Origin of the sequence: Desulfosporosinus fructosivorans, from assembly GCF_004766045.1 — a bacterium.
Classification (GTDB): domain Bacteria; phylum Bacillota; class Desulfitobacteriia; order Desulfitobacteriales; family Desulfitobacteriaceae; genus Desulfosporosinus; species Desulfosporosinus fructosivorans.
The window spans coordinates 200,405-255,296 of sequence record NZ_SPQQ01000008.1 but is presented as its reverse complement, the minus strand read 5'-3'; the positions used below and the strand labels follow the sequence as shown (position 1 = coordinate 255,296).

49 protein-coding genes (1 of these 49 only partly in view) are annotated in these 54,892 nt (G+C 43.3%); 9 read left to right on the top strand and 40 right to left on the bottom strand.

All coding sequences use genetic code 11. From position 1 onward, the window contains the following. Positions 1 to 803: 803 nt before the first annotated feature. Positions 804 to 1,985, top strand: a complete 1,182-nt coding sequence (locus tag E4K67_RS21125) for an N-acetylmuramoyl-L-alanine amidase (RefSeq protein ID WP_135550322.1) — start codon at positions 804 to 806, stop codon at positions 1,983 to 1,985. A gap of 480 nt (positions 1,986 to 2,465) precedes the next feature. Here E4K67_RS21125 and E4K67_RS21120 read toward each other — a convergent pair whose 3' ends face one another. The 6 genes from E4K67_RS21120 to E4K67_RS21095 all read right to left on the bottom strand — a co-directional run bounded on the left by E4K67_RS21120 (position 2,466) and on the right by E4K67_RS21095 (position 11,559). Further along, positions 2,466 to 4,064, bottom strand: coding sequence for a peptide chain release factor 3 (locus E4K67_RS21120; protein WP_135550321.1), 1,599 nt, complete (start codon positions 4,062 to 4,064; stop codon positions 2,466 to 2,468). A 581-nt stretch (positions 4,065 to 4,645) separates the two neighbouring features. Then, positions 4,646 to 5,404 (bottom strand): formate dehydrogenase accessory protein FdhE domain-containing protein, encoded by a 759-nt coding sequence (locus tag E4K67_RS21115; protein ID WP_135550319.1) that lies wholly within the window; start codon positions 5,402 to 5,404, stop codon positions 4,646 to 4,648. A gap of 71 nt (positions 5,405 to 5,475) precedes the next feature. Then, a complete protein-coding gene (locus E4K67_RS21110; RefSeq protein WP_135550317.1) occupies positions 5,476 to 6,213 on the bottom strand; it encodes a formate dehydrogenase subunit gamma in 738 nt (245 codons plus the stop codon). Further along, entirely contained in the window at positions 6,213 to 7,034 is an 822-nt protein-coding gene (locus E4K67_RS21105) for a 4Fe-4S dicluster domain-containing protein (protein ID WP_135550315.1), read from the bottom strand. Before E4K67_RS21105 ends, E4K67_RS21110 begins: the two co-directional genes overlap by 1 nt. Beyond that, positions 7,034 to 10,069: a formate dehydrogenase-N subunit alpha gene (gene fdnG / locus E4K67_RS21100; protein WP_135550313.1), complete on the bottom strand. Its 3,036-nt coding sequence runs from the start codon at positions 10,067 to 10,069 to the stop codon at positions 7,034 to 7,036. The genes E4K67_RS21105 and fdnG overlap by 1 nt, the downstream gene beginning before the upstream one ends. A gap of 353 nt (positions 10,070 to 10,422) precedes the next feature. Continuing rightward, the gene (locus E4K67_RS21095; protein ID WP_135550311.1) at positions 10,423 to 11,559 is read right to left on the bottom strand and encodes a cache domain-containing protein; all 1,137 of its coding nucleotides are present in this window, start codon (positions 11,557 to 11,559) and stop codon (positions 10,423 to 10,425) included. A gap of 171 nt (positions 11,560 to 11,730) precedes the next feature. Here E4K67_RS21095 and E4K67_RS21090 point away from each other — a divergent pair, with 171 nt between their 5' ends. Next, entirely contained in the window at positions 11,731 to 12,192 is a 462-nt protein-coding gene (locus E4K67_RS21090) for a YbjN domain-containing protein (RefSeq protein ID WP_135550309.1), read from the top strand. A 121-nt stretch (positions 12,193 to 12,313) separates the two neighbouring features. Here E4K67_RS21090 and trhA read toward each other — a convergent pair whose 3' ends face one another. Next, complete coding sequence (trhA, locus tag E4K67_RS21085) at positions 12,314 to 12,964, bottom strand: PAQR family membrane homeostasis protein TrhA (protein WP_199242614.1); 651 nt, start codon at positions 12,962 to 12,964, stop codon at positions 12,314 to 12,316. A 245-nt stretch (positions 12,965 to 13,209) separates the two neighbouring features. Here trhA and E4K67_RS21080 point away from each other — a divergent pair, with 245 nt between their 5' ends. Then, a complete protein-coding gene (locus E4K67_RS21080) occupies positions 13,210 to 13,416 on the top strand; it encodes an alpha/beta-type small acid-soluble spore protein (protein WP_135550307.1) in 207 nt (68 codons plus the stop codon). Positions 13,417 to 13,509: 93 nt separating this feature from the next. On the opposite strand, the gene E4K67_RS21075 is transcribed toward E4K67_RS21080, so the two are convergent. Together E4K67_RS21075 and E4K67_RS21070 are read right to left on the bottom strand one after the other, a co-directional pair. Continuing rightward, positions 13,510 to 14,511 (bottom strand): FUSC family protein, encoded by a 1,002-nt coding sequence (locus E4K67_RS21075; protein ID WP_135550305.1) that lies wholly within the window; start codon positions 14,509 to 14,511, stop codon positions 13,510 to 13,512. Between the two features lie 160 nt (positions 14,512 to 14,671). Continuing rightward, complete coding sequence (locus E4K67_RS21070; protein ID WP_135380422.1) at positions 14,672 to 14,869, bottom strand: hypothetical protein; 198 nt, start codon at positions 14,867 to 14,869, stop codon at positions 14,672 to 14,674. Positions 14,870 to 15,002: 133 nt separating this feature from the next. Between E4K67_RS21070 and E4K67_RS21065 the strand changes: the two genes are divergently transcribed. Together E4K67_RS21065 and E4K67_RS21060 are read left to right on the top strand one after the other, a co-directional pair. Then, positions 15,003 to 15,398, top strand: a complete 396-nt coding sequence (locus E4K67_RS21065) for a c-type cytochrome (RefSeq protein WP_135550304.1) — start codon at positions 15,003 to 15,005, stop codon at positions 15,396 to 15,398. Then, entirely contained in the window at positions 15,395 to 16,798 is a 1,404-nt protein-coding gene (locus tag E4K67_RS21060; RefSeq protein ID WP_135550302.1) for a cbb3-type cytochrome c oxidase subunit I, read from the top strand. The genes E4K67_RS21065 and E4K67_RS21060 overlap by 4 nt, the downstream gene beginning before the upstream one ends. Positions 16,799 to 16,974: 176 nt before the next feature. On the opposite strand, the gene E4K67_RS21055 is transcribed toward E4K67_RS21060, so the two are convergent. The 3 genes from E4K67_RS21055 to E4K67_RS21045 form a co-directional block, all read right to left on the bottom strand. Then, positions 16,975 to 17,175, bottom strand: a complete 201-nt coding sequence (locus E4K67_RS21055) for a CopZ family metallochaperone (RefSeq protein WP_135550300.1) — start codon at positions 17,173 to 17,175, stop codon at positions 16,975 to 16,977. A gap of 156 nt (positions 17,176 to 17,331) precedes the next feature. Continuing rightward, positions 17,332 to 20,085 carry a heavy metal translocating P-type ATPase gene (locus E4K67_RS21050; protein ID WP_135550298.1) on the bottom strand — a complete coding sequence of 918 codons (2,754 nt, stop codon included), beginning with the start codon at positions 20,083 to 20,085 and terminating at the stop codon, positions 17,332 to 17,334. A 99-nt stretch (positions 20,086 to 20,184) separates the two neighbouring features. After that, positions 20,185 to 20,529: a metal-sensitive transcriptional regulator gene (locus tag E4K67_RS21045; RefSeq protein ID WP_135550296.1), complete on the bottom strand. Its 345-nt coding sequence runs from the start codon at positions 20,527 to 20,529 to the stop codon at positions 20,185 to 20,187. A gap of 307 nt (positions 20,530 to 20,836) precedes the next feature. Here E4K67_RS21045 and E4K67_RS29865 point away from each other — a divergent pair, with 307 nt between their 5' ends. Continuing rightward, positions 20,837 to 21,277 carry a hypothetical protein gene (locus E4K67_RS29865; protein ID WP_158408538.1) on the top strand — a complete coding sequence of 147 codons (441 nt, stop codon included), beginning with the start codon at positions 20,837 to 20,839 and terminating at the stop codon, positions 21,275 to 21,277. Positions 21,278 to 21,521: 244 nt separating this feature from the next. Here E4K67_RS29865 and hutH read toward each other — a convergent pair whose 3' ends face one another. Beyond that, the gene (gene hutH, locus E4K67_RS21030) at positions 21,522 to 23,075 is read right to left on the bottom strand and encodes a histidine ammonia-lyase (protein ID WP_135550292.1); all 1,554 of its coding nucleotides are present in this window, start codon (positions 23,073 to 23,075) and stop codon (positions 21,522 to 21,524) included. 146 nt (positions 23,076 to 23,221) lie between these two features. Beyond that, positions 23,222 to 23,662 carry a HutP family protein gene (locus E4K67_RS21025; protein ID WP_135550291.1) on the bottom strand — a complete coding sequence of 147 codons (441 nt, stop codon included), beginning with the start codon at positions 23,660 to 23,662 and terminating at the stop codon, positions 23,222 to 23,224. A 226-nt stretch (positions 23,663 to 23,888) separates the two neighbouring features. Between E4K67_RS21025 and E4K67_RS21020 the strand changes: the two genes are divergently transcribed. Next, complete coding sequence (locus E4K67_RS21020) at positions 23,889 to 24,920, top strand: CAP domain-containing protein (protein ID WP_158408537.1); 1,032 nt, start codon at positions 23,889 to 23,891, stop codon at positions 24,918 to 24,920. 98 nt (positions 24,921 to 25,018) lie between these two features. On the opposite strand, the gene E4K67_RS21015 is transcribed toward E4K67_RS21020, so the two are convergent. The 26 genes from E4K67_RS21015 to E4K67_RS20890 all read right to left on the bottom strand — a co-directional run bounded on the left by E4K67_RS21015 (position 25,019) and on the right by E4K67_RS20890 (position 53,701). Next, on the bottom strand, positions 25,019 to 25,318 hold the full coding sequence (locus E4K67_RS21015; protein WP_135550288.1) for an SHOCT domain-containing protein: 300 nt from the start codon (positions 25,316 to 25,318) through the stop codon (positions 25,019 to 25,021). 12 nt (positions 25,319 to 25,330) lie between these two features. Then, the gene (locus E4K67_RS31610) at positions 25,331 to 25,516 is read right to left on the bottom strand and encodes an SHOCT domain-containing protein (protein WP_199242613.1); all 186 of its coding nucleotides are present in this window, start codon (positions 25,514 to 25,516) and stop codon (positions 25,331 to 25,333) included. A gap of 222 nt (positions 25,517 to 25,738) precedes the next feature. Next, positions 25,739 to 26,218 carry a spore coat protein gene (locus E4K67_RS21005; RefSeq protein WP_135550286.1) on the bottom strand — a complete coding sequence of 160 codons (480 nt, stop codon included), beginning with the start codon at positions 26,216 to 26,218 and terminating at the stop codon, positions 25,739 to 25,741. Between the two features lie 82 nt (positions 26,219 to 26,300). After that, positions 26,301 to 27,599, bottom strand: a complete 1,299-nt coding sequence (locus E4K67_RS21000; protein WP_135550285.1) for a methyl-accepting chemotaxis protein — start codon at positions 27,597 to 27,599, stop codon at positions 26,301 to 26,303. Between the two features lie 591 nt (positions 27,600 to 28,190). Then, entirely contained in the window at positions 28,191 to 29,348 is a 1,158-nt protein-coding gene (locus E4K67_RS20995; protein WP_135550284.1) for an acetyl-CoA C-acyltransferase, read from the bottom strand. An 11-nt stretch (positions 29,349 to 29,359) separates the two neighbouring features. Further along, entirely contained in the window at positions 29,360 to 31,747 is a 2,388-nt protein-coding gene (locus E4K67_RS20990; RefSeq protein ID WP_135550283.1) for a 3-hydroxyacyl-CoA dehydrogenase/enoyl-CoA hydratase family protein, read from the bottom strand. A gap of 34 nt (positions 31,748 to 31,781) precedes the next feature. After that, positions 31,782 to 33,086 (bottom strand): DUF362 domain-containing protein, encoded by a 1,305-nt coding sequence (locus tag E4K67_RS20985; RefSeq protein ID WP_135550282.1) that lies wholly within the window; start codon positions 33,084 to 33,086, stop codon positions 31,782 to 31,784. Positions 33,087 to 33,116: 30 nt separating this feature from the next. Beyond that, positions 33,117 to 33,983: a 3-hydroxyacyl-CoA dehydrogenase family protein gene (locus E4K67_RS20980; RefSeq protein ID WP_135550281.1), complete on the bottom strand. Its 867-nt coding sequence runs from the start codon at positions 33,981 to 33,983 to the stop codon at positions 33,117 to 33,119. A 78-nt stretch (positions 33,984 to 34,061) separates the two neighbouring features. After that, positions 34,062 to 34,676, bottom strand: coding sequence for a nitroreductase family protein (locus E4K67_RS20975; protein ID WP_135550279.1), 615 nt, complete (start codon positions 34,674 to 34,676; stop codon positions 34,062 to 34,064). Between the two features lie 16 nt (positions 34,677 to 34,692). Beyond that, positions 34,693 to 35,562: an MBL fold metallo-hydrolase gene (locus tag E4K67_RS20970; RefSeq protein ID WP_135550277.1), complete on the bottom strand. Its 870-nt coding sequence runs from the start codon at positions 35,560 to 35,562 to the stop codon at positions 34,693 to 34,695. 3 nt (positions 35,563 to 35,565) lie between these two features. Further along, positions 35,566 to 37,380: an acyl-CoA dehydrogenase family protein gene (locus tag E4K67_RS20965; RefSeq protein ID WP_135550275.1), complete on the bottom strand. Its 1,815-nt coding sequence runs from the start codon at positions 37,378 to 37,380 to the stop codon at positions 35,566 to 35,568. 27 nt (positions 37,381 to 37,407) lie between these two features. Continuing rightward, entirely contained in the window at positions 37,408 to 38,886 is a 1,479-nt protein-coding gene (locus E4K67_RS20960; protein ID WP_135550274.1) for a 4-hydroxyphenylacetate 3-hydroxylase family protein, read from the bottom strand. Positions 38,887 to 38,942: 56 nt separating this feature from the next. Then, positions 38,943 to 39,722: an enoyl-CoA hydratase/isomerase family protein gene (locus E4K67_RS20955; RefSeq protein WP_135550272.1), complete on the bottom strand. Its 780-nt coding sequence runs from the start codon at positions 39,720 to 39,722 to the stop codon at positions 38,943 to 38,945. A gap of 439 nt (positions 39,723 to 40,161) precedes the next feature. After that, entirely contained in the window at positions 40,162 to 41,562 is a 1,401-nt protein-coding gene (locus tag E4K67_RS20950; RefSeq protein ID WP_135550270.1) for a sigma-54 interaction domain-containing protein, read from the bottom strand. Between the two features lie 261 nt (positions 41,563 to 41,823). Continuing rightward, complete coding sequence (locus tag E4K67_RS20945; protein ID WP_135550268.1) at positions 41,824 to 42,225, bottom strand: MaoC family dehydratase; 402 nt, start codon at positions 42,223 to 42,225, stop codon at positions 41,824 to 41,826. Further along, on the bottom strand, positions 42,209 to 42,622 hold the full coding sequence (locus E4K67_RS20940) for an FAS1-like dehydratase domain-containing protein (RefSeq protein ID WP_135550266.1): 414 nt from the start codon (positions 42,620 to 42,622) through the stop codon (positions 42,209 to 42,211). Before E4K67_RS20940 ends, E4K67_RS20945 begins: the two co-directional genes overlap by 17 nt. Positions 42,623 to 42,662: 40 nt before the next feature. After that, positions 42,663 to 42,860, bottom strand: coding sequence for a hypothetical protein (locus E4K67_RS20935; protein WP_135550264.1), 198 nt, complete (start codon positions 42,858 to 42,860; stop codon positions 42,663 to 42,665). A 3-nt stretch (positions 42,861 to 42,863) separates the two neighbouring features. Then, complete coding sequence (locus tag E4K67_RS20930; RefSeq protein ID WP_135550262.1) at positions 42,864 to 43,466, bottom strand: hypothetical protein; 603 nt, start codon at positions 43,464 to 43,466, stop codon at positions 42,864 to 42,866. 46 nt (positions 43,467 to 43,512) lie between these two features. After that, positions 43,513 to 43,815, bottom strand: coding sequence for a 4Fe-4S dicluster domain-containing protein (locus E4K67_RS20925; RefSeq protein ID WP_135550260.1), 303 nt, complete (start codon positions 43,813 to 43,815; stop codon positions 43,513 to 43,515). Positions 43,816 to 43,827: 12 nt separating this feature from the next. Continuing rightward, complete coding sequence (locus tag E4K67_RS20920; RefSeq protein WP_135550258.1) at positions 43,828 to 44,661, bottom strand: ATP-binding protein; 834 nt, start codon at positions 44,659 to 44,661, stop codon at positions 43,828 to 43,830. Positions 44,662 to 45,125: 464 nt separating this feature from the next. Next, positions 45,126 to 46,418, bottom strand: coding sequence for a methyl-accepting chemotaxis protein (locus E4K67_RS20915; RefSeq protein WP_135550256.1), 1,293 nt, complete (start codon positions 46,416 to 46,418; stop codon positions 45,126 to 45,128). 141 nt (positions 46,419 to 46,559) lie between these two features. Then, positions 46,560 to 47,462, bottom strand: a complete 903-nt coding sequence (locus tag E4K67_RS20910; protein ID WP_135550254.1) for an MBL fold metallo-hydrolase — start codon at positions 47,460 to 47,462, stop codon at positions 46,560 to 46,562. 219 nt (positions 47,463 to 47,681) lie between these two features. Then, the gene (locus E4K67_RS20905) at positions 47,682 to 49,451 is read right to left on the bottom strand and encodes an acyl-CoA dehydrogenase family protein (protein WP_135550252.1); all 1,770 of its coding nucleotides are present in this window, start codon (positions 49,449 to 49,451) and stop codon (positions 47,682 to 47,684) included. A 53-nt stretch (positions 49,452 to 49,504) separates the two neighbouring features. Then, entirely contained in the window at positions 49,505 to 50,662 is a 1,158-nt protein-coding gene (locus tag E4K67_RS20900; protein WP_135550250.1) for a thiolase family protein, read from the bottom strand. A 15-nt stretch (positions 50,663 to 50,677) separates the two neighbouring features. Beyond that, positions 50,678 to 53,065, bottom strand: coding sequence for a 3-hydroxyacyl-CoA dehydrogenase/enoyl-CoA hydratase family protein (locus E4K67_RS20895; RefSeq protein WP_135550248.1), 2,388 nt, complete (start codon positions 53,063 to 53,065; stop codon positions 50,678 to 50,680). A 39-nt stretch (positions 53,066 to 53,104) separates the two neighbouring features. Beyond that, positions 53,105 to 53,701 (bottom strand): TetR/AcrR family transcriptional regulator, encoded by a 597-nt coding sequence (locus E4K67_RS20890; protein ID WP_135550247.1) that lies wholly within the window; start codon positions 53,699 to 53,701, stop codon positions 53,105 to 53,107. A gap of 252 nt (positions 53,702 to 53,953) precedes the next feature. Here E4K67_RS20890 and E4K67_RS30240 point away from each other — a divergent pair, with 252 nt between their 5' ends. Next, positions 53,954 to 54,124: a hypothetical protein gene (locus E4K67_RS30240; RefSeq protein WP_199242612.1), complete on the top strand. Its 171-nt coding sequence runs from the start codon at positions 53,954 to 53,956 to the stop codon at positions 54,122 to 54,124. 224 nt (positions 54,125 to 54,348) lie between these two features. After that, positions 54,349 to 54,892, top strand: partial view of a (Fe-S)-binding protein gene (locus E4K67_RS20885; protein WP_135550245.1) — the 5' portion only. It continues 185 nt past the right edge of the window; 544 of the gene's 729 nt are visible here — the first part of the coding sequence; its start codon is at positions 54,349 to 54,351; its stop codon lies off the right edge, out of view.

Below are 54,892 nucleotides of genomic sequence, written 5' to 3'. Positions count from 1 at the left end.
TTGTTTTTTTGAAACTCCTTAGAGTTTCTCTCATTGGCTGTCCTTGTTGTTTAGTTTTCAAAGACCATTAAAGTCCATGTTTTTATGAGTTTGTATCCCCTGCACCCGTTTGGGCCGGATCTACAGCTTAGCATTTTCAACTTGCGTTGTCAATGACTAATTTACTGTGGTTTAGATTGAATAGTTTGAAGGTCTTACCCCTCACTTGTTCATTCAGTGTGCGTCTTTGTGGCGCTCAGTTATAGTACCATTTCCAACGTACACTGTCAACTTATTATTTTCTAGTTTTACAGTTTTTATACATCTGGAAAACTTGTGCAAAAACATTTATCCCAATCGGTCACCGACTTCACAATCATTACTATATACTCCTACTTGCCAAATATAATTATTATCCATCTACTGCGCGCTATATCGTAAAATAGACAACCAGTTACCCGTATAGACTTCTTCCATATTCGATGCCAAATTGCTCCTAAGTATTGCCCAGAAAAGTATGACCCTATCAAAATGGGGTAAGTTGTCCACGCCCAACCAAGGTCTAACCAAGAACGAAGTAAGACAATTAAGAGCACTGGAATATGAACGGATAAAAACCATTGCAATGATAACTTTGTAACATACTCTCTCCAATATCCAAATGGGATATTAAAAAACACCACCATCAGCGAAACAATAACCCAAGTCATCCCCCCATACCTCCGTTTTCTTAATCAGTTTTATTTACTTTACTTATGTTTACGAGGCACTTTCTTACAATATACATAATTAATTAACTCTTAACGAGAGGAGCGTGCTGCAAAGTGTTTCAGCGGCCGATCATAGTATTTGTTCGTAGAATTTGGGTTTGGGGGGTAATGACGGTCTTCATCATTATGTTACTCGGAGCAGGGTCTATTAAGATGACGTCTTCATTCTCTTCTAGTGTAAAAAACAAAGTCATTGTCGTCGATCCTGGACATGGTGGAGCGGACCCAGGCGCTCAGAATTCAGGACTCAAAGAAAAAGATATAAATTTAGATATTTCAATACGATTACGTGATATTTTGGAGTCAAAAGGATGCATTGTTATCCTAACGCGAGAAATAGATAAGGATTTTTATCTCCCCGGATTTGTACTAGGGCGCATGGCAAAAAGGGCTGAACTAGATAATAGAATTAATATGGCTACTGAAAATAACGCAGATTTATTCATTAGCGTACATACTAACAGCTTTCCCCGTCCTAATACTTACGGCATGGAAACATATTATCATCTTAACTCATCACCAGGTAAATCCCTCGCAGAGCTGATCCAAAAACAGCTCACTCAACTTCAATCTGATAACAAGCGCAAATCCAAAGCAGGAGACTATTACCTTATTAATCAATCTAAAATGCCCGCAGTGATTGTTGAAGTGGGGTTTATCTCAAATCCACGGGAAAGGAATCTTTTGTTATCGAATAATTACCGCCACTCCATCGCTGATGCCATAGGTACAGGAATTGAACATTACTTCAACGACTTCCCCCAGGGTGTCAGGGAAAGCATCCAGACAGTATCACAAGAAGGCCCCCCCATGAATAGTGATGACGCCTATAAGCTCTATTTTTCGAGCTCTGATTTAGAAAGCCTGGTTCCAGAAAATAGGCATATTAACCAATCAACATGGGCAAAACTCACCCTCTCACAAAAATCGACCCTTGTCCTACGTGAACTCATCCAAGGACCTCAAGCGGTCACGAGTACGAGAACCATTACACCAAAAACTAAGATACTCTCTCTAACTGTTCAAAATGGCATAGCTATTATCGACTTTAGTAAGGATATCCGGGATGATTTCCCCGGGGGGGCCCTGGTAGAGGATATAACCATAAAATCAATTGTATGGACAATGACTCAAATCCCTGGAATTGACGGGGTGTCTATTTTAATTAATGGTGAATATGGAGACTCTATCGGAGGGCATATCATCTTAGACCATACGTTTCCCGATAAACCTTAGTTCAATTTCTATTATAGGATGCAGCTTGCACGCTACTTCTTACGCTACGCCTGTTATATAACTGATTAATTGTTTTTAGTTTATTCATTACAGCTGTTGCCTTTTCCTCAGACTGTAGTATAATAGTATTAACATTTATAATCTGTATAAGAGGAGGTCTTGTCATGAACAATGTCACTGTAAATGATAATGCTCCAACGAGTGATAATTCTCCAACGAGCGGATCCATATTGTATCCCCCAACATGCTCTCAGTGCCCTGATCGCACGAATTGCGCCCAGTGCATTGCATTTTAAACTCTACTTGCTCCACGCAATCCCCCTTACTGAAATTTTATAGACAATGGGCTGAAACAATCTTATTTCAATTGTTTCAGCCCATTTTTGTTCGAAGATCAAATTTCATATAAATCATACAATATTCCATACACTCTCAAGACCCCACTTATTGCAAGTGGGAATTCATTTGAACGAGTTACTATTATATTGTCAAGACCTGGGGCTGGATATGAAATACAATATCATAGCGATCGCTTAACCATTTTGACTTCCATTCATCCAATAACAAAACGGCATAATTTTCATCTTTATCAATTACTACGGTACTCATGCTTGATTCAGTCAACAGTTTAATGATCTTTGGATCTTTTTCTACCCACCGTACGATTTCAAAGGGAAGGTGTTGAATATCTACCTGTACCCCGTACTCTTCGCGCAAACGGTATTCTAACACTTCAAACTGCAATTGCCCAACAACACCGATGATTGGAGCCTCTACACCCACATGGAGATCTCGGAAAACATGGATCGCGCCCTCTTCTTGAAGTTCCTGAATTCCCTTGATGAATTGTTTCCGTTTTAAGGCATTCGCAATGTTGATTCGTGCAAAGTTCTCAGGGTTAAAGAAAGGCATCGCTTCAAACTGAAGCCCATCTTTTTCGGTAAGAACATCCCCGATCCTTAATAGTCCACTATCATGAACTCCAATAATGTCCCCAGCAAAAGCCTCATCAAGAATTGTTCGTTCTTGGGCAAACAACTGTTGCGGCTGCGCCAACCGAAGACGTCTATGGGAACGTGTATGAATCACGTTCATACCCCTTTCATAACGACCAGAACAAATCCGGATAAATGCGATGCGGTCCCGGTGCTGAGCATTCATATTGGCTTGAATTTTGAAAATATAGCCGGAAAAGCTGGGGGTTTCCGGTGCTAGTACCCCAATATTCGTAGTGCGTGGTTGTGGCGCGGGCGCGATTTCGAGAAAACTGCGCAAAAAGTTAGGGACGCCGAAGTTATTGAGAGCGCTCCCAAAAAAGACGGGTGTTACATCTCCACGATCAACTCGTTCTTGGGAAAAATTATTTCCGGCTAAATCTAAAAGCTCAATCTCCTCTTTAAGTTGATTAAGAAGTTCTTCTCCGATGCCTTCCTGCACTTTTGGATCGCTGAGAGCACCAGAGACCGGTGGATTAGCACTGGATTTAATACTACCTTCTATAAATCGTTCAACTTGCTCTGTCTTACGATCATAGATTCCTTTAAAATCCGGGCCCATTCCGATTGGCCAATTCATAGCATAAGATTCAATTCCGAGCACCTTTTCAACTTCATCCATTAAATCAAGGGGATCCTTAGCATTACGGTCAAACTTATTAATGAAAGTAAAAATTGGAATACCCCGTTTTCGACAGACCTGAAACAGTTTTTTGGTTTGAGTTTCAACCCCTTTAGCGGCATCGATCAGCATAACTGCACTATCGGCTGCCGTCAAGGTGCGGTAGGTATCTTCACTAAAGTCCTGGTGACCCGGTGTATCTAGGATGTTGATCACATATCCCTGATACTTAAATTGGAGGGCACTAGAAGTGATAGAAATCCCCCGCTGTTGCTCAAGGTCCATCCAGTCCGAAGTAGCATGGCGTTCTGATTTTTTGGCTTTGACCGAACCTGCTTCACGAATTGCCCCTCCAAAGAGAAGTAGTTTTTCCGTCAATGTCGTTTTCCCAGCATCTGGATGGGAAATAATTGCAAAGGTTTTACGAGAATTAATTTCTGTTTTTAAATCCGTTTGGTTCAATGTTTTTAACTCCTTAACTTATCATTTGTCTCATACATTCTATTCCATATTTTATACACGGGTATGTAATAAAGAAACCTCAATTTGGCGCGCCTATGGTGCACAGTTAACAATGATAAAAATCAATTATAACATGCCCAAGTATATATTCTCAAATAATTTCCACTCTCCTTAATTAATAACAACGCTGACGCTAAGGATTTGATACATACATACAACATACATCTATCTAATAGAAGGTTCTATAAATAATATGCCCATTAACTTACAAGGTATCTCGTGTGACTAGATAGATAGATAGAGATAGGTAGCGAAACCGAAATTGTCTTATGTCCTAAAACATACCAAGCGGAAAGTGAACTTGTTCAACTAAAGTTGAACCTCGAGACTTCGGTACAGGACTCTTACCCCCACCGAAGCGGAGTACGGGGTCCCATTCCAACTCCCACTTCTAGAACTGAGAGTCGCTCACCGATTGGATGCAGCTGAACAAGTGAAATAAGTCAAGAATAAAGAAGAGCTCAGAATCATTTATCTGAGCTCTTCTTTATTCTTGACCTAATAAATATCTGCGTCTACCCTCAGTGGACTTTTTTAGCTATTTTGGCTTGTTCTGCAAACCATTGTTCGGCTGCATAGTTTAACGGTAGGGTTCTCACATCTTCCCATACAAAGTCTTCTACGGATAGTATTCGTAAATCCAACTCCTTGAAATACTGGCCGCAGGCTTCACAAGCCACCACTTCTATCCCCGGGAATTCTCCTGAATTCAGATAGTTTTGATCAGATGCCTCTTCCCTTCCGCAGAGTATACAGCCCACACGTGTCGTTGACCATTCATATCCGCAGAGCGTACAGTGTAAGCATCGTTTACCATTTGGGGCAGTAAGTACAGAAAGCGCTACACCTTCACCGCATATCGGACAGTCTGAACTTTCAGCTCTATCCGCACTGGAAATATCCCTTTTCTTTTCCATAACCCAAGAGTGAGAGAGATGAGCAATACCAGTTAAGGCGATCTGCAAACGGCTTAACAACTCAAGGTCTGAAACAGGTAGCCCAGCATTGAAGTCATGCCACGTTTGACTTAAGACAGCTTCGGAAACTAATACTCCGCGAACCTGATTTAACCTTTTCCAGAGTTCCAAAACTAATATTTCTGGAAAGTCTCTAAGGGGGTAGTAAGGAGGAGTCTCAGCAATAATCAATTTGTCCATCCAAAAAGAACCCCGCTCATCTTGCCAACGCCTTACTTCTTCGTTCAATAGGCTATATGTCTGATAAGCTTGCTCCATTGTTTTGTCACTTACAATTTTCATCGTATGCATTATCTTATCCATTAGGAGCTCCCCTTACATTTTTTAATCCGTGAGACTCCTACTTCTCCAAGTGGGAGTGGTACCCGGTTAGTTCACTTTCTAGCCTTTGGCATATTTTTTAAACTATTGTCGTATGCCTTTTGCTCCTGTTCTAACCGATCCAACCATTCTCCGTGATGAGCGCGGGCAAACCTTTTTGAAACATAACCATCGATCATCCCTGACATTGCAGCTCTCGAATCAGGGTGCAAAAGTCCTAAATACATATGCCCAATGACGGCTGCAGTCATCATTATCATTGAAATGTCGTGAACCGGATAAGCCCAGCGAACCAAAGCTGGTGGGAACGATGAGGCAAACCACATCACAATCCCACTAAGTGTAATGAAAACAGTACCAAGAATTGTGATCAGTGAGTTTATTTTCTCTCCCCCATTAAATTTATCTGGTGCCGGATAGATGCCGTGTCCCCCAAAGAACTCTTTCGGAAAAGCGCTTACATGTTTCCAATCAGATTTTGTAAAATTAAAAACAAATTTTAACCATCTCCAATGATACCGCGGATTTCCAACAAAGAACATCAATCCCACAACTACAACAAAAATGATCGCTGAAACACGGTGAATCACCATGGCAACTTGAACTCCTCCAACAATGCTCATTGCTGGTTGAAAAAAAGTACTTAGAACCCCTAGACCAGTAAAGAGCAACACAAAGAAAGAAACGGCATGAACCCAATGACTAATGCGTTCTCCCATGCTAAATCGCAAAACTTTGTCTTCAACAATTCTTCCTACTGGTATATTCTTAGTTTCCAGATTAAGCGCCATTAGTCTTTCCCTCCTTTTTTACTCTCTGAATTACTAGAGTCAGAGCTCTGATTTGACCGATAATTCCCCCTAAAGAGATTGACAAAAACCCCTAGAACTACGGCAGCAGCTGCTCCACCGACCGCAGCCCCACCCACTGGACGGATGACATCTTTCCAAAGAGTCAGGGAGAGTGGAATCGTTGGATTGAGTGGGAGACCATATACATCTGGACTATCTAATAACAAATACATGTACGTCGTGCCGCCCATAATATTTTCTCCATAGAGCTGTGCCTTTGGATGAGTCTTCTGAACTTCCGTGAGGCGAATCTTCGCTGTTGCTAACAAGACATCACGTTCTCCAAATTGTAGTGCACCTGGTTGGCACGTGTGAACACACGCAGGAAGAAGGTTATTTTCAACCCGATCAATACACCCCGTACATTTGAAGGATTTTTTCAGAACAGGATCGACCTTCGGAACCCCGAACGGGCAGTTCTCGACACAGTAACCACAGCCAATGCATTTATCATGGTCGAAAACGACGTAGCCAGATTCTGTCTTGGTAATTGCATTTGAAGAGCAAGCCTTCATACAAGCAGGGTCTGCACAGTGAAAACACTGTGCCTTGCGCATTAGCCAATTCATTTTTTGATCTTCATATTTTTCGAAGAATGTCATATATGTCCATGTCTTAGTGGTAAAGGCATTTTGAGTCTGATAACTCGTGATCAGCTTGGTTTTCTCCGCAGGGAGCTCGTTCCACTCCTTACACGCCACTGAGCATGCCTTACATCCCGTACATAATGATGTGTCAACCAAAACCATTTTCCTTGTCATCAATTTGCCCTCCTTATATTGACTAGGCAAACTTTATACTCTGGAGTACCCGCTCCAGGATCTAGTGCGGCGATGGTCAATTCGTTGGTACTCGGTCCAGGACTTAAGGACGCAAAGCCCCAACTCCAGGGCATACCGATGGTTTCAGTGTCTTTTCCGTTGACTTTGTAAGTCTGTATTCGTTCCGTCACTAAGGCCCGCACTTTAATTTTACCGCGAGCAGAAGAAACTTCGACCATATCTCCTTCTTTAACCCCAATTTTACTACCCAGATTTTTACTGATTTCAGCAAAGGGCTCCGGCATAATTTCATTCAGCCATGGAATATTACGCGTAATTCCTCCGGCACAGAAATGCTCTACCACTCCATAGGTGGTCAGAACATGTGGGAACTCTTCCGGCTTGCCGATTTCAGTGGATATAACCAGCGCCATTGGGCTAATTGAAACCTTAGGATGCAAGAGATTTGTTGTTGGACTTTCCGTCGGCTCGTAGAATTCCGGCAACGGTCCATCAACGCATACACTGGCAGCACGGATTCCGACGGCCGGGAGTCCATCAGCGGGTGCTTCTGCCGGTAATCCACTCATATATGGAGCAGCAAATAACCGACCTACTCCCTCAGGACACATGCGGAAGCTTAACTTTCCTTCAGGTGTATCAGGTCCCTTGGTCTTGTCGACAACGTCCCCACCATCATTTCCAGCCCACACCTTAGCTGCAGCATCCCACCAAATAAGCTTGCGTTTCGCGTCGACTGGCTGACCCGCTTCATCACAGGAAGCACGGTTATAGAGAATACGTACGTTTCCTGGCCAAGCAAAACTCCAGTCTCTAAACAGTCCTAATCCCGAAGGGTCGTCATTTTTACGACGAGCCGCCAGGTTTCCATTCCCCGTCACACCAGCATAAATCCAATTTCCAGTAGAAGCTGAACCGATCGGTGCTTTAAGATAATCCCCTATTGTCGGAAAGAGCTTACCGTTTGTTTCGTCATACCCACTCAGCTCCTGAAGCACCTTCAAAGCACTTGGCTCCTCACCATAGTCCCAACGAGCCTTCAAGATCGGGGCATCCTTAACATCTGTACTCCCTGCATATAACTTGCGGATTTTTTTGAAGAGGTGATCCAGCATATCAAGGTCCGGTTTCGAATCACCGAGTGGCTTGAGCGCTGCGTCTTTCCACTGAATCCAACGCGAAGAATTCGACATGCTGCCTGCCTTCTCATAGACGAAAGCCGCAGGAAACATGATGACTTCAGTTTTAATATCTGCTGGTTTCATCCCTGGTGCACGCCAAAACTGGGCAGTTTCAATCTCGAAGAGGTCAGATACGACCAGCATATCGAGTTTTGATAAGGCGGCGCGTGCGAGCTTGAGGTCCGGAATAGAAACCATAGAGTTAGAACCAACGTTAAAGAGTAACTTAATTTGTCCTTTTTCCATCATTCCAAAGAGTTTTACCATCGTCGCATTCACCGAAGGGTTGTTCTTAGGTAAGTAGCTAAATCCATAGTCATTTTCTTTGGTTGCGTTTTCACCAAACCATGCTTTAAGAAGTGCAACCAGATGTTTTTCATAAAATGACCCACTCCGCACGAGATAGTCGCGTATTGTTTTGTCTGTATTGATTGGAACAGGTAAATAGCCCGGCAAGTTACTGTAAAGGTTGGCCATATCCGTTGAGCCCTGGACATTCGGCTCTCCACGCAAGGCGTTAATACCACCACCGGCTTTTCCAATGTTGCCCAACAACAATTGAATGATGGCATAGGCACGAATCCCTTGAACGCCCGTGGTATGTTGAGTCATTCCCAGGGCATAAAGTATACTTCCCGGTTTTCCTTTACAGAAGACGTCCGCAATTTCCTTAATTTTTGCCGCCGGAATCCCTGATATTTTTTCGGCAGTTTCGAACGTATATCTAGAGTAGTGTGTTTTAAGTTTAGCGAATACGCTATCTTGGTCCTCTAAGCTATCAGTTTTCAGGGGCTTTTTATCCGGTCCAAGTTGGTAACCCCAGCTCGCGGTGCCATACTTCCTCGCTTTTGCATCATAACCAGTAAAGAGGCCTTCTTCTAATTTATAATCTTTACTGACCTTAATGAGAGCATTAGTATAATTTAAAACATACTTTTCATCGTACAATTTCTTTTCAAGAATATAATTAATAATTGCACCAAGATAGGCAATATCTGTTCCCGGACGGATTTGCGCGAAGATATCTGCTTTAGACGCTGTTCGAGTAAAGCGTGGATCGACGACGATAATTTTTGCGCCTTTTTCTTTAGCCCGATTAATCCACTTCATGGCAATCGGATGGTTTTCTGCACAGTTACTCCCGGCAATTAAAAAGACCTCGGCATTTTTTAGATCAGACCATGAATTGGTCATAGCCCCGCGACCAAATGAAGGTGACAAACTTGCCACCGTGGGAGCGTGTCATATCCGGGCCTGATGTTCATTGTAAGGTGTACCAATTAACTCGCAGAATTTCTTTATAAGGTAAGACTCTTCATTGTCCACTTCAGCTGAACCAAGGAAAGCGATTCCTTCAACACGGTTGACTGGCAAGCTTTCTGTCAGTCCCGTTTTAGCATTGACAACCTCATCGGCTGCTTTCCAACTAGCGTCTCTGACTTCTTTAGTTTTCTTGGCAACAATATCCAGTGCCTCTTCCCAAGAAATATCTTCCCACTTATCAGCTCCAGGAGCACGACGTCTCGGCTTAGTCACGCGATCAGGCGAATTTGCTACGGCTAGTAAACTAGCAGCCTTTGGACAGAGAGTCCCTTCATTGGTTGGATGATCTGGATCACCCTCTAAGTGAATTAGCTTGCCTTCTTTCACGTACAACAGCATCCCACATCCACCGGAGCAGAAGTGGCAAATGCTCGGGATTTTTTTGGTCCCTTCCAGTTTTAAGGCATATCCTTTGGCCTGTGCAACCGCTGGGTCAAATCCCAAGCCAGTGGCAAAAGCGGCGATGGAAAGCCCTGAGAGCTTTAAGAAACCACGACGAGAAACATCCATCTCTTTTCCTCCTTCAAATTTGTCTAAAGTCTGTCCCTTTCTCAATTCCAGACTTCTAAACCCTTTAGGTTTATTACGTCCCTCCATATGAAAATATGATACCGAAAATAACTTCTTGGTTTCTGAATTGTCTAACTATTCTTTCTATAGTTTACCTTGCTTTCCTTGGCAAGTCACTATTATGTTCATTATGTAAATTAAAAATATTTCACGAACATAACAAAAAACCCCTTTAAGGGGGTTTTTTACTCCTATATTCAATCCTAATACTATCCGCCTGTTGTTAAAGGAATTGGTACCTCGTGTTCAACCATAGTGGACGAGTTCATATTCCTTACAGCCAATTGCTCGACTTAATGTTGAGCTAAATCTCGAACTGGCTGAAATAATTTAACGGGTCTTCCAACTGGGCCGTACTTTAACTCTGTCGTCAAAATCCCACACTGTTCCAAGAATTCCAGATATCTACGCACCGTAACCCTAGTAAGACTGACCCCCTCCGCGACATTTTCTGCCGAAACTGGTTCGCACGTATCGTGCAAAAAAGAGGCAACTTGCTTTAGTGTGAGTTGGTTCAATCCTTTAGGTAAGCCTTTTTGTCCAAGGCAACCTTGTTTGATAAGCTCATTTAAAATTCTATCGGACTCTTCTACTCTGACATCATCAGAAGGAATATATTCCACTGATGAGACTTTTGCTAGTGTAGCTTTACTCATTTCGTCCGCTATTCCTCCCAACCGTTCTACCATTAGGTTGAAAGCAACCGCCAAGTCACCAATTTCTTTCGGGCCTGTTACATTAACTTTTTCAGTAGCATGTCCTGTGGCGACATCACGCGTTCCCAGGGTAATTTCATGTAATGGACGAATAACGACTCTTTGGATAAAAAACCACGTTACTAAACCAACAATAAGGGTCAATCCCAAGCCAAGCATCGCCAACCGGATTGACGAATAAACGATAAAAGACTGTGCATAACTTTTAGAAATCCCCACATAAAAAATCCCGATAATATCCCCATTTATATCCCGAATAGGTTCGTAAGCCGTCTGGTATAGTTCCCCGACTACATTTGCTTCGCCAAGGTAAATCTGCCCTTTTTGTAAGACAGTTTGGGCAACAATATCGGATACCTTTGTTCCCGTTGCTCTTTCTCCGTCTGGACTACGTACAGTAGTGGCGACTCGTGTATCTCCGAGAAATAGAGTCACTGTATCGCCAGTTAAGTCTGCTAAATGATCAACGAGACCCGTATTATAAGAAATTTGAGTTTTTCCTTTGTAAAGCATTCCGTCTTGCACATGCCACGGTCCAGGGTTACTGAAGTTAATTATCTCCATGCCTGTTGCAATATCAGTATTTGCCTTAACGATTGCTGCATCCACCGCTTTCACCCGCATATGCCACCCGAAAACAATGATGAAGCTTATAGCCAAAACACACAGAGAACCAAGCATTAGAACAAGAATTTGATGTTTTAGTGAACTCAATAAGACCCCTCCTTAGGAGACTATTATCTCGATATAATTCGTTGTCATTGTATGAAAAGCCTGCTTTTTCTGAAAATTATATTTTTTAGTTCAGCATCTTATCGGGAAGGAATTACCTCCCTCCACGTTGAATCTGTTATGCAAGAAGCTCAGATATAGGAGGATGGTAAGATGTCCTTGTTTCGGGTGCTCTATGAGATACTAACCCAAAACGGCTGGGAATTCGATTTTGACAATAAAAATGAAATCATCAAACTTGAGATTCGAGGGATTAACACTAATTTCCACGCTTTCCTTCTTGTCGATGAAGAGCAAGAGTCCTTACTTTGCAACACCCATATTAAGCAAAAAATTCCGTTTTCCAAACGTCTTGAAGTCTGTGATTTTATGAGCCGTGTTAATTACGAACTCGCCAATGGTAATTTCGAAATGGATATGGATAACGGGGAAATTAGGTATCGCACTTACCTTGATTTAGCAGATGCAGAACCTTCGAAGGATCAGGTGCTGAATATCGTTTGGAATGGTGTCCTTGGCTTTGACACTTATTATCCAGGTTTAATTAAACTTGTGTACGAGGATTACAGCGCAGAAGAGGCCGCCGCTTTTTGCACTGATCAAGATACTTTGTGAACTCGTTTCATCTAAAGTCGAACATCGAGACTTCTTTAGGGACTCTCACGATTAACGCAATTAGCCTCCTAGGTTTAAGTAAACCTAGGAGGCTAATTGCGTTAATATAACTAGAAGTGAACTACCCTTTCATTGGAACAATGTATACTAGAATCATAATGAAATGCACAATGCTTCCAGCCGCAATAAACAAATGAAATATTTCGTGAAATCCAAAGCGTTTTGGAAAGAAATCAAAGATTTTGGTGGCATATATGACAGCCCCCATAGTATATAACACTCCACCAACGGCCATAAGGATTATTGCTCCCATAGGTAAATTTTTTATAAGTTGGAGGAATGGAACCAAGGCAATCCAGCCAAGCGACACATAAAATGCAGATGATACATAGCGGGGTGCATGAATAAACCAAATTTTCAGAGCCATCCCTAGCACGGCTAAGGACCAAACTGAAATGAGCATCGCCCAGCGCCATGAACCTTGGAGTCCATAGTAAAAAACTGGTGTATAGGAGCCTGCAATTAAAAAGTAAATGGCAATATGATCTATTTTCTTAAGTAGAAGCTCTTTCTGTGGTGTGGTCTGAACCCAGTGATAGAGGGAACTGGCTCCATAGAGCAATATCATACTTAGCCCATATATTGTCATAGTAACGAGTTTTGAAAGACTATTTTTACACAAGATGATTAGAATTACCAGTCCCACAATCGCTGCCACAAACGAAATAAAATGGGTCCATGTGTTTACTGGTTCCTTCATCTTCAAGATCATGTTATAGCCTCCTTATACTTCACTTACTGAATTTTAAGTAACCATTATCTAATTTTAAACCTTACTTTAGGTAAAATCAACCTTTATTCAACCTTACACAGGGTCAATAATATTATTACCAATTAATATTACTCAGAAAAGGAAAACGCTCTATTTTGTAGCAATAATTACCTGAGTAATTTATTTTCTCTAACACATAATAAGAATGTTCCAGTACACAAACATTATAAAGGAGGGTACCTATCATGGCAGGAGAAAGAAACACTAATACACCCGCAGCTAAAGGGGCTTCCCAACAATTGGATCAATTTAAGTACGAAGTAGCAAATGAAATGGGCCTTCAACTCGGCGGTGACCGCACAAGCCGCGAAAACGGTTCTGTCGGCGGCCAAATGACCAAGCGGATGATTCAATTTGCAGAAGAACACCTCAAAGGTGGAAGCAAAATCTAACATGAATCCGTTTTCAAAACGTTAAGAGGCTAATTTCAAATAAGAGGGATATCGAGAGATATCCCTCTTACTATTTGTTAGTCTCCTAAGTAATCAGGGAGATAATCTTAAACACCCAGACGTGGCCTCTATTAACTTTGCGATCCAATCCAACAATTCCAGAATATATTGTTTGTTAGGTCCTCCATATGTTCCTTGGTGATCTTTGATCACCCTAATACGTACCTTTTCAAGCATTTCAATCGTCTCTTCATAGGCACCAATCGCTGAGTACTCTGTAGGATTCGTAATTAACGATAGGAAGGAATAGCTTCGGTTAAGGACTTGTACTAAGTCCGTATGAAGTTTCGCTGAAATTGGAAACTGCCATTCTTGTCGGAGATGGATCATTTGTTCAACAGTAATCCTCATTTGATCCAAACGAGTCAGCGGATTGACATAACGTTCGTAAAATCGGACTTCTCCGCTTTTCTTTGAGGCAGGATCTTTTTGAACTAAAGCCACGAAAGATTGGGCCTCTTCTAAATTTTGTTGTAACTTGTCAACTTCTTCTACTCCCACTTCAACCTGATTATCAAGAAGCGCTCTAAATGCTACCTGGTATAAACGAATAACATGATGCCGAGCATCTTGAAAACTCTTTTCCGTTTCTTTGTGATAACGAGGTGGAAAAACCCACCGATTAACCAAATAAGCTACTATAATCCCTAAAGCTGTATCAATGATTCGATTAACCGCATAATCTAGTGGTTTCCCAGTTAATTGAACCGAAATAGCAATAAACACAATACTAGCAATATTCATGGCTTCTGGCCATTTCATAAATTTCACGATCGTCATTGTTACAATAAGGCCTAACCCGGTCCACCAAGGACTGTTCACCATGGCGAGCGCAAACACATAGCCCGTAACGGCACCGACAATCGTACCCTTCATTCGTTGAATGCCAGCTCTCAAGGATCCTTCAATCGTAGCTTGCATCGCAATAACGGCTGCAATAGCGCTATAAAACGGGTATTCGAATTTGAGTAATTGAGCAATCCATATACATAGTGCTACAGCGATTCCTGTCTTAATAATTCTCCAACCGATCATAGGCTCTCCTTGCTAGGTTCTTTCTACGTCATTATATCATTTTATAGCTTAGAAAATATAGCAAACTTATTCAATTTAAGTTACGGTGATTGAGTATACTCCCACTACTGTACTTGTGCAGTCATTTTATAATCGGATGAAAATAGGAGCCCTAAGGCTCCTATTTAATGGTTCCATCCGTTTCTTCAAGGTGTTTTTTCTTAGAAGCCAGATGTGCTTTAACATCCTTGATTTGGTGTGATGTAAGCTCCCCTGCATTTTCAGCCAAGAATTCTTCATTTTTATGGATGTTTCGAAGGGTTAGTTCTATCTTCTTTAAATCTTCATTCTTATCTTTATTGCCATCATTTCTGGGCATATTATCACCTCGAATGTAGTTTATCCAAAGAAAATGGATTCATTCTGATCCAAAGGATAATTTCAGAATAAAACACCCTTTGTTTTGGTTACGCTACTATTGGTAAAATAATACTGAAACGGAAGGTGCCACCATGAAGTTAAGAAGCTTTATGATCATTAGCGCCTTATCTTTCGGAGGGTTTGCCCTTATGAGTTGGCAATCTCAACAGCTTCCGCATCCTATTCCCCAAGAAGCAACACAGGGTAAACAAGTATGGCAAGATTACAACTGTATCAGCTGTCACGCTCTCTTCGGAAACGGTGGATATAATGGAGATGACCTCACCCATATTATAAACAAACGATCTTCTCTAGAGCTCATAAACTTTTTTGTTAAGCCTCCTGTCATGAGACCTAATCATAAGCGACTTCACCCTCAATTAAGTCAAGATGAAGCCGAGAAACTAGTTCAATATTTTAAATTTCTTGATAAAATACCGACGCTTGGTTGGCCTCCGAAGGCACGTAAATCGGGAGAAAACATATGAAACTCTCTCAATGGGTTCATCAGCTATTTGGTCATCAAAAAAGGCGAGGTACGGCTACGTCCCCGTCCAATGCAACAAGCTATTATGGACAGCAAATCTCCCGCAGATATTGCCTTGCTGCGGTATCCCTCTTTACCCTTCAGGGGATTGTTGCCTTACTGGGAGCTGTTGACTTGATTATTCCTGATCTCCCTTCACCAATTCCCTTTGAGTACGGAAGGGCCGTACATTTAGGATTAGCCGTTCTCTGGCCCTTGATTGGTACGATGGGAATTGCTTACTATTCAGTGGTGCAAGAAGTTCAATCAGACATCTATTCACCGAAGATCGCACGTTGGCAACTTTGGCTTGTGCTGTTCTTCAGTTTTTCTCTTTATGCGACACTTAGCCTCCGAATTGGAAACGGCCGAGAATACTTTGAAGGGCTCCCTCTCATTTATCTAGGCATTTCCTTAAGCATTGCCTTAGGTGCATACAACCTACTGCGAACCTTGATCTCAGCCAAATCTAGAATCACCCCCGCTGCTGCCATCACAACCGCGGGGATTTGCTCACTCTTCCTATTCCTCATTCCAAATATATTCACTTATCAAAATCCCATCGCCGATGAGGCTGTGAAATTTTGGTTAGTCCATCTCTGGGAAGAACTTGCCTTTGAATTAACGACAGCGGGCTTTATCAGTTATTTTTATGTTTTAACGGGAATCGCGAGTAAGTCTGAGATGCAGCGCTGGCTTTACCTCGAAGCCACATTGACCGTTGTCGCCGGTTTTTTCGGTACCGCTCACCATTATTATTGGATTGGCTTTCCCGCCTATTGGTTATTACTTGGACTTGTCTTTAGCATATCGGAAGTGATTCCAGTCTTTTTGCTCGTGTTCTTAACCTACAAGGGCTTGAAAAAACATCCCAAATTAAACCTTCGCTTAAAACTCTCCCTATGGTTTATCCTAAGTAGTCTAATTCACAATCTGATCGGAGCCTCACTCCTCGGTTTGTTAATCTCAGTACCCCAGATTAATCTATATATGCACGGCACCTACCTAACCTCAGGTCACGCTCATCTCGCTTTATTTGGAGCATTAGGCTTCTTAGTTCTCGGAGGGATTTACCACGTTTTATCTCAAGGAAGCGAGCCTACTTCAAAAGACTATAAAACAGGGGTCATAGCCATTCTTCTTCTCAATATCGGCCTTCTAACGATGGGTCTTTCCTTAATTATTGCTGGATTTATCCAAGCATACCTCTGGAGAATGCTTGGAATGGATTTTGTGGATGTACACGCTCTAATTCAGCCCTACCTAATTATTCGTGCCCTAGGCGGCTCATTGTTTACCTTAGGGGATTTAATTTTCGGAAGGCAAGTATACAAAGTCTGGAAAAAAACAACGCTGAAATAACAATAAATAGGCACCTGAAAACAAATATTTTCTGATACATCTAAAAAAACCGCCAAGTGGTTCTTTTAGATGCATCAGAAAATATAATTCTGTTACATATTTTCCGGGAATATAAGTGTAACTAAGGTGGTCGCCAACACCTGAAGGCAGGCGCCACCTAATTTTTAAGAAATAATTTATTCTACAATACTATACCCAGCATTTTGAATAGCCTTAACGAGATTATCACGCTCCACATCACCCGTTATAACAGCTTCTTTGGCCGCAAGATCGACCTTAACGCTTTCAACACCGCTTACCCCTTGGAGCGCCTTTTCAACTCTCATTTTACAATGGTTACAAGTCATTCCTTCAACCTTTAGTATGATTTGGCTCATTTTTTTCACCTCGCTTAGCAGAAGTCAGAGGTCAGAGGCCGGAAGCCAGACGAAAAACTTCAGTATTTTTTTGTATTCTCTCCTCAAATGGTACCCTATGATTTCCAGTAGAGGAAAACTTGCTACGCTTCTTAGAATTTTCTCTTACTATATAAACTAACTCTCTAATCGTTTGTCATACCTTCTCAACATCAAAGAGCTGGTTACTACCGATACGGACGAGAAGGCCATAGCCAGCCCTGCCCACTCAGGAGGTAAAAGTTCCCCAGTTAAAGGATACAGGACGCCCGCGGCAATCGGAATACCGATAGTATTGTAAACCAAGGCCCAGAAAAGATTTTGTTTGATTTTGCTGAGTGTTTTTCGCCCTAAGCGAATAGCCCGTTCCACATCAAGGAGGTCGTTGCGAACTAACACCACATCCCCGGTTTCCTTGGCCACATCCGTCCCTGAACCGATGGCGATTCCAATATCGGATTGGGCTAAGGCTGGGGCGTCATTAATCCCATCCCCCACCATCGCCACCTTAAACCCTTGATCTTGGTATTTCTTGATAATATTAATCTTGTCTTGGGGTAAGATTTCGGCAATAACCTCGTCAATCCCAACTTGTTCTCCGACCATATGAGCGACCTTTTTATTATCCCCGGTGATCATAAAGGTCTTTAAACCTAACTGATGCAGTCGGTCAATGGCCTCTTTGGTACTCTCTTTAACCACATCCGCCAGCGCGATCAGCCCAATCACCCGACCACCTAGAGCAACAAAGCTGGTTGTTTTCCCCGCTTCAGCTAGGCGTTCAAAATCCTGTTCAGCTTCCTTAACATCTACGTCGTGTAAATGCATCAGCTTAATGTTTCCAATCAGCAGAGTCTGTCCTTCAAAGGCGCAAGTAACACCATAACCGCCCTCTTCGCTATAATCTGTCACGTCTTGAATCGCAAGCAGTTCTTTCTTAGCCTCCGCGACGACCGCCTGGGCCAAGGGATGAATGGAGGGGTTTTCACCTGCACCGGCAATTTTGAGAACATCCTGCTTTGAATATAAAGCATAGGGTATTATATCCGTTACTTCAGGATTTCCTTTGGTCAACGTCCCAGTTTTATCAAAGCCAATCACTTGCAGGTGAGCAATCCCTTCGAGCCCAGCAGCGGACTTAAATAAGATACCACGGTTTAATCCTATCCCACTACCCACCATAATAGCTGTAGGTGTAGCCAGTCCCAAAGCACAGGGGCAAGCGATCACTAAAACAGCAATTGCAGCCGTGAAGGCAAAAACGAACGTACTCTGCAACATGAAATACCAAACCACAAAGGTAATCAGTGAGATAGCGACAACGGTTGGCACAAAGTAATTGGAAATCGTATCCGCAAGCCGTTGAATCGGAGGTTTAACCCCTTGAGCATCCTCCACCATTTTGATGATTCCAGAAAGTACCGTATCCTTACCTATCTTAGTCGTTCTTACTTTAATACTTCCAGACCGATTGATCGTAGCACCGATCACTGGATCACCCATTCCTTTGTCAACAGGAATGGATTCCCCCGTCACCATCGCCTCGTCGATGCTGGCTTGTCCTTCAACAATCTCGCCGTCCAAGGGTATTCTTTCCCCAGATTTAACGATTACAATATCGCCAATCTTCAAGTCTGAGGCAGCTACTTCCCTTTCTTCACCGTCAACAAGCATCCGAGCTTTATCGGCCTGTAACTCTAACAGTCGTTTTAAAGCCTGGCCAGCCCGCCCTTTCGCCTTTGCCTCGAGGTATTTTCCAAAACGAACAAAGGTAATCAGCAAGGCTGAAGTGTCAAAGAAATTAGGGCCTTCGAAGAATAGTGTTGGAAAAAACATGTGCAACGTCGTCATCAGACTATATCCATAAGCAGCTGTAATCCCCAGGGCAACCAAGACGTCCATATTGGCGGAACGATTTTTCAAGACGTGGTAAGCACCTCGATAAAATGTCCAACCGGCCGTAAATTGGATAAGGGTTGCCATAGCAAGGATCGTATACATCACAGGTCGCCCCATGGGGAGATACATGAGTGGCATAATCGGTAACGATAGAACTGCACTGAAAATCAGCCAATTTCGCTGTTTGAGCGCGGTATGATCATCTTGCTTTTCAGCCTTGTTTTCTATTGGAGTATATCCAGCATCCCGCACCTGATCGAAGATTTCTTGCATAGTAACAAGACCTGGATCAAACTCAACAGCAACCGTTTCACTGGCAAAGTTAACAGCAACCTTTTGTACTCCCTGTGTACCTCCCAGCTTTTTCTCAATCGCTAGGGCACAATTTGTGCACGTCATACCATCCACTTTAAATTGTTGCTTTCCGCTGTCTTCGCTTTGAGCAGTGTACCCTAGGTCTTTGATCTTAGCTAAGAGATCCTGTTCCTTTACCACAGACGGATCAATTTCCACAGTAAGTTTCTCCGATGCAAAGTTGACAGCCACTGTTTTAACCCCAGGCATCGTTTTGAGACCCTTCTCGATCGTTAAAGCGCAATTCGCACAGGACATACCACTGATTTTTAACTGTTGTTTTTGCGTTTCCGCGCCAGATATCACAGATTTAATAGGAATTAAGTTGAGGTTCACACCTGCTACATCTTCCAGTTTTTCGAGATTCTTTGAATTGTTCTCCGTCTTTTCCTGATCTACTTGTTCATCAGCAGGTTCTTCCAATGAATAACCTGCTTCCTCAATTTCTTTCCGAATATCAGCCATGTTAACCTGCAATGGATCCCAGTCGAAGCTGGCCTTAGATTCTGCTAGAGACACCTGGACATGCTCCACACTCGGAAATTTTTCCAAGATCTTAGTGACATGGTTGACACAATGCTCACAGCTCATGCCATAGACTTGAATTACTTTTTCTTCTAGAATTGCTTGTTCCGTCATCGTTTATCCCTCCCCAAGGCGCCTCTGACTCTGATATTGTTTTCAAGGCACCTCTCGCCCTTATAGACCTAGTTTCCCTATACCCATAAAAGAATATCCTTAGCGAGTCATACGAAAAATTGTTTTAAGGACCTCATCTATAACCTGTTCATCTCCGGCCTGGAGTTGATCTTTAACGCATGATTTCATATGTTTTTCCAGGAGCAATCGGGAAGCTCCATCTAACGCAGCTTGAGCTGAAGAGATTTGATTTAAAATATCATCACAATAAACGTGACGTTCGATCATACCTTTTATGCCCCTAATTTGTCCTTCTATGCGATTCATACGGGTAACGAGTTCTTTAATTGTTTTATCGTCATGGTGGCTCGTTCGCTCTCCTTGATTCTCCCCTTCATTCTGACAAACTGAACATGAATGAACTTTTTTTTCTTCTAAACTCATAATCAATCACCTCTATCTCGTATAGTATACCCCCCTATGCTATAAGTCAAGAATGGTTTTGCCATTTCCCATCGTTTAGACACTCTCCTTCTTTCTGTTTCGATAAAATATACATAGTGGCTTCTTAGTTCCGCGCTAAGCGCTTCGTTATTAAAGTGCTGGGAATCCGCTGATAGAGGGGATTGTCTTGCATCTTTAAGCAAATTAAGTAATGCAAATCATTACTGTTGTTGCTCGGGTTTTTTATGTATTAGAAAACACAAATTGCTTATAATAGTGAAATAATAAAGTTACTGGAGGAATTCTTTTGAAATACGATAAACCGTTAATAGCAGCTATTATAGGGGCAGTATCTACTGTGCCCTCTGAGGCTTTGACTCGATTATTATTACTTTTTGGTATCGGAAAGTACAGTATTTATCAGCTGGATAGTCTCCTCATCACGTTTAATAGGCCTACAACAATTATTGGTTTGATTGTAAATTTCATAGTCGGTGGGTTTGTTGGTATAGTATTTTACTATTCTCTAGAAAAAATAGGGACAGATTATCTAACAATCAAAAGCGCAAGTGTCGGAGCATTGTCATGGGTATTTTTCGAACTCATGTTTACGCTTACTGTTGAAGGTGAATATATCGATATTCGCCCCATAAGTGATTACTATGTTCACATATTTGGTTCTTTAGTGTATGGTATTACACTAGGGTTACTGTTCAAAAAATACTTAGTTCAAATGCATCTTACCTAAATCATGGCCTGATTAGTAAAATATTCGACATCAGGGATATTTAAATTCAATATTCCTGATCTTGTGAAAAGAACAATCGCAAAAGACAATAGGATGCGAATTAGAGCAAAAACAAAATGCGTTGGTCGAGGATTTCTGTCTTCTCAACCAACGCATAAAATATTTGTTCAGCAAATTATTCAGCAGTTTGTTTCTGCTGCTTATCGTCTGGAGAACTTCATCAGCCCTTTGTTTCAGGCCATCCTTAAGCTTTTGCCCCCAATTTACGTCGGACGGCCTTAACTAGCTTCCCCGAAGAAACCAACTCTTTAGCAAGCTGGATATCTGGGTACATAACCCGATCTTCTCCGAGCGTTGCTACTTTTGACCGGACAAGTCGGTAAGCGCCTTCACTTCCCTTCCCGAGCTGTAGTTCCCCGCTCCCTGTCCTTAAATCAACGCCCTGACATGCCGCCAAAAGTTCCATCGCCAAAACATGCGCTGCATTTTCTATGATACTGCGCGCCTTACGAGCTGCAATCGTCCCCATGCTTACGTGGTCTTCTTGGTTCCCAGAGGAAGGGATCGAATCAACACTAGCCGGATGGGCCAATATTTTATTTTCTGAAACAAGCGACGCCGCAGAATACTGTACAATCATAAACCCTGAATTCAATCCTCCATCAGGCGTTAAGAACGCTGGCAATCCACTTAAATTTGGATTAACCAAGCGCTCCAAGCGACGCTCGGCAATATTAGCGAGTTCCGCCACTGCAATCCCCAGAAAGTCCATCGCTAAAGCAATAGGTTGACCATGGAAATTCCCGCCTGAGAGCACTTCTCCCTGTTCAGGGAAAATCAAGGGATTATCGGTCACTGAATTCATCTCAATTTCCACTACCCTTTTCACATAAGCCACAGCCTCCCCCGAAGGACCGTGAACTTGGGCAACACAGCGCAGTGCGTAAGCATCCTGGACTCTGGGATGTTGTTTAGGGGCTACAAACGTACTTCCCTCCGTGAGAAGGCGGATTTGCTCAGCCACTTCGATCTGCCCCTTGTGAGGACGGGCGATATGAATTTTCGGATCGAACGCATCAAGAATTCCCTCAAGGGCTTCAAAGGACAAAGCAGCCGTAATATTTGCAGACTCCCATAAATTCTCGGCGTCCCAAACAGCCAAAGCAGCAACCGCAGTCATAACCTGGGTTCCGTTAATTAGAGCCAAACCCTCTTTTCCTTCAAGTACAACAGGCTCTATCCCCGCTTGGGTTAAGGCCTTCCGCCCACTCATCCGCCGCCCTTTATAAAACGCCTCCCCTTCACCGAGCAGGACCAAAACCATATGGGACAAGGGTGCTAAATCCCCGCTCGCTCCCAGCGAGCCCTTTTCAGGTACCACTGGGACAATACCCGAATTAAGCACCTCAAGTAAGGTTTCCAGCGTAGAGAGTCGAATGCCCGAAAACCCTTTCGCTAAGGCATTTGCCCTAAGAAGTAAAATCGCCCTTACCACCTCTAAAGGAAGAGGCTCCCCCACCCCCGTAGCATGACTCATGATAAGGTTACGTTGAAGTTTTTTGGCATCTTCCTTAGAAATTAAGACATTACTAAACATCCCAAAGCCTGTCGTTATCCCATAAACAGTTTGGTTACCCGCAATCAGCTGGTCTACGTATTCTCTGGATCTTTGGACCTTTTGTTTGGCCTCTGGATCCAAGTCTGCTATAGCACCATACCGTGCCACAGCAACCACCTGCTCTAAGGTGAGTGTTTCTCCATCTAATGTAACCATTTGCTTTTTCCCTACTGCGCTCATGTTTTCCCCTCCTCTATGAGCAATGAAAAAGAGGATTAAGCCATAAACCTTCGTCTACAGCTTAGCCCTCTAATATCTAATAACTCTGAGCATACCCAATTTTATTGCAATTTACTTTGGAATAAAATTTCTTTTAATGGATAACCTTACAAATGATTAATTCCTAATCCACAAACTTCATGTTCGTGACCTTTAATTGGAGCTCCAATCATCCCATACATACTTACGGCAATCCAGAGGTCACTTAAATCTTCAAGTGTACGGGGACCTTTGACAACCGCAAAGCGAAGTCCTACCGTGCGCAAAACATTTCCGAGTTGAAGCGGCCCACGTCCTAATCCTTGCAATGCATCTAGAATCGCGTGATAAAGAGCATGTTGAGAGCGATAGTTATTGTCAATGAGACTCGCGCGTTTAGCTGCAGTTTCAACTGCCGCGATGACCTTTTGAACATCCATTGAGCCCACCTTACCCGTCACAACCTCAAACCCTTTTTCCCTTGCACTGGACACATAGTCTTCAGTTTCATTTTCTTCGGCCATAGCAATCAACAAGGCAGTTTTTCCTAGAGATGAACAATGATCCATAATACCCCCCTGGTCACGTGAATCTTTTCCCTATGCCAGCCTCTGATCACATCACTCTTGCAATTGAAGCTGACCCTACTCCTATCATAGACGAGAAACACCTAGGCTTCAATATAAATATTTTCCCGCTTACCATAAGCTTTTTAATTTAGGGTGAAGCTATGTGGCATTCTTTGAAGAAGTAGGTTATTGTAGTGATAATTAATCAAATTAGAGGGGGATAACTGTGCCCAAACATATTATCTGGGTAATATCGTTAAATTTACTCATCTTAAACCTAGGCTGCAATAAAATATGGCCCATACCGAACAACGATACTCCCTCTCAGACTCAGAACGAACCTAATGCCGCGCAGACTCCGCAAGGACTAATTGGCCTCCCTCTACCGCTTTCCTCGATATCTAAAGCCACGCAAGCAGATATTACTCAGGTCGAACAAATCGTCGTTGAACTTATCAACGACGACCGCCGGCAAGTAGGTCTCCCCTTAGTCAGTTGGGATGAAACTGCCGCCAAATCGGCCCGCCAACATGTTCTTGAAGAAGCTAATAACGGATATATAAGCCACTGGGGATTGGATGGAGAAAAGCCACAGCGGCGCTATACCTTGGCGGGTGGACTTGATGCGGTCGAAGAAAACGAAAGTGTGACTCTTTGGCTGGAAGGTGGCTTTCAAGGGGTTTCGAAAGAACAACTCAAAACAATCGTTGCTGAACATCAATCAGCCATGGTCAACGAACTCCCTCCCAATGATGGACATCGACAGAACATTTTAGATCCTCATCACACCGGGGTTGGAATAGCCATTGATGTGGGAAAATTCGGGGTAGCCATGGCCCAAGAATTTACTAATCATTATTCTGTCATAGATCCACTTCCCTCTAGCGCAACTCCAGGTTCAACCGTAACCCTAAAAGGACGTATCAATAAAGGGTATCAGATCAAAGGAATTTATGGGGTTTGGGAACCACTTCCCCTTCCAACGACCCGAGAACAACTTATGCAAACCCATTCCTACGCTGATCCCTCTTGGGATAACCTTCATTTTTATGCTAAGCCACAGGGCAAGGGTTATTATATATCCACCCCCTTGGGGAAGGTCTCTGTACAGAATCTCAATGTAGATAACCTAGGTAATTTCTCAATTTCCGTCCCTTTATACAACTCCCATTCCCTTGACTATATAACGGTTGAAATCGCTCCCGACACTAACCCGAAGGATACTTTCTATGCTGCTCAATTTGTGATTAAACTCTGATGCAAGTCTTCTATAAATATCAAGAGAGATGTAATCACAAACAATACGTTCGGTCACATCTCTCTTGATACTCCATTATGAAGAAAAGTTAATAAACATTAACTTTTAACGGCTGAAGGGTTCGGGGAAAGATCAAGATTTCTTTGGTTAAATTCTTCGGTTTCAATTTCCCCTAGAGCGTATCGCTCACGCAGGATCAATAAAGCTGGATCATTTTGCTTTTGCATCAAACGAACTTTAGAACTATGGCGACGGATGAGAACTACTGCGAGTACAATTATTCCAAGCAAGAAAATTAAGTGACAAGCAAAAAAGATCAATCCTATCGACCCATATTGTCCGTTGGCCATGAAACCATGGCCAAATCCGCGTATTATATGTCCACTACCGTGCATCATTTTTTATCCCCCTCATTCTAAAGTTTTTTTACGTTCATTGAATTCTTCACTGCTAATTTCCCCCCGAGCATAGCGTGCTCGAACTATGTCGAGTGCATCTCGATGGTTTTTTTTCGGAGTATGTGGATGGCAACAACCATTTTGTTTACAATGAAAATATGCACCGATACACAACAGTACTATTAGAAAACCAAACATTTCAAACATCCTCTCTTTGATCTATTCGCCCTTTATCATGACCTACATTTAGTATACAGATCTCTTATGCTAAATAGGTGAATATATTGTGAGTTTCACGTTAAGATTACAAAAATTCTCTAATAATAATCTAAATATAGAAAGAACTGTTTCTTCATTAAAGAAACAGTTCTTTCTATATTTAGATTATTACCCTTTTTGAATTTAACATGAGAATTATAACTACTGTACTTGATACATCCCCTGGCTTTGCATATATTGGAAAATCCCTTCTCCGTGTTGCTGCTCTTCTTTCTGGATATGATTCAAGACCTGTCGGATATTTGTGTCTCTAAATTCAAAGATTGCCGTGTTATATGCCCCAGATACATACTTTTCTGTCATGAGCAAGTCTTTACAAAGTTTAGCATCCTCTTGGTTATAATTCCCTTGCACTGCAGAGGTCATTGGAGCTTGAGTTCCACCAGCTGATTGTTGACCTTGGTTTTGTTGCCCGCCAACGCTGGGTACCTGACCACCCAAAATCTGATTTATTGTATTTAAGTGTTCTTGCTCCTTAGCCGAATACGAATTAAAGAGCTGTTTTAATTGGGGGTCTTGGGCCTGGTTAGCATACTTTGTGTATTTGTCGACGCAGGTTTCTTCATGAGTTTTTTGATCCATCAACAACGATTTTTCCTTTTGTGATAATTGCAGTGGCAAAATAAAGCACCTCCTTGTTTGCTTTATATTGTCTACAATAATTCCAATTCTATGCGTAGTTAAATACAGTTTCGAGCCTAGCCTAAACCTTAAATTGTTCTAATTCTCGGTGAAGGAGAATTGCGTTTTGCGCTAGGGACTGGGCTGAGGTTGCTACAATTTGCATCGTTGTCGACACTTCCGTAGCAGACTCTTCAATATTTTCTGCAGTTACAGTTGCTTGTTCCGAAACTTGGATAACCGTATTGACATATAGTTTCATCTCCTCCATACTACCCAGCATTTGCTCGCTAGACGCTGCGATATCAGAAATGTCAACGGACACCGCTTTCGTAGCATGCGCAATAACAGTTAAAGCTTCCTGTGCCTCATGTATTGAAACCACACTTTCGTTGACCTTAGAATCCGTCTGCATCATTCCTTGAACAGCGAAATTAATACTATGTTGGATCAAAGTGGTAATCTCGGTGACTTCTCGGGTTGAAGAGGCTACATTCTCCGCAAGCTTACGGATTTCGTCGGCAACAACTGCGAAGCCTTTACCATGTTCGCCTGCCCGGGCTGCTTCTATCGCTGCATTGAGAGCCAATAGATTCGTTTGTTGCGCTACTTGGGAAATGGTTTCAGTTATAGACCCGATTCGATTTGATTGATTAGCTAAATCCTCAATCGTCTGCACAGACTCATGTACGGAATTATTTGTTTCCTGCATAGTTGCTATAATTACTGAAAGCTTAGTTAATCCCTCTTCTGAATGTTTTTTGGCGTTTACGGCTTCCAGGGAAACAGATAAGGCCCTTTCAGCGATCATTTGAGCAGCATTCGCTAGTTCTATGACCATCTTTTTCATCTGATGGAGTGTTTGAGCTTGGTTTCGAGACTCTATTGCCATTTGGCTAGTATAGTCGGCAACACTACTATTCGTCGCTGTGACTTCTTCAGAACTGGCCGATAATTCCTCGGACGAAATAACCCAGGAATTTGCCATCTCACGAATCTTTTGAATAATACTTGTGAAGTTCTCCATCATAAGGTTAAAAGCATGCCCTAATTCAGCAACATCGCTATTCTTTAGAATTTCAATTCTTTGCGTCAAATCTCCTTGAGCTACCTGAATAATTCCTTGTTCCATTACATAAATAGGCTTAACAAAGCGTCGATAGTTTTTCAAGGTAGCAAGAACCCCTATGAGTATGCCTGCTAGTAAAAACAAAATAAATAAGGTCACGGTTTTTGACCTGTCAAGCTGCATAGCAAAAGCAATGACAAGTCCCATAGCTGCATCCAAAGGAACAACTATCGCTAATGTTTTTCCTAGATACTTACCTAAACTAATACCATCTTCCTTCTCAACTTTAGGTTTCCCTACGCTACCTTTCATAATAATCCCAGCTCCTTTCATCCAATCTTCAGACCCCCAATTCTACAAGTGGGAGTGCTACTCCGCACTTTGATTCGGTGTGGGGTAGACTCCTCCTGCGCCGCGAAGTGTTCCTTTTGGGATAGACGGCTTCGACAATACTAATCCTACGCCGGTAGGTATTTCTTTAGGGAACACGGCTTCGGCGATACTAATCCTACGCCGGTAGGTATTCCTTTAGGGAACACGGCTTCGGCGATACTAATCCTACGCCGGTAGGTATTCCTTTAGGGAGCACTGCTTCGGCGATACTCTCCACCGGAGACTATCGTACCGGAGGCTATCGTCACGTTCAACTTTAGTTGAACGAGTTCACTGTAACTAGTACTTCTAATATTAGTATCGTAATATATGTTCCGAATATTTAATTAATTTTTCGTCAACTCTTCTTCTTCATAATTCACGTTAAGTAGAATGAAGCCCTCTAGGCCATTCGCCTCACAAGGCGATGGTCTATTGGCTTCATTCTACTTACTTTAAAATAGCTTACTCCCCAGATTTATAACTTTTATGCTGCGAGAATCAATTTGGAAAAAGACACTTTTCAAGACCCTACAGTAACTCGTATACTCCAGCAGCTCCCATGCCGCCACCGATGCACATGGTTACCATCCCATATTTCAGCTTGCGTTTGGTCATTTCATGTAACAGGGTGGCCGTGAGTTTTGCCCCAGTACAACCCAGTGGATGTCCGAAGGCAATAGCCCCGCCGTTAGGATTGACTTTAGCTGGATCGATGCCCAATGTCTTAATGATCGCCAGCGATTGCGAAGCAAAAGCCTCGTTCAATTCGAAGAGATCGATTTGGTCAAGAGTTAACCCAACTTGTTGCAACACTTTAGGGATGGCCTTAATTGGCCCAATACCCATCAGTTCTGGTTCAACACCAGCGACAGCAAATCCACGCCAAACAGCTAGCGGCTTGAGACCCAGCTCTTTAACTTTCTGTTCCGACATCAGTAGAGTGATTGCCGCACCGTCACTAGTCTGAGACGAGTTCCCTGCCGTGACCATGCCCCCGTTGAGAAAAACGGGTCTGAGTTTTGCCAATGATTCAAGCGTGGTCTCCGGACGAATCCCCTCATCTTTACTGAACCATCGTTCCCCCGGTTTTCCCCAACTAGGAAGAAGTACGGGCACAATTTCATCATCAAAGCGCCCGCTGCTCTGGGCAGCCCACGCTTTTTGATGACTGGCGACCGCAAAGGAATCTTGTTGTTCACGGGTCACTTCATATTTTCTAGCCACATTCTCAGCAGTTATACCCATCGACAGATAGACTTCAGGGCAGTTCTCGATCATAAAGGGATTCGGTGCCACTTTAGCTCCACCCATTGGAACCAAGGACATACTCTCTGCTCCGCCAGCAATCATAATATCCGCTTCACCCAAGCGAATCCGGTCAGCTGCCATGGATATTGCCTGAAGCCCTGAAGAGCAGAATCGATTGATGGTCACACCCGGGACGTCAATCGGAAGACCAGCGCGCATAGCCATGATTTTAGCTACATTCATCCCCTGTTCTCCTTCTGGAAAAGAACAGCCAATAACGCAATCATCAATCTCGTTCGTTTTAAGAATAGGGACATTTTTGAGAATATCCTGGATTACGTACGCACCTAAATCATCTGGACGAACCTGGGCCAAGGACCCTTTCCCCGATTTTCCAATTGCCGTACGCTTAGTTTGTATAATGTAGGCTTGTTGCATGCTTTTCCCCCCTAATTCCGTAATGGCTTACCTTTAGCGAGCATGTATCGAATACGATCCTGGGTCTTTGGTTCACCAAGTAAGCTCATAAAAGCTTCACGTTCAACATCCAAGAGATATTGCTCATCCACGAGCATGCCTGCTGGCCGATCCCCACCGGTCATGGCAAAGGCAAGTTTTTTGCCTAAATACATATCATACTCTGAAATGTAATTGCCTTGGCGCATTCCATAAAGTGCCACTTCCAAGGTGGCGCGAACTCCAGCCCCTCCCATTTTAACCTTGGTTGGTAAATTAGGCCGGAAGTTACGAGCCAAGTCGATGACCCGTGCCTTAGCATCCATAATTATATGCTCAGGACTCATACTATATCTGTCATGGTCACGCAAGAAACCAAGCTGACGCGCTTTTTCTGCGCTTGTCGACACTTGGGCCATCGCAACCGCTTCGAACCGCTTAGCAAAGAAGTAATCTGGTGCAACTTGCACGCCCGGAAGAATTCCTTCCATCGCCCGAACAGCCATTTCCTTGGTTCCACCACCGCCAGGAATTAGACCCACCCCCAGTTCAACAAGTCCCATATAGGTCTCAGAAGAGGCTTGAATAGCGTGCGAGTGGAGACAAATTTCCGCACCACCACCAAGTGTCATTCCAAAAGGAGCTGAAACAACTGGTTTCTTGGCATATTTCAAGGCCATGGTCCCATTCTGGAATGCACGCACCATGAAATCTAGTTCATCCCAATTTTCTTCTTCAGCTTCTAAGAGGATCTGCATAAGGTTTGCGCCCACGCAGAAATTCTTTCCTTGATTACCGATCACCAGCCCAAGATAATTTTTTTCGACTTCTTCTAACGACTTATGAATCATATTAAGAATATCAGCTCCGATGGAATTACTCGGTGAGTGGAATTCCAAACACGCTACACCATCTCCGAGGTCAATCAGACTTGCACCAGCATTGCCCGAGATGACCTTGCCTTCCTGATGAGCTCGTTTCATCGAGAAAGTGTATGGGCTTACTGCTTTTTGATGATAGGTTCCAGCATCATAGTAAGAAGTTTGTCCTGCATCATTCTTCTGATAGAAGCTTTTATGACCCTTAGTTAGTAATTCTTGTACGAGCGGGGGCAGTGTGCCACCTTCAGAGACGATACGATCCGCAGTTGCTTTGACTCCCAGTGCATCCCATAGTTCAAACGGACCCATTTCCCAATTGTAGCCCCAACGCATAGCTTCGTCGATTCCAGTAATATCTTCAGCAATATCCTTAACTATCGTGGCTGCATAAAGCAGAGATGATTTTATAACATTCCAAGCGAACTCTGCCCCAATGTCATCTCCGCTAACTAAGGTTCGAAGCTTCTCTGGCAGGCTCTTTGCCGCTTTTGCTTTTTCTAAGGAAGCAAATTCTACAATTTTCTGTGGACCATAGGTCATGGATTGAATATCTAGTACTTCAATAACTTTACCTTTAGGACCTCTGGACTTTTTGTAAAAGCCTTGCTTTGTTTTATCGCCCAACCACCCATTTGTCAGCATAGTTTGGATAAATTCAGGTAAAACAAAGTTCTCCTTTTCCGAAGGCACTCCATTAGCTACATTATTATTCGAATGGATAAACGTATCCAAGCCAACGAGATCTATCGTCCGAAACGATGCGCTCCGCGGGCGTCCCATAACGGGTCCCGTCAAGGCATCCACTTCATCAACGGTTAACCCAGTACGCAACATTTCTTTAAGAATCACTGGTGAACCGATGGCCCCTATCCGGTTCGCAATAAAATTGGGCGTATCTTTGGCCATGACAACACCTTTGCCCAAGACTCTCTCCCCAAATTCGCAGAGGAATCTGATGACGTTTGGGTCGGTATCGGGACCTGGGATAATTTCTAAGAGTTTCATGTAACGCGGGGGATTAAAAAAGTGCGTCCCTAGAAAATACCGTGTGAAACTCTCTGGGAGCCCCTCAACCATAGATTGCAAAGAAATCCCCGAGGTATTAGAAGTAACAATCGTACCTGGGCGAACCTGCGCCGCAACTTTTTTAAAGAGATCTACTTTGATGTCAAGACGTTCTACAACAACCTCAATCACCCAATCAACTTCGCTTAAACGCCCTAAATCATCACTTAGGTTCCCAACCTCAATTCGATCCGCAAACTCTGGGACTAAAAACGGAGCGGGATTCATCTTTAATAATTTCCCTTTATTAGTTTGAGCAATGCTGTCTCGGACCGAACGATCCTCCAAGGTTAGTCCTGCGGCTTCTTCTTTCGCCGATAGTTTGGAAGGGACAATATCCAACAATAGGCTTGGGATTCCTGCATTGGCCAAATGGGCAGCAATGGTACTCCCCATAACACCTGACCCTAATACCGCTACTTTATAAATCTGCATTTCCATCCTCCTCTCATTTCTGTTGGGCGTATCGTTATTTCACTGACCAGTCGGCGAGACTGAAACCCTCACTTTCCTTATACCGACCGAACAAGTAGTGACGAAAGCGTACATACTCCTTATAATCACATTCAATGCCCTCTTTAGCCAACAACTCAACAAATTTTTCCAAATCAGGTGGACATCCCCAGATTGGAATAGCCTTTTTGATATTGGGATTATTCTTATTAAGGTGGCAGGCGCACTTTCCGAAGAGCACGGTATTGTCAAAACTGTTGGCTGCCAAATGTTGCTTGCCACTTACTACCTCGACATTTGGGAAAGGCTCCCCTTTAAATGCTGAAGAAAGAAGGATCAGCATAGGATTATATTGTACCGAACAACCCGTACACAGACTACTGTCATACTTACGGATTGCCAGCCCTGTGATGCCACGCTTTTCAAACCCAGCTGGTCCAGTATCTTCCTCGGACCACTCCCAATCATACGTTACATATTCCTGGTGATCTGCCACGTTCTCTCCTTTCACCTCATAATCTGCCAATTCCAAACTGCGCCCGTGGCTTTGAGCATAATTGCATAAATGAGCCACTTCTTTAGCTTGATAACCGAGGATGGCCGCTCCTACCAGATCACAGGCAAACGGATCACGAGAAGAAATTAATAGATTTTTCCTAAAGGCTTTTCCCGTAGGTCCGGGGCCTTTTTCCAGGGTATAAAGTCCATCGATAATGGTCAAAGCCACAGGTAGCTTATCAATGATACGGGGAAACATACGACTAAGTTCCTGATCTCCTATGCCATGGCAAGACTGTTTCGACTTTTTATTAAGACATCCTTTAAGATTTTTAATTCCTAAAGACACTTTAGCCTGATTGTGCGTTTTTAACACAGGGACGTTAATGATCTTGTCCGCTTCTATAGCCTGCTTGGCAATATCAAGCATAAGGCCATCGCCATAATCGATGGACAGAAACTCTCCTTTGTTAAAGTCCACTAGTTTGACGCCGTAGCGCTCTTGCAATGTTCTATATCCTAAAGTTTCGTATACGACATCTCCATCAGGGCTTAATCCTGGAAGAGCACCTTCGCCAATGGTTACGTCTCTAAAACCATGATCAGCCAGGATGCGTACGAGAGCACTGATCACAACACTGGTAGTCACTACGCCATAGGGAGGAAACGGTAGGTCAAAATCCCAACTAACAATATTGGGCTTAATCAAGATCCTATCCTGGGTGTTCAAATCCGCTAGTCCATCGCTTAAACGCAAACTTTCCTGAAGTGACTCGTAGACGTTTGTTACTTTTACAATTGAAACAGGTGCTGCTTTAGCCATCGATACACCCCCTATTCTCTGTAATTCTTTTTACTCGTAAGAGTAAAAGCCCTTCTTAGTTTTCATGCCCCATTCCCCTTTAGCAAATTTCTCAACGATTAGTGGTGAGGGCTTGTCTTTAGGGTCACGAGTTTCCTGGTAACGTTCCATGCCAATATAATAGGCAAGATCAATGCCTGTGAAATCCATCAAGCGGAAGGGGCCCATCGGATGCCCCAAAGCATTAGTTACTGCCATATCGATCTCTTCTGGTGTAGCAATCCCCATATCGGCGAGAAATTGAGCTTCATTGAGAAGCGCGGCAAGTATCCGATTCACTAAGAAACCATAAATCTCTTTCTTAAGCCAAGCCCCACTTTTGCCCATTTTTTTGCATAAATCCATAGTAACTTGGGCAGTCTCGGTGGAAGTATGGGGACCTTGTACCACTTCTACTAATTTCATAATCAGAGCAGGATTAAAGAAGTGCATGTTGCACACTTTATCCGGTCGCTTCGTGGCATCGGCAATCTTTGAACTGACTATAAAAGAACTGTTAGTAGCCAAGATCGCATGAGGAGGAGCAATTCGATCTAAGTCCTCGAAAAGCTTTCGTTTAATGGTAATCTTTTCGACAGCTGCCTCGATCACAAAATCAGCATCACCAGCTGCTAATTCAAGGTTTTGGAGAAACGAAATATTTTCCATTCCCAGATCCGCCTGTTCTTGTGTCAATTTCCCTTTAGCAACTCGCTCTGGCAGATAAGTGCGGGCAAAGCTTTCTGCTTTGGTTAGCATTTCTTGGCTAATGTCTGTACAACTGACCTTATAACCGGCTAGAGCAGCACTCAAAGCAATTTGATGCCCCATGTTACCAGCCCCAACAACACAAATCCTTTTAATGTCTTCTACTTTCAATTTATTGCACCTCCTAATTAATCAGTTATCCCGCCATCGTTCCATCTCCCCGAGCTAAGCCAGAGAATGTTTCTCCAATTATTCCACCACTTTATAGACAATTTCTTGACTACTTACTCGCGGGCGAGCTGCAGGATTCTGATCTGGATACCCGATTGGCATCAACCCTGTAATTACAAGATGTTCTGGCAATTCCAAGATCTCAGCAACCTGCTTTGCTCTCATCAACTGCACAAAACAAGTTCCCAAACCCAACGAAACAGCGCGCAACGCTATGTGTTCCATTGCTATAGCCACATTTAACATAGCATGTGGAATATATCCTTTTAAGGTGTTGGCGTCTTTAGGACCATCAATGTTGGGGTAACTATCCAATGCTTCCGAACCGAAAGCGCCCGCATCGACCAGTTCTTGCAGCCTTTTTCTAGTATTGTGAGCATAGGTACTAAGGTCTGCACAACAAACTAAGAGAATTGGTGCCTGACTAAGAAATTTTTGATTAAATGCTGCAGCTTGAATTCGTTCTTTCATATCTTGTTTCTTGACGATGACGAAACGCCAAGGTTGCTGATTAGTCCCGGATGGAGCTAAGCGTGCAGCTTCCAGCAATTCCTGTAGTAGCTCCTCAGCTACTGGTTCGGACTTATAATTACGGATGCTACGCCGCTCCTGCATAGCCAGTTTAATATCCATAACAACTAACCACCTTTCAAGCATAAGCCATAAATTTTTGGTTTTGTACAACAACCTTCCTCTGACCTAATAAGCTGTGTAGGTGTTTTTCGAGCATAGTTTTTTCAAAGAAACGGTAGAGCTTTTGAGGTTCCGGAAAACGATGGTAGATAATTTTCATGTCTACCAGTTCTTCTAACGTTTTAGAAGCCCTTAGGTGGTGTAAAATCTTTTCGTCTCGAAGATCCAGCTTCTCTGCATATTTTCTTAATCTCCCCTGGATATTATCGGAAATAATATCACTATGACCCGTCAATATTACCTTGGGATTTAGCGCAATAAGACGCTTGATTGAACATCTAAGCTCCTCGAGGTCGGAACGAATATTGCCATACCATGGTCCAAACGGGGATAAATCAATATCCCCAGAAAACAATATTCCGGCCTTTGGTTCAAAGAGAGAAATGTGCCCCGGAGTATGACCTGGAGTGTGTATCACCTTTAATACAATCTCTCCAAAATCTAAGACTTCCTCATCTTCTAATTCTCGATCTACGACTTGCGCTGGAAGTCCCCCAGGAAAATCAGGGAATTCACGACCCCCTGAAAATCCGGTGAATGCTCTAAATTGCTCCTGAGAACGTAATGGAGGAGCATCTAAAGCATGGGCCCAAATCTGGGCCTCGGGAAAGAATTGATTCCCGTAAGCATGGTCAATATGAAAATGGGTATTAATGATTACATCTACTTTGCCTGCAGCCTTTATCGCTTCCCTACGACTGATCCCGAATCCCGTATCAACCAACACCCTTAACCCAGTTTCAAGCATCAGCCCGTTACTGTAAGGAAATTGTCCGTTTTGCTCTCCGGACACAAAGTAAAAATTCGGTAGTAATTTCGTAAACATTTTTTAAAAAGCCTCTTCAGGAATGTCGATCGCCGAAGTGTCGGCTTCTTTAATAATCCGCACAGTTGCTGCCACATCTGGAACAATATTAAGTACAAAAAATTTGGCACTAAAGACTTTGCCAGCATAAAAAGCTTTGTCAACGTTGCCTTCGTCCAATTTCTGCTGAGACACTAATGCCTGTTGCATTAACAAGCAGCCACCATAGAGCTCTGCTGTAATCCGCAAGATTCTCGTACTATACAGCGGAACTAGTCTTATATTTTCCTTAAAATAGCCTAAGACAGTACCCATGAGTTCCTGATAGGCCATTAAGGCTTTACCCAACACTTCGAACTCACGAGCAAAGACTTGATGATTCTGGTTAGATTGAACAAATGAAACCATCTCCATCATCCATTCTTTGAAGACACTGCCCTTATCCAAACTCCACTTACGACCGACAAGGTCCATCGACTGAATAAAATTAGTACCTTCCCAGATGGAGTAAATTTTCACATCCCTAGCTTGACGCGCCACTGGGTATTCCTCGGTAAACCCATAACCAGCAAAAACCTGAATTGCCTCGGTAATCATTAACCACCCTTGGTCAGAACAATAAGCCTTAACTAAAGGCGTGATAACTTCAATAGAACGTTTAGCTGCACTAATATCTGCCGGATCATCCCCAAATTCAATTAAGTCCAAATAGTAGTAACCCTTAAAAATCATAGCTCGCATTGCTTCTAGCGTTGCCTTCTGGGTGAGCAGCATACGGCGGACATCTTCATGCTGGATGATAGGGACTCTATTCCCTTTCGGATTGTGAATAGGTCGACCTTGAATGCGCTCCTTGGCATAGTGAACTGCATTGTTATAGGCCACAGTCGCCACGGCCAGGGCACTGTGCCCAGTATCCATCCGTGAACCATTAATCATCTTAAACATTTGGGCTATACCCTGCCCAACCCCTTTTTCATCCGGCGGACTGCCTAACAAAATCCCGCGACATTGACCTTCCTCTCCGAAGCTAAGCACAGCCGTGGATGAACCCTTGAGCCCCAACTTGTGTTCGATGCCAACGGTCGAAACATCGTTGGATTCTCCCAGACTGCCATCTTCATTAACCCAAACTTTTGGTACAATGAATAACGATAGTCCTTTGGTACCAGGGGCTGCACCATCCGCTCTAGCTAGCACCAGATGAATAATATTTTCCGTTAGATCATGATCCCCTCCGGTAATGAAGCATTTTGTCCCTTTGACCATGTAAATTAACGGGTTATCTGTGGGGTAAGCTTTGGTCGTCATATCTCCCACGTCAGAACCGCCACCAGGTTCCGTCAAACACATAGTCCCTTCCCAAACACCCTCAAACATTTTTGGGGTATAGAGGGCGATCTGTTCAGGTGAGCCAAACGCTTTAATCACGGACGCTATGCCCCCGCACAACCCAATATAGGGGGACATAGCAGGGTTGGCTCCAATAATATACTCCCGAACCGCTTCGTTCAGAATCTCAGGAAGGGAACCTTCTCCTTCGACGTCGCTATTGCTGGCACCCCAGCCATTTTCTTGAATAAACTTAAAGGCTTTATGGAAGGAAGGCGGAACTGTAACTTTTCCATCTTTAAAGATCGCCCCGATTGTATCTCCGTCGTCATTCGTAGGTGCCACGATTTCTCGACTCATTTTTAAGGATTGATCAAGTATTCCATCGACATCCTCAATACTGAGATAATCTTGAAAACGCTTCAATCCCAAAATTTTCTTCCCATCCAGCCATTCTTTAATGATGAATTTGTGGTCACGATTACTATATATAAACTTGCTAGCCATAAATATTCCTCCTTTACTTTACCTTACCTATTTCTTTTTCGATCTGGGTTTCATTCCTGCGATTGCCCTGACAATATCTTTCTTGGACTCCATGTCATACTGGGAGGTGATAGCGATTTGTTCCATAATCGGAGAACCACCACCATGATAAGCTCCATACAGCGTGGCGCCTGCGGAACCAGAGAGACCGAAATCAATGAAGTTCATCCAAAATTTAATTTGCTCCTCAATCGGGATTTTCGGATTGCGATTTAGGTATTTTTCCAAAAGATTTTTGATTTCAGGGTTAGTCAAGTCATTTTCATATGGGAAGGTAGCGGGCATACCCCCAGCAATGTCACAGAGAATTTCTTGCTCATGGAACACGGCTTCACCGGTCAGGCATCTACCCACATTGGCATAAATAGAATTTGGAATATAGCTGCCGGGTCCGTACGGCACAACCCCTAAACCTGGCATATAAACTTCTGGCTTGGCGAGAGCTGAGGACGTGTAGCCAGCTGCATAGCCAAGCTCACCAGTCATGATTAGTTTGGATAACAGTTCGCGTACATGCGGAGTCTTTTCAATGCCATTGATTTCCGCAGCTAGGGCACCCATACCAATAACATAGTCGAGCATGGCAGGTTTACAACCCGAATAGGAATGACGATGGAACAGAGCAAATAGTAGCGCTGTCATACCACCGTGCTGAGTTTCCCCACACAGAAACACGCGTTCCCAAGGAATGAAACAATCATCAAAAATGACATAAGAGTCCGTGTAACCGTATTCAATCCCCCGCTGATAGGTGTCACGCTTGCGATAATTGTGAAAGTGGACAATTTGCTTGACTCCTTCATAGTCTGAAGGAACTGCAAAGGCCAATGCATATGCTTCTTCCCCCTTTTGCAGGGCACGGTTCGGGACAACTAGGATCTCGTCAGAAATTGAGGCTTCCGAGATATGAACTTTGCAGCCGCGCACAACAATCCCATCACTCCGTTCCTCCACCACGTGCACATACATATCTGGATCATCCTGCTCCGCTGGTCGCTTCAAGCGCTCACCTTTAGCATCCGTCTGCGCACAACTTACGACGAGATCTTCTCTCTGAAACCGTTCTAGCCACTTAAGCCAGTTGTCATGGTAGGCTGTCTTGGCTTTTGGAGACTTCTGAGCCTCAAAAGACACTGCATTAATTGCATTGGAAGCGTCAATCCCCATACACCGTTGAATGCACTGCCCAACCTTGTTCACTAAGAACCGAGTCATGTCTTGTTTCTTGTGCAAGTCATCCGTATTTTGGTGAATGTGGTTAAAGCGGTTGATGGTTTCTCCAGTGATATGAGAGGTAGCTGTGCAAAGATCTTTACTAGCGGGGTCCCAAGCTGCATCAAACGTTAAACCCATGACGTTGAGGGCCCCCTCTTGAAGAGGATCTAAACGATCAATCATTCCTCCATTAAAGTAGAGGTTCCTTTTCATCTTACTTAACCCCTCGATATACTGAGCTCTTGTTCTCATACTCATTCTCCTTTTCGTTTAGTCACTCTTAGTGAAAATAGTGCGTTTTCCGCACACTAACGACCCTGAAATTTTGCGGGACGTTTTTCAAGAAAGGCTCTCATCCCCTCTTTTTGATCCTCAGTAGCAAACAACAGGTTAAAGCATTTATCCTCATATTGCAGGCCTGCCTCCAAATCCATCCTTAGCCCCTCATTTACTGCTGATTTAGCCAAGCGTAAGGCAACGGCGCCTCGATCACACAATCGTTTAGCCATTTTTTTGGCTTCTTCGAATAACTGATTGGTAGGTACCACTTTATTTACAAGACCAATGCGCAAAGCCTCTTCCGCCTTAATAAAATCTCCGCCGAAAATTAATTCCTTTGCCCTACCCGGTCCAATTAGTCGAGGTAAGCGTTGTGTTCCCCCTGCTCCTGGCAAGATACCAAGCTTAATCTCTGGTAAACCGAATTGGGCATTCTCCGCTGCAATACGTATATCAGCTACGAGTGTTAGTTCACACCCACCTCCTAGGGCGTAGCCAGCAATCGCAGCAATGACCGGCTTAGGCATGGTCTCAATCAGATGGAAAGCGCGATGCGAGGGTTTATCGCTGGTCATCACCTCCACAGCGGTAGCTGTAGCCATTTGACTAATGTCCGCACCTGCAGCAAATACTTTTTCACCACCTGTGATAATGACTACCCGCACAGTAGGATCAGCAGCCATCTCCGAGGCTGCGTCCGCCAACTCATTGAAGACCTGGTCATTCAGGGCGTTTAAAACCTCAGGGCGATTCAGAGTAAGCGTGGCGATTCCTTCTTCAATCCTTACAATTATTGTTTTGTATTCCATTTCATACTACCTCCTAGCTAACGTTAATTACTCCCCTCATTCAAACAAAGATATTTAGATAGGCTATTTTTTTAAATTATCACGACTATACCTATTTTAATAATCTGAATTTTATAATTAATGTATTGCAAATCTTATGCCAACTCTTCGTACGGCCTTTGTTTACTATCATCTATCTCAAAAGGAACAACTTCGTAATGAAGGAGGAGTCTACCCCACTGAAGCAGTAAGGAGTTCCACTCCCACTTGTAGAAGTGGGAGTGGAACGATTGATAAAGAAAACCCTCCCGTCTGGCAAACCAGTCCACGGAGGGTTTTTCTATGTATGGAATTAGGAACATAACTGCGTTTCTTTCACAATATTAGTGCGTAAAGCGCACGCACTCTCTCAGATAGCAAAATTAGCCAATTAGTTACCAAGTAACACAGCCATTATCCACTATTTAATACCATATCGTAGTAACTTATCATAAAATACCCGTCTAGAAAACCCTAAGGCTTCCATAGTATTAGTACGATTATTCTTATAAGTTTCCAGAGCTGACAATATTAGTTCTTTTTCGATTCTGGCGAGTATCTCCTTTACTGCGTAAGGCTTATCCTTAGAATTTAGCTTATCTTCGCTAATAGGAATTATCCGGGCCGGCAAATGCTGAATTTCTATGGTTCTGCCACCACATACAATGCTTGCATGTTCTAAGACATTCTGTAATTCCCGGATGTTACCTGGCCATTCATACTCCTGAAAAAGCCTCACTACTTTGGGAGAAAGAGCCAGCTCATGACCAACTTCTCGCGAGAATTGATCCAAGAATGTCTTAGCAAGTGCCATTAAATCATCTTTACGCTCGCGCAGCGGGGTCAGGGTGAGTGGTACGATATTTAGTCGGTAGTAGAGATCAAGCCGGAAGGTCTCTTGTTCGATCATCCTCTCCAAATCTCGGTTAGTGGCCGCGATTACTCGAATATCGACTTTGATAGTCTTACTCCCTCCTACTCGTTCAAACTCCTTTTCTTGCAACACACGTAACAACTTAGCCTGCATAGTGAGACTCATATCCCCTATTTCATCAAGGAAAATTGTACCACAATGAGCAAGTTCAAATTTTCCAAGTTTGCCTCCCTTTTTAGCACCTGTAAATGCTCCGTCTTCATACCCGAACAATTCACTCTCGATCAAATCTTCAGGCATGGCGGCACAGTTCACCTTAATCATGGGCATATCCTTACGGCGGCTACTACTATGAACAGCCCTTGCTAATACCTCTTTACCAACCCCGCTCTCACCTAGGATTAACACGGTACTATCAGTACGTGCTACCTTAGCCGCCAAAACTAAAGTTTCCTTCACTCGACTGTTTTGTCCAACATACTCCTTGAAGGACAGAGGTAGATGTTCCCATTGTTCTAACTGTTCTTTCAAATAATCAGCGACACCCTTTGTCTGCTGTAACTCACGGTTTAGTTCAACAACGTCCGTAATATTTTTAAAAATCGAAACACAGCCAATGATATCGTTGTCATCGTATAAAAGAAAGGAACTCCCTACCACATTAATCCCCAGCGAGTCTAAATAATCTCCGCCGATTTGGTATGGTTTTCCAGTGCGAAGTACGCTAATTGCCGCAGCTTTGGGTTCAATTTTGTCCAACCTACGTCCTAAAACTTTGGCCACGGGCACTCCTAATATCCTCGCATAGGCCTCGTTGGCATAAACAATCGTCGTATCGATATCAATCACCATTACCACATCATTAATTTTATTGAGGATTTCAAATAACAGTTTTCGATCCCAGCGAGGAAAGGCATTCGTTATTACAGCATGGCCCCCGTCACTCATGTTAGTCCCCCAATTTTGATCTTTTGTCATATTATACAGATTCATTATATAGGTTTAAGTTAATGTAAGTAAATACACACATCTAATATTTTTTAAAAATTCCCAATATTATGTTAAATATTTCTTGCTCAAGTGATTGCCTTGAACTTCTATATAAACAGTATTAAGAGGGATGAGATCCATAGAAATCTCATCCCTCTTAATACTGTTTATATAGACAAGACATCTCCCCTGTGGTCGGGGAAGTCCCATACACTCCCTCTAGTATTGGCTTATGAGGGCCGAACCTGCTAAAACTATATCCCCTGTATCATTTAGGGCCTCTATATCGCACACTAGAATATTTCCCGAACATGCTTTTATAGAACCGCCAAATGTGATTTTGTCCCCTGGTCGAACTACCTGTACGAAGCGTACATCAAGCTTACTGATTCTCCCCTCTTTGCCAATCCAGTCCGTTAGCATTGCTGCCATTTGGGCCATAGTAAGCATTCCATGCGCGATCATCCCTCCTAGACCAGCTTGGCGTGCGTAGTTGTCATCAAGGTGAATCGGATTAAAATCACCAGAAGCTTCAGCATATTGACGAATTTGCACATTGCTAGGTACCCATTCTCGGATAGGTAGCCGATCCGAAACCTTATAATTAGACAGACTCTTCATTTTCATCCCCCTTTACTGGGGAGATTATCGTCGAACTACTGGAAAATAACAATTCTCCTGCCATATCATAACCGGTCGTTTCGATAACCACAAACAGCATTTTTCCCAGTTTACTAGTGCGTTCATAGACATCCTTGATAGCCCGCTTATACGTAAGGCTATCTCCTACTAAAAGCGGACGTTGGTAGCTAATCTTCTGTTCTCCGTGGATCATTCCAGGATTGCTCAGTTCAAACCCGGGGATGTTCCCCTGAAGCAATGTCCCCACGTATGTTACAGGTACCGCATCACCATCGAATAGAATTCCTACAGCCTCGGCAAACCTACGCACCTCCTCCAACCTAATTTTAAAGACAACGGACTCACTCTCCCGACCAATAAATTCTTTCCCTATCATAGAGACTCCGCCTTCCTATTTCTGCAGATGATCCTACCGATCAGAGACCAAGCTTCTGTTTAAGTTCACTAAGTTTTATCTGAGCCACTTCTAAGTGAGGATCGAGAACATTTGCCATCATATACTCATTCAAAGCTTCTAGCAGGTTCCCCGCACCTTCTTTAGCAATTCCCTCCCCTAAATGTCTCATAGCCAAGCTTTCATGATCTATGTCATCTTGGTTGTGTCCAATGTGCAAGACTTACCCTCCTTGTCGCAGGTGAAAAGCAAGTTCACATAGCCCATTGCCTGATGTATCCTTGCTGTGTGTCATATCCACCTCGGTCCCCGCTTTTTCGGCAGCAGCTTCATAAGCTGCCAAGCAGAATGTCTGGCAATTGTTAATCCCTTTTTCTGCGCACATCTTGCCAAGGCTACAGTTAAAGCTACGCACTTTTAAGACCTTAGTAGTCGCTTCTGTGACAGTCCATGCATCTCGTGGACGTAAGGTTAATATACCAAGTTCAACATACCGTTCTAAGACATGGGGAAACCGAATTCCGGTTTGCTGGGCAACACGTTCTATCATGTCAGCAGTTCTATCCCTGAAGACCTCGGAATCTGCCTCCCTAATCAAAATATTCATAAATCTTTTTCCCTGCTTGGCCAAAAAATCCTCGGTGTTCTCCCCATACGTGCTGAAAAAACTTTCAAGTGGGAATTCTTTAAGAATAGTATAGATTAGTTCCTTAGGCATATCATACGCATAATCTTGGCCAGGGTTTATCTTCAACCGACGGTCAGTTGCAACTTCAGTGCTGGGGTTTCCTTTGACTTTTTGCAAGATCTTAAAATCTAAAGCCATACTTAACTCCCTTTCGTTTCGTAATTATCCTCACCTTCTGATAAGGTTAGGAATTGCGTTCTTTTAATTGAGCTGCCCTTTCTTCCCTGAACTTCTGAGCTAACTGCTCCCGGGGTATGTAATTAAGTTGAATCGCGCCAATAGGACAAACCTTAACACAGTCACCACAACCGGAACACTTGTCGAAATAGCGTGCTACAATCCTATATTCACTGGGATCGCTCTCTCTTCCTTTCCAGACCTTTGTGGGTCCGCACACGAAAACAACCGCTGGACACACACTTAAACACTTGCGACAGTCCAAGGGATCTTTGCATAAATTATAGTCAAAGCCAATTTGAGCAATCATTTTGTTCCCCCCTTACCAGTTCTCAGCTAATCCAGGCAGACTCTGCCTGTCTATTAATTCAATCGCCCCACTTGGACAAGCTGTCACACAGAGTCCGCAGCCAAAACATTGATCCATATCAATATAGGCCTTGCTCGTATAGACCTCCAGATTAAGCGCCTTAAACTGGCAACGGCCCAAACAACTTTTACACCCTGTGCATTTTTCTCGATCTATTTTAGCCACCGTATGCCCTTTTAACAAAAATTTAAAGTCATAGTCAATCCTGTTACGTACCGCCACGCACCCTGGATACTCGCATTGACAGAGTCCCCCGATATAAGGCGTACCAAAGACATCAACCGTCTGCACACGTCCTTCTTTGTGATTCATCATGGCCCATTCTTTGGCCTCCTCTGGGGTGACAAACTCTACCCCACCATGATACGTCTCAGGCCAACGTTCCCACTTGTACATACCAGGTCCGATACCCATACACGTAAAATTATCTTCATCAGGCATACCCCTCTGTACTCGACGACAACCGCACGTCATTTTCGCCAAGGGATAGGCTATTTCCAAGATCTGCAAATACTCATCTAACGTGACAACCTGTCCGAAATGAGTCTGGTAGGCATGTTCTAAGGCATCTCGTTTAATTTCATCTTCCCATTCTTGGTCTCCACTGATCCGTGCTTTAACTAATTCTGCTACCACTCCCGCACCCATCCCCGCAGCCTGTGGATCAGTATCTGCGCCCGCTGCTTCTTTGCCCTCTTTGCGGACCTTATAAAGGCGCCGAGCATAGTTTTCCGGATTGAGATACCATTTCTCCCCGTTACCATATTTTTCACATACCCAACACATTCCGCGATACCTCCTTATTCTTTGCCTAAGACGTCCATTTTTGCAATTGGGCCACCAATTAAACTAAAAATTTCTCAGTCCATATTCTTGCGATGCAAGAACTATGCCATCAAGATTGGATGAATAAAATTACGTGCCATTTAACCATTCCTTCTAGCCATTTTAACTTTAATAATTTGTAGTCATCTGGCCTCTGATCAAAACAACATTTGCGAAATAAAAAAGCCTCCTGTCGGACTATGAAACCCGTAGGAGGAAAACAACACATGTATGGAATTAGATACAAAACTACCATCTTATACTGAATTCAGTGCGCAATTCATACAGCGACTGTGACCTATTATTGTCACAATTTTTCACTTACCAATATTTATGAGAGTTTCCTTTGGTCAGCATGGAAGCTCCCATTACGCAATTGACTAAACAGTTGGGCTTCGTTCTTAATTGAGAGAGGATAATTTTTTCTAGATCTTAAATCGTTCCACTTCTTTCTGAAGTTGATATGCGTTTTGCGCTAGGGACTGAGCAGCCGTGGCTACGATGTGCATTGTTGTCGTCACTTCGGTGGCTGACTCCTCAATATTTTCTGCAGTCACAGCAGTTTGTTCCGAAACTTGTAAGACCGTATTGACATATAGTTTCATCTCGTCCATACTTTCTAACATTCTCTCGCTAGAGGAGGCAATATCTGAAATGTCAACGGACACTGCTTTCGTGGCATGCGCAATAACAGTTAAAGCTTCCTGGGCCTCATGAATCGAAACCACACTTTCTTTGACCTTTGAATCCGTCTGCATCATTCCTTGGACAGCGAAATTAACACTATGTTGGATCAGGGTGGTAATCTCTGTGACTTCGCGAGTTGACGAGGCTACATTCTCCGCTAGTTTACGAATCTCGTCAGCCACCACGGCAAAACCCTTGCCATGTTCACCCGCTCTAGCTGCTTCTATCGCAGCATTGAGAGCCAATAGATTCGTTTGTTGCGCAACTTGGGAAATAGTTTCAGTAATAGATCCAATTCGATTGGATTGATTAGCTAAATCCTCAATCGTCTTTACCGATTTATTCACAGAATTATTGGTTCCCTCCATAGTTGTTAGAATTACCGAGAGCTTCGCTAGTCCTTCTTCTGAATGCTTTTCGGAGTTTACCGCTCCTAGGGAGACATTTAAAGCCCTTTCTGTGATTATTTGAGAGGCAGTCGTTAGTTCTATGACCATCTTACTCATTTGTTGGAGTGTTCTTGCTTGGGTTCGGGCCTCTGAAGCCATTTGGCTCGTATGATCAGCAACACTGCTATTCGTCGCGGTCACTTCTTCAGAGCTGGCCGATAATTCTTCGGACGAAATAACCCAGGAATTTGCCATCTCACGAATCTTACGAATGATACCATCAAAATTCTCCATCATAAGGTTAAACGCCCGCCCTAGTTCTGCAACATCACTATTTTTTGAAACTACAATTCTCTGAGTTAAATCCCCTTGAGCTACCTGAATGATCCCTTGTTCCATTATATAAATAGGCTTCAAAAAGCGCCGATAATTTTTTAAGGATGCTACTACTCCTATGATAATACCTGATACTAAAAAACAAAGAAACAGAGTCACAGATTTTGTCAAATCAAGTTGCATAATTATAGCAATAGCAACTCCCATAATGGATACCATAGGAACAACAGTTACTAAGGTTTGACCAATATACTTCGCTAAACTAATATTTTGCTTTCCCTTTTCATGCTTTCCTTCACTAGCCATAATGTTAATCTATCCTCCTTCACTATTATCAACATGTTTTCTCAAGACCATATTATGTGTTTTCTTATTTTGATTACTCTACAAATTTAGGTCGTAACAAACCTCAGATGAAGTTACCTTTCACTTCACCTGAGTAATATATCATCCTACACGTTTCTTGAGCTGCTCCCAACCGTATGCATAATGTAATTTTAAGAAGAGAACACCAGGGTGAATTTTTTGACTGCCAACATTTGAAGCACTTAAGTACACGGTCTCTGCTGAGTGATACTGGTCAAGCTGAAGATACAACTGCTCTCGAACTTCTTGACAACGTGCAACTGGGTCATCACTGGGTTCCCCATGCGCTGGTAAATATGTCAGGGCCTCAAGGGCTTCAACGACATCTAAACTTTTCAAGTAACTAGACATACCACTGACTGCTCGATCCCCTTCTTGCCAAATTCCTGGATAGGGTATCTCATTAGGGAGAAGCATATCTCCTGAGTAAAGAATTCGATCTTTCTCATTGTAAAATGAAAGATGTCCAGCCGTATGCCCTGGTGTACTAATTGCTAGTAAAGAGTCGTCTCCCGCCAATACAGTCTGGCCTGGTTCAATCAATTCAACTTTGTCTGGCAAAGCCGTTAACATATGAAATTCTTTATAAATTTTTAGCATATTGGATATTTCCTTCACTGGTACTTTCCACTCTTCAGTTGCCCATCGATAGAACTGGCTAAAGCCTTCCCCGCCTACAAAACTAGCCCATTCTTGGTAATCTCTAGAACCCACTAAAATCCGGGCACCTTTTTTTGAGAAACTAGCTGCTGCGCCAGCATGGTCAACGTGCCAATGGGTAATTATTACTTGCTCCAAACGCTTCATACCCATGTGTTTCATGCCTTCATTTACCGCTTCTATGACATTTGGCGTATTGGTACCTGCATCAATAAGCGTAGGAACTTGACCATCGATCAGATAAAGGTTAACTGATTCTACATTAATGGGGACCTGGACTTTGAGCAAATGTACATTTTGACCGACTTCCGTTATTTCAAGCATTATTACCTCTCCTATCAAGATTAAATGTCGTTCATTGCTAGATTGTAAAATATGTACAATGGATCTACTTAGTTCTATGCCCTGAATGCACACACAGTCAAGGGAATAAACAATTTAGCACAAAAGGCCATGTCTCAAAGAAGACGATGGCCTTTTTTTATATCTGTTTCATGATTAGTGAAAAGAAAAGGGCCAAAGCCCTTTTCTTTTTTGATCTGCTTAATAGTTAGTTGGATATACCTCTTTTTCGATGATATACTTAGCAATTTCTTGGCGCATACCAATTAGATCGACATTGGGGCGACGTACAAGCTTACGCATTCCTGCCAGAACTGTACTGAGGGAATCCCCTTTCTCAACTGCACAAAGAACTTCTTTGGCTTGTTGCTCCAGAATCACAAACGCTTCGAATGCTCCTAGAGTTGCGGCCTTCTCAACGAATGCTTTATGCTCGTCAGAAACGTCAAGAGTCTGAACCTTCTGAGCCCGGAGCACTCCACTTTCCATCGCGTAGACTTGGAGGACCATTTCAGCCATTCCAGTTAAGACATATTGATTATCTTTCAAGCTCATTCCCAAGTTTTGAGCAGCGAGCCCTGCAGCCATCAAGCATAATTTCTTAGCCTTCTGCGTCATTTGATTAAGCCCTTCTAAACCTTCCGCATCACTCATCCCGACTGAGACTAGGTCCTTGCTGACCGCTTGAGCTGCTTGAAGTAACGGAAGTTCACCCGTCATAGCACGTTTTAGAAGAGTTCCTGGCACGAGCAGACGGTTGATTTCATTCGTTCCCTCAAATAAGCGATTGATCCGAGAATCTCTATACATCCGTTCAATCGGATATTCCTGAATAAATCCGTACCCACCATGTATTTGAACCCCTTCATCCACGGCAAAATCCAAGACTTCAGAAGCTAACACTTTATTGAGAGAACATTCAATGGCGTATTCTTCTAAAGCTTTACCAGCCTCTTTGCTGCAATTTACTGTTAGATCGAGACCATGGAATCCATTTTCCATAAGGCCTGCGGTCCGATATACAACGCTCTCCGCCATATAGGTCTTCGTGGCGATTTGGGCAATTTTATTTTGAATTGCTCCAAATGTGTTCAGTGCAACTCCAAATTGCTTACGCTCTGAAGCATACTTTAAACAGGTCTCCAGGACAACTTGGACACTTCCAATTGCACCAGCAGCCAGTTTAAAACGCCCAACATTCAAGATATTGAAGGCAACAACGTGGCCACGCCCAAGTTCTCCAACCACGTTTTCAACAGGAACCAAGACATCTTCTAAAATGACTTGGCGCGTAGAAGACCCTTTTATCCCCATCTTTTTCTCTTCTGGTCCAAATGAAAGACCTGGAGTTTCACGCTCAACAATGAAATTGGTCATTTTTCCATCAACTTTTGCATAGACGAGGAAAACATCTGCAAAACCGGCATTAGTAATAAATTGTTTTGTTCCATTCAGAGAATAATGGGTTCCCTCCGCATTAAGAACAGCGGTGGATTTAGCACCTAAAGCATCTGAACCTGAACCAGGTTCTGTTAAGCAATAGGCCGCAACTTTGCTACCGTCTGCAAGTCCCGGGAGATATTTAGCCTTTTGTTCTGGCGTCCCAAAATAAACGATTGGTAAGGTTCCAATCCCTGTATGTGCAGCATACGCAACTGCAAACGATCCACCGATGGGAACCTCTTCACCCACTACCACAGTAGAGGCTTTGTCCATGGCCAGACCGCCGAATTCTTCCGGAACTTCGAGCCCAAGTAATCCCAGCTCTCCTGCCTGACGCATAAACTCTCGAACAACGCCTTCTTGTTGCTCTTCCATTTCTTCTATCTTAGGAGCAACTTCCTTGGTCATAAAGTTATGTGCCATCCGTTTGAGTTGCTTATGGTCTTCGTTTATCTCCTCACGTACGTACACTTGATCTGGAGAAACTTCAGCAAGTAAAAAGCCGCCTCCGCGTATTCCTAATTCCATAATTGTATCCTCCTCCATATTTGCCGTTCAATTTTACCCCTTATTTCAAGATCCTAGAGTAACTCGTAGACCCCTGCTGCTCCCATTCCTCCGCCGATGCACATGGTAACTATGCCATATTTCAGCTTTCGCTTAGTCATTTCACTTAAGAGAGTAGCCGTAAGTTTTGCTCCAGTACAACCGAGTGGGTGTCCGAAGGCCACAGCTCCACCGTTTACGTTAACTTTGCTAATATCAAGGTCCAGCGTCTTAATGATCGCCAGCGATTGTGAGGCAAAAGCTTCATTTAACTCGAATAAATCAATATCCGCCAGGGTCAAGCCAACTTGTTTTAACACCTTAGGAATGGCCTTGATCGGCCCAATGCCCATCAGTTCTGGTTCTACGCCAGCTACTGCAAAGCCACGCCAGACGGCTAGAGGTTTAAGCCCCAGGGCTAGTGTTTTTCGTTCTGACATCAGGAGAGTGATTGCTGCACCATCACTGGTCTGGGACGAGTTCCCTGCCGTTACCGTGCCGCCATTCAGGAAGGCGGGCTTGAGTCTCGCCAGCGATTCTAGCGTAGTCTCCGCGCGAATTCCTTCATCTTTTGTAAACCATTTTTCACCTGGTTTTCCCCAACTAGGGAGAAGAACGGGCACGATCTCGTCATCAAAGCGCCCGCTAGTCTGAGCCGCCCAAGCTTTCTGATGGCTTGAGACTGCAAAAGCGTCCTGCTGTTCACGGGTGATTTCATATTTTTTGGCCACATTCTCAGCGGTAATACCCATAGACACATAGGCTTCTGGCATATTTTCCACTAAGTAAGGATTAGGTGCTGGTTTCGAACCACCTAATGGAACTACAGACATGCTCTCTGCTCCGCCAGCGATCATAACGTCCGCTTCGCCTAGGCGAATCCGGTCTGCTGCCATAGAAATCGCTTGAATTCCTGAAGAGCAAAAACGATTAACCGTGACACCAGGAACGTCAAACGGCAGCCCAGCGCGCATTGCCATAATTTTGGCTACATTCATCCCCTGTTCTCCCTCTGGGAACGAACAACCGATCACGCAGTCATCAATCTCCACTGGATTGAGAGCAGGGACCCTTTTAAGAATATTTTGTATAACATAAGCACCTAAATCATCCGGACGAACCTGTGCTAAGGAACCTTTGACCGCTTTACCGATAGCTGTCCGCTTGGACTCTATAATATAGGCCTGTTGCATGCTTTTCTTCCCCCCCTAATTCCGTAATGGCTTGCCTTTGGCGAGCATGTGGCGGATGCGATCCTGGGTCCTAGCTTCGCCGACTAAGCTCATGAAAGCTTCTCGTTCGAGATCTAAGAGATACTGCTCATCCACGAGCATTCCTGCCGGACGATTTCCACCAGTCATGGCATACGCTAGTTTCTTACCTAGATGCATGTCATACTCTGAGATATATTTCCCCGCATACATTCCGTATAGGGCAAGCTCCAAGGTGGCACGAACCCCTGCTCCGCCCATCTTGACCTTTGTTGGAATATTAGGTCTAAAGTTACGAGCTAAGTCAATGACTCGTGCTTTAGCATCTAATATGACATGCTCTGGGTTCATACTATAACGGTCATGGTCACGCAAGAAACCAAGTTGACGGGCTTTTTCCGCACTTGTTGAAACTTGAGCCATAGCAACTGCTTCAAAGCGTTTGGCAAAGAAGTAATCAGGAGCTACTTGCACGCCAGGAAGAACACCTTCCATTGCTCGCACGGCCATTTCCTTAGTCCCACCACCACCAGGAATTAGGCCAACTCCAAGTTCAACTAGCCCCATGTAGGTTTCCGAAGAGGCTTGAATTGCGTGGGAATGGAGGCAAATTTCTGCTCCACCGCCAAGAGTCATCCCGAAAGGTGCCGCGACGACTGGCTTTTTGGCAAATTTGAGAGCCATGGTTCCATTCTGGAATTCACGGATCATGTGGTCAATATCATCCCAGTTTTCTTCTTCAGCCTCTAGGAGAATTTGCATGAGGTTTGCACCCACGCAGAAGTTTTTCCCTTGATTGCCGACGACCATTCCTAGATAATTTTTCTCAACTTCCGCTAGTGACTTATGAATCATGTTCAAAATATCCGCGCCAATGGAGTTGCTCGGAGAATGGAATTCCAAACACGCTACTCCGTCACCAAGGTCAATCAAACTTGCTCCAGCATTACTCAAAATTTCTTTGCCATCTTTGTGAGCTTGTTTAATGGAAAACGAGTACGGGCTGATCGCTTTTTTTAGATACTCTCCATTCTCGAAATAGGAGACTTGACCTGATTCTGATTTCTGATAGAAACGCTCATTCCCTTTAGCGAGTAATTCTTCGACTAGGGGAGGGATTGTTCCCCCTTCAGCGATAACGCGGTCAGCAATAGTTTTAACTCCAAGAGCATCCCAAAGTTCAAATGGTCCCATTTCCCAATTAAAACCCCAACGCATTCCTTCGTCGACTCCAGCAATATTATCGGCAATATCTTTAGCGATTGTCGCCGCATAAAGTAGCACTGGCTTTAAGACATTCCAAGCAAACTCTGCTCCAGCATCTTTTCCATTGACTAGAGTACGAATTTTCTCGGTCAATCCTCCTGCCGCTTTGGCTTTATCCAAGGAAGCAAATTTAACACTTTTTTTCGGAACATAGGTCATCGTATGTGGATCGAGAACTTCGATGACTCTACCTTGTGGCCCTTTAGACTTTTTATAGAAGCCTTGTTTTGTCTTATCTCCCAGCCAACCATTGGTCAACATAGTTTGCATAAACTCAGGTAGTGTAAAATTGTCTTTTTCCGCTGGTACTCCCACGGCTACAGTATTGGCGGTATGGATAAAGGTATCCAATCCAACAAGGTCAACCGTTCTAAAGGAGGCGCTCTTCGGACGTCCCATAACTGGTCCGGTCAAGGCATCCACTTCATCGACGGTTAAGCCAGAACGGAGCATTTCCTTAAGCGTTGCAGCTAAGCCGAAGACGCCAATGCGATTTGCAATGAAATTAGGGGTATCTTTGGCTATAACAACGCCTTTTCCTAAGACCCTCTCTCCAAAATCAGATAAAAATGTAATTATTTCCGGGTTAGTATTAGGCCCAGGAATAATTTCCAAGAGTTTCATGTAGCGTGGAGGGTTAAAGAAGTGCGTTCCCAAAAAATAATTGGTAAAACTCTCTGGTAACTCCTCAACCATGGACTTTAAGGAAATTCCAGAGGTATTCGAACTGACAATCGTCCCTGGACGAACAACCGCGGCGATCTTTTTAAAGAGCTCCACTTTGATATCGAGGCGTTCCACAACAACCTCAATTACCCAATCGACCTCGCTTAAGCGACCTAAATCATCGCTCAAGTTTCCAATTTCAATCCGATCCGCAAATTCAGGAACAAAAAATGGGGCGGGATTCATTTTCTTGAGGTTAGTCATATTCAATTCGGCAATACTATTTCGAAACTTGCGATCCTCCATAGTCAATCCTGCTGCTTCTTGTTTAGCAGATAATTTGGAAGGGACAATATCCAGTAACAGGCTCGGGATTCCGGCATTGGCCAAATGTGCTGCGATGGTACTCCCCATTACACCTGACCCTATTACCGCTACTTTATGAATCTGCATTTCCATCCTCCTCTCGTTTCTGTTCATCGGCACCTCTTCTTATATCGTCCGGTTTTTTAACCGAAGTGCGCCTTTAAATAAAGTTAACAATGGCTCAACAGCACTCATGAGGGTCCGCGGATTACGAGCCAACACCCAATCGGTTGTGGCCTCATCTAAAGACCCAAAGATCATTTGACGAGCTACCCATGGATCAGTTTGGGGAACTTCTTCCCGTTCAATTCCTTGCTGGATCACCTCCTCGATGAGATGAAAATACTCCAATAAAGGACCGTTAATGGCTTGGCGAATACGCGGATTAGACTGCCTAAGCTCCAGTTGAGACACGATGGCAAGCGACCGGTTTTGTTCCATATAGGAAAAATGTAATCTAACAATCGTCCTCAAGTGAGCTTCGGTTGTTTCTTCACGCGAAAGTTCTCCGCGCATATTTGTGATAAAGGCACCCATCCGTTCCTGAAAAATCTGAATAAGGACTTCCTCTTTGTTTTTGAAGTATAGATAGATCGTCCCTTCAGCTACGCCCGCTAACTGGGCAATTCTTGATACCGGACATTGATAGAATCCCGATTCTGCAAAAGCATCTATGGCAGCATCGAGAATTCGATCGAATTTACCCTCGCGCTGCGCTTCCATGACATCAACACACCCCTTTAGTAATTAATGCCTTTGAATGAATACTCATTCATTCAGTAAAATCATCATATCATAGACATTCATAAAAATAAATAGATTTTTCAGTATTTTTTAGTGAATTAACTGTTTTTATTATTTAATCCTTTATTCCTCTTTTCCTTAATGTTTGCTAGGCCTTCCTTCAATCTTGACAATCATTGGGACTCACGTATGATTAGATTAGATACAAGCCCACAGAAAGGACGAATAAGCATGAAAGTCAAGATTTTCAGTTCCCCAGACTCTAGAATTTTAGATAAGGAAATAAATCAATGGATAGAGGACAACAGCTGGATCAAGGTAGTCAACATCACTCAGAGTACTGGTACAGCCACTGTCATCTCCCTTTGGTACAATGAACCGAATGTTCCGATCTTGGGATAATCTTGGGGAAATACACGACTAGCATATTTATACACAGATCAGTAGTACCGCTAGTAGCACTAGTCTAATACGTCGAAAAGAGAAGTGGTAGGCCCATTGGCCAACCACTTCTCTTTTTAATTATCCCCACATTCAACCGCATCAAAAACTGCTATATCAGGAAATACTATTCATATAACAACTAGAGGTTTTCTGATAGCTTACCGCACGAAGGGATGGTGTTTATGAAAGTTTCTCTCTTTGCTACCTGCCTAGCTAATGCTTTATATCCTGAAATGGACATGACAATGGCAAAAATACTTAAATACTTGGGGAATACCGTAGACGTACCCGAAGGACAAGCCTGTTGTGGACAAATAGCTTTTAATTCCGGCTATTTTGATGATGCTCGAGAAGTCGCTCGTACGCTGATTGATTCCTTTGAACACAGCGAAATCGTAGTAGGGCCAAGCGGATCATGTATTGCCATGATTCATGAATACTACCCTATGCTCTTTGAGAAAGAACCCGCATATCTCAAAAAGGCGAATGATCTCATCCAAAAGAGTTATGAATTCACCCAATTTGTCGTTGATGTTTTGAAGAAACCTGATCTAGGTGCTAGCTATTCTGCCAAAGCTACGTATCATCCCTCCTGTCACGCTACAAGGCTTTTGGAAATTGGGGATGCACCCTTAACCCTCTTGAAACATGTCAAAGGCTTGGAACTAGTTCCTTTACCTGAGGCTCAACTCTGTTGTGGTTTTGGAGGAACGTTTTCAGTTAAGA

What these genes read in the sequence shown, in the direction of transcription:
- E4K67_RS20990 (WP_135550283.1), bottom strand. Translation starts at nt 31,747, where the DNA reads ATGCAGATTTATAAAGTAGCGGTATTAGGGTCAGGTGTTATGGGGAGT.
- E4K67_RS20975 (WP_135550279.1), bottom strand. Translation starts at nt 34,676, where the DNA reads ATGGATATTAAACTGGCTATGCAGGAGCGGCGTAGCATCCGTAATTAT.
- E4K67_RS21080 (WP_135550307.1), top strand. Translation starts at nt 13,210, where the DNA reads ATGGCAGGAGAAAGAAACACTAATACACCCGCAGCTAAAGGGGCTTCC.
- E4K67_RS20940 (WP_135550266.1), bottom strand. Translation starts at nt 42,622, where the DNA reads ATGATAGGGAAAGAATTTATTGGTCGGGAGAGTGAGTCCGTTGTCTTT.
- E4K67_RS21105 (WP_135550315.1), bottom strand. Translation starts at nt 7,034, where the DNA reads ATGACAAGGAAAATGGTTTTGGTTGACACATCATTATGTACGGGATGT.
- trhA (WP_199242614.1), bottom strand. Translation starts at nt 12,964, where the DNA reads ATGATCTTGAAGATGAAGGAACCAGTAAACACATGGACCCATTTTATT.
- E4K67_RS21000 (WP_135550285.1), bottom strand. Translation starts at nt 27,599, where the DNA reads ATGAAAGGTAGCGTAGGGAAACCTAAAGTTGAGAAGGAAGATGGTATT.
- E4K67_RS21025 (WP_135550291.1), bottom strand. Translation starts at nt 23,662, where the DNA reads ATGGATCATTGTTCATCTCTAGGAAAAACTGCCTTGTTGATTGCTATG.
- E4K67_RS20960 (WP_135550274.1), bottom strand. Translation starts at nt 38,886, where the DNA reads ATGAGAACAAGAGCTCAGTATATCGAGGGGTTAAGTAAGATGAAAAGG.
- E4K67_RS20985 (WP_135550282.1), bottom strand. Translation starts at nt 33,086, where the DNA reads ATGGCTAAAGCAGCACCTGTTTCAATTGTAAAAGTAACAAACGTCTAC.
- E4K67_RS21045 (WP_135550296.1), bottom strand. Translation starts at nt 20,529, where the DNA reads ATGAGTTTAGAAGAAAAAAAAGTTCATTCATGTTCAGTTTGTCAGAAT.
- E4K67_RS20970 (WP_135550277.1), bottom strand. Translation starts at nt 35,562, where the DNA reads ATGTTTACGAAATTACTACCGAATTTTTACTTTGTGTCCGGAGAGCAA.
- E4K67_RS21115 (WP_135550319.1), bottom strand. Translation starts at nt 5,404, where the DNA reads ATGGATAAGATAATGCATACGATGAAAATTGTAAGTGACAAAACAATG.
- hutH (WP_135550292.1), bottom strand. Translation starts at nt 23,075, where the DNA reads ATGAGCGCAGTAGGGAAAAAGCAAATGGTTACATTAGATGGAGAAACA.
- E4K67_RS20890 (WP_135550247.1), bottom strand. Translation starts at nt 53,701, where the DNA reads ATGGAAGCGCAGCGCGAGGGTAAATTCGATCGAATTCTCGATGCTGCC.
- E4K67_RS20945 (WP_135550268.1), bottom strand. Translation starts at nt 42,225, where the DNA reads ATGAAGAGTCTGTCTAATTATAAGGTTTCGGATCGGCTACCTATCCGA.
- E4K67_RS20900 (WP_135550250.1), bottom strand. Translation starts at nt 50,662, where the DNA reads ATGCAACAGGCCTATATTATAGAGTCCAAGCGGACAGCTATCGGTAAA.
- E4K67_RS21110 (WP_135550317.1), bottom strand. Translation starts at nt 6,213, where the DNA reads ATGGCGCTTAATCTGGAAACTAAGAATATACCAGTAGGAAGAATTGTT.
- E4K67_RS31610 (WP_199242613.1), bottom strand. Translation starts at nt 25,516, where the DNA reads ATGTTTGGTTTTCTAATAGTACTGTTGTGTATCGGTGCATATTTTCAT.
- E4K67_RS21060 (WP_135550302.1), top strand. Translation starts at nt 15,395, where the DNA reads ATGAAACTCTCTCAATGGGTTCATCAGCTATTTGGTCATCAAAAAAGG.
- E4K67_RS21015 (WP_135550288.1), bottom strand. Translation starts at nt 25,318, where the DNA reads ATGATGCACGGTAGTGGACATATAATACGCGGATTTGGCCATGGTTTC.
- E4K67_RS21055 (WP_135550300.1), bottom strand. Translation starts at nt 17,175, where the DNA reads ATGAGCCAAATCATACTAAAGGTTGAAGGAATGACTTGTAACCATTGT.
- E4K67_RS21075 (WP_135550305.1), bottom strand. Translation starts at nt 14,511, where the DNA reads ATGATCGGTTGGAGAATTATTAAGACAGGAATCGCTGTAGCACTATGT.
- E4K67_RS21050 (WP_135550298.1), bottom strand. Translation starts at nt 20,085, where the DNA reads ATGACGGAACAAGCAATTCTAGAAGAAAAAGTAATTCAAGTCTATGGC.
- E4K67_RS20950 (WP_135550270.1), bottom strand. Translation starts at nt 41,562, where the DNA reads ATGAGTGACGGGGGCCATGCTGTAATAACGAATGCCTTTCCTCGCTGG.
- E4K67_RS20910 (WP_135550254.1), bottom strand. Translation starts at nt 47,462, where the DNA reads ATGCTTGAAATAACGGAAGTCGGTCAAAATGTACATTTGCTCAAAGTC.
- E4K67_RS20920 (WP_135550258.1), bottom strand. Translation starts at nt 44,661, where the DNA reads ATGTGTTGGGTATGTGAAAAATATGGTAACGGGGAGAAATGGTATCTC.
- E4K67_RS20905 (WP_135550252.1), bottom strand. Translation starts at nt 49,451, where the DNA reads ATGGAATTAGGAATACGCGGAGGCGGCTTTTTACTTGCTGAAGTTTCT.
- E4K67_RS30240 (WP_199242612.1), top strand. Translation starts at nt 53,954, where the DNA reads ATGAAAGTCAAGATTTTCAGTTCCCCAGACTCTAGAATTTTAGATAAG.
- E4K67_RS21065 (WP_135550304.1), top strand. Translation starts at nt 15,003, where the DNA reads ATGAAGTTAAGAAGCTTTATGATCATTAGCGCCTTATCTTTCGGAGGG.
- E4K67_RS21070 (WP_135380422.1), bottom strand. Translation starts at nt 14,869, where the DNA reads ATGCCCAGAAATGATGGCAATAAAGATAAGAATGAAGATTTAAAGAAG.
- E4K67_RS20995 (WP_135550284.1), bottom strand. Translation starts at nt 29,348, where the DNA reads ATGCAACAAGCCTACATTATACAAACTAAGCGTACGGCAATTGGAAAA.
- E4K67_RS20955 (WP_135550272.1), bottom strand. Translation starts at nt 39,722, where the DNA reads ATGGAATACAAAACAATAATTGTAAGGATTGAAGAAGGAATCGCCACG.
- E4K67_RS20895 (WP_135550248.1), bottom strand. Translation starts at nt 53,065, where the DNA reads ATGCAGATTCATAAAGTAGCGGTAATAGGGTCAGGTGTAATGGGGAGT.
- E4K67_RS20930 (WP_135550262.1), bottom strand. Translation starts at nt 43,466, where the DNA reads ATGGCTTTAGATTTTAAGATCTTGCAAAAAGTCAAAGGAAACCCCAGC.
- E4K67_RS20965 (WP_135550275.1), bottom strand. Translation starts at nt 37,380, where the DNA reads ATGGCTAGCAAGTTTATATATAGTAATCGTGACCACAAATTCATCATT.
- E4K67_RS20925 (WP_135550260.1), bottom strand. Translation starts at nt 43,815, where the DNA reads ATGATTGCTCAAATTGGCTTTGACTATAATTTATGCAAAGATCCCTTG.
- E4K67_RS20915 (WP_135550256.1), bottom strand. Translation starts at nt 46,418, where the DNA reads ATGGCTAGTGAAGGAAAGCATGAAAAGGGAAAGCAAAATATTAGTTTA.
- E4K67_RS21090 (WP_135550309.1), top strand. Translation starts at nt 11,731, where the DNA reads ATGTCCTTGTTTCGGGTGCTCTATGAGATACTAACCCAAAACGGCTGG.